This is a genomic window from Thalassobacter sp. (assembly GCF_982993085.1).
Window position 1 is genome coordinate 1 of record NZ_CEZFMW010000003.1, and the last position, 57,271, is coordinate 57,271.

Annotated in this window: 54 protein-coding genes (1 of these 54 cut by a window edge); 25 read left to right on the top strand and 29 right to left on the bottom strand. The window is 55.4% G+C overall.

Translation table 11 applies throughout. From position 1 onward, the window contains the following. On the top strand, positions 1-2,798 hold a 2,798-nt coding region (gene polA, locus AC4GMC_RS00910; protein ID WP_488093466.1), incomplete at its 5' end, for a DNA polymerase I. A gap of 6 nt (positions 2,799-2,804) precedes the next feature. Continuing rightward, positions 2,805-3,332, top strand: a complete 528-nt coding sequence (locus AC4GMC_RS00915) for a pseudouridine synthase (RefSeq protein ID WP_487876868.1) — start codon at positions 2,805-2,807, stop codon at positions 3,330-3,332. Here the strand turns inward: AC4GMC_RS00915 and AC4GMC_RS00920 are convergent. Further along, a complete protein-coding gene (locus tag AC4GMC_RS00920; RefSeq protein ID WP_487876869.1) occupies positions 3,329-3,559 on the bottom strand; it encodes a DUF2798 domain-containing protein in 231 nt (76 codons plus the stop codon). The two genes, AC4GMC_RS00915 and AC4GMC_RS00920, sit on opposite strands and share 4 nt — an antisense overlap. 71 nt (positions 3,560-3,630) lie before the next feature. Next, positions 3,631-4,197, bottom strand: a complete 567-nt coding sequence (locus AC4GMC_RS00925; protein ID WP_487876870.1) for a DUF1285 domain-containing protein — start codon at positions 4,195-4,197, stop codon at positions 3,631-3,633. 72 nt (positions 4,198-4,269) lie between these two features. Here AC4GMC_RS00925 and AC4GMC_RS00930 point away from each other — a divergent pair, with 72 nt between their 5' ends. Genes AC4GMC_RS00930 through AC4GMC_RS00950 form a run of 5 tightly spaced genes read left to right on the top strand, consistent with a single transcriptional unit; the run spans position 4,270 to position 11,374 of the window. Further along, complete coding sequence (locus AC4GMC_RS00930; protein WP_487876871.1) at positions 4,270-5,274, top strand: AAA family ATPase; 1,005 nt, start codon at positions 4,270-4,272, stop codon at positions 5,272-5,274. Beyond that, positions 5,271-6,161 carry a DUF58 domain-containing protein gene (locus tag AC4GMC_RS00935; RefSeq protein WP_487876872.1) on the top strand — a complete coding sequence of 297 codons (891 nt, stop codon included), beginning with the start codon at positions 5,271-5,273 and terminating at the stop codon, positions 6,159-6,161. Before AC4GMC_RS00930 ends, AC4GMC_RS00935 begins: the two co-directional genes overlap by 4 nt. Next, the gene (locus tag AC4GMC_RS00940; RefSeq protein WP_487876873.1) at positions 6,158-8,902 is read left to right on the top strand and encodes a DUF4159 domain-containing protein; all 2,745 of its coding nucleotides are present in this window, start codon (positions 6,158-6,160) and stop codon (positions 8,900-8,902) included. Before AC4GMC_RS00935 ends, AC4GMC_RS00940 begins: the two co-directional genes overlap by 4 nt. 1 nt (position 8,903) lies before the next feature. After that, a complete protein-coding gene (locus AC4GMC_RS00945) occupies positions 8,904-10,979 on the top strand; it encodes a hypothetical protein (protein ID WP_487876874.1) in 2,076 nt (691 codons plus the stop codon). Continuing rightward, complete coding sequence (locus tag AC4GMC_RS00950; RefSeq protein WP_487876875.1) at positions 10,976-11,374, top strand: ACT domain-containing protein; 399 nt, start codon at positions 10,976-10,978, stop codon at positions 11,372-11,374. The genes AC4GMC_RS00945 and AC4GMC_RS00950 overlap by 4 nt, the downstream gene beginning before the upstream one ends. Here AC4GMC_RS00950 and AC4GMC_RS00955 read toward each other — a convergent pair. From AC4GMC_RS00955 to mutM, 10 genes are all read right to left on the bottom strand, one after another. Further along, positions 11,371-11,790: a universal stress protein gene (locus AC4GMC_RS00955; RefSeq protein WP_487876876.1), complete on the bottom strand. Its 420-nt coding sequence runs from the start codon at positions 11,788-11,790 to the stop codon at positions 11,371-11,373. The two genes, AC4GMC_RS00950 and AC4GMC_RS00955, sit on opposite strands and share 4 nt — an antisense overlap. A gap of 139 nt (positions 11,791-11,929) precedes the next feature. Beyond that, on the bottom strand, positions 11,930-14,344 hold the full coding sequence (gene gyrB, locus AC4GMC_RS00960) for a DNA topoisomerase (ATP-hydrolyzing) subunit B (RefSeq protein WP_487879273.1): 2,415 nt from the start codon (positions 14,342-14,344) through the stop codon (positions 11,930-11,932). A 98-nt stretch (positions 14,345-14,442) separates the two neighbouring features. After that, positions 14,443-14,859: a VOC family protein gene (locus AC4GMC_RS00965; protein ID WP_487877792.1), complete on the bottom strand. Its 417-nt coding sequence runs from the start codon at positions 14,857-14,859 to the stop codon at positions 14,443-14,445. Further along, complete coding sequence (gene recF / locus AC4GMC_RS00970) at positions 14,856-15,977, bottom strand: DNA replication/repair protein RecF (RefSeq protein ID WP_487877793.1); 1,122 nt, start codon at positions 15,975-15,977, stop codon at positions 14,856-14,858. Before recF ends, AC4GMC_RS00965 begins: the two co-directional genes overlap by 4 nt. A gap of 7 nt (positions 15,978-15,984) precedes the next feature. Beyond that, positions 15,985-17,103 carry a DNA polymerase III subunit beta gene (dnaN, locus tag AC4GMC_RS00975; protein ID WP_487877794.1) on the bottom strand — a complete coding sequence of 373 codons (1,119 nt, stop codon included), beginning with the start codon at positions 17,101-17,103 and terminating at the stop codon, positions 15,985-15,987. Between the two features lie 72 nt (positions 17,104-17,175). Then, entirely contained in the window at positions 17,176-18,540 is a 1,365-nt protein-coding gene (gene dnaA, locus AC4GMC_RS00980) for a chromosomal replication initiator protein DnaA (protein WP_487877795.1), read from the bottom strand. Between the two features lie 35 nt (positions 18,541-18,575). Next, positions 18,576-19,025, bottom strand: a complete 450-nt coding sequence (locus tag AC4GMC_RS00985) for a rhodanese-like domain-containing protein (RefSeq protein WP_487877796.1) — start codon at positions 19,023-19,025, stop codon at positions 18,576-18,578. Positions 19,026-19,215: 190 nt separating this feature from the next. Then, entirely contained in the window at positions 19,216-19,482 is a 267-nt protein-coding gene (gene rpsT, locus AC4GMC_RS00990) for a 30S ribosomal protein S20 (protein ID WP_487877797.1), read from the bottom strand. Between the two features lie 182 nt (positions 19,483-19,664). After that, positions 19,665-20,441 carry an enoyl-CoA hydratase gene (locus AC4GMC_RS00995; RefSeq protein ID WP_487877798.1) on the bottom strand — a complete coding sequence of 259 codons (777 nt, stop codon included), beginning with the start codon at positions 20,439-20,441 and terminating at the stop codon, positions 19,665-19,667. A 66-nt stretch (positions 20,442-20,507) separates the two neighbouring features. Then, positions 20,508-21,362, bottom strand: a complete 855-nt coding sequence (gene mutM / locus AC4GMC_RS01000; protein WP_487877799.1) for a bifunctional DNA-formamidopyrimidine glycosylase/DNA-(apurinic or apyrimidinic site) lyase — start codon at positions 21,360-21,362, stop codon at positions 20,508-20,510. Positions 21,363-21,439: 77 nt separating this feature from the next. Between mutM and ubiE the strand changes: the two genes are divergently transcribed. Then, the gene (gene ubiE / locus AC4GMC_RS01005; protein WP_038007748.1) at positions 21,440-22,189 is read left to right on the top strand and encodes a bifunctional demethylmenaquinone methyltransferase/2-methoxy-6-polyprenyl-1,4-benzoquinol methylase UbiE; all 750 of its coding nucleotides are present in this window, start codon (positions 21,440-21,442) and stop codon (positions 22,187-22,189) included. A 3-nt stretch (positions 22,190-22,192) separates the two neighbouring features. Continuing rightward, a complete protein-coding gene (gene ubiB / locus AC4GMC_RS01010) occupies positions 22,193-23,725 on the top strand; it encodes a 2-polyprenylphenol 6-hydroxylase (RefSeq protein ID WP_487876566.1) in 1,533 nt (510 codons plus the stop codon). Positions 23,726-23,761: 36 nt separating this feature from the next. Here the strand turns inward: ubiB and AC4GMC_RS01015 are convergent, their stop codons facing one another. Then, positions 23,762-24,421 carry a flagellar hook capping FlgD N-terminal domain-containing protein gene (locus AC4GMC_RS01015; protein WP_487876567.1) on the bottom strand — a complete coding sequence of 220 codons (660 nt, stop codon included), beginning with the start codon at positions 24,419-24,421 and terminating at the stop codon, positions 23,762-23,764. 9 nt (positions 24,422-24,430) lie between these two features. After that, positions 24,431-26,491 carry a flagellar hook-length control protein FliK gene (locus AC4GMC_RS01020; protein WP_487876568.1) on the bottom strand — a complete coding sequence of 687 codons (2,061 nt, stop codon included), beginning with the start codon at positions 26,489-26,491 and terminating at the stop codon, positions 24,431-24,433. Positions 26,492-26,841: 350 nt separating this feature from the next. Here AC4GMC_RS01020 and AC4GMC_RS01025 point away from each other — a divergent pair, with 350 nt between their 5' ends. The 5 genes from AC4GMC_RS01025 to AC4GMC_RS01045 all read left to right on the top strand — a co-directional run bounded on the left by AC4GMC_RS01025 (position 26,842) and on the right by AC4GMC_RS01045 (position 30,875). Then, positions 26,842-27,150, top strand: coding sequence for a rod-binding protein (locus tag AC4GMC_RS01025; RefSeq protein WP_487876569.1), 309 nt, complete (start codon positions 26,842-26,844; stop codon positions 27,148-27,150). Between the two features lie 559 nt (positions 27,151-27,709). Beyond that, positions 27,710-29,227: a flagellin family protein gene (locus tag AC4GMC_RS01030; protein ID WP_487876579.1), complete on the top strand. Its 1,518-nt coding sequence runs from the start codon at positions 27,710-27,712 to the stop codon at positions 29,225-29,227. A gap of 78 nt (positions 29,228-29,305) precedes the next feature. Then, positions 29,306-29,680: a flagellar biosynthesis regulator FlaF gene (gene flaF, locus AC4GMC_RS01035; RefSeq protein ID WP_487876570.1), complete on the top strand. Its 375-nt coding sequence runs from the start codon at positions 29,306-29,308 to the stop codon at positions 29,678-29,680. Next, positions 29,680-30,084, top strand: coding sequence for a flagellar biosynthesis repressor FlbT (gene flbT / locus AC4GMC_RS01040; protein WP_487876571.1), 405 nt, complete (start codon positions 29,680-29,682; stop codon positions 30,082-30,084). Before flaF ends, flbT begins: the two co-directional genes overlap by 1 nt. Beyond that, positions 30,081-30,875: a DUF1217 domain-containing protein gene (locus AC4GMC_RS01045; RefSeq protein WP_487876572.1), complete on the top strand. Its 795-nt coding sequence runs from the start codon at positions 30,081-30,083 to the stop codon at positions 30,873-30,875. Before flbT ends, AC4GMC_RS01045 begins: the two co-directional genes overlap by 4 nt. Here AC4GMC_RS01045 and AC4GMC_RS01050 read toward each other — a convergent pair. Beyond that, complete coding sequence (locus AC4GMC_RS01050) at positions 30,872-31,336, bottom strand: tRNA (cytidine(34)-2'-O)-methyltransferase (RefSeq protein WP_487876573.1); 465 nt, start codon at positions 31,334-31,336, stop codon at positions 30,872-30,874. The two genes, AC4GMC_RS01045 and AC4GMC_RS01050, sit on opposite strands and share 4 nt — an antisense overlap. After that, positions 31,333-32,775, bottom strand: a complete 1,443-nt coding sequence (gene dacB / locus AC4GMC_RS01055) for a D-alanyl-D-alanine carboxypeptidase/D-alanyl-D-alanine endopeptidase (RefSeq protein ID WP_487876574.1) — start codon at positions 32,773-32,775, stop codon at positions 31,333-31,335. The genes AC4GMC_RS01050 and dacB overlap by 4 nt, the downstream gene beginning before the upstream one ends. Positions 32,776-32,926: 151 nt before the next feature. Between dacB and AC4GMC_RS01060 the strand changes: the two genes are divergently transcribed. Beyond that, positions 32,927-33,724, top strand: coding sequence for a DMT family transporter (locus AC4GMC_RS01060; protein WP_487876575.1), 798 nt, complete (start codon positions 32,927-32,929; stop codon positions 33,722-33,724). Between the two features lie 9 nt (positions 33,725-33,733). Here the strand turns inward: AC4GMC_RS01060 and uvrB are convergent, their stop codons facing one another. Continuing rightward, complete coding sequence (gene uvrB / locus AC4GMC_RS01065; protein WP_487876576.1) at positions 33,734-35,890, bottom strand: excinuclease ABC subunit UvrB; 2,157 nt, start codon at positions 35,888-35,890, stop codon at positions 33,734-33,736. Between the two features lie 396 nt (positions 35,891-36,286). On the opposite strand from uvrB, the gene AC4GMC_RS01070 reads away from it, so the two are divergent. Beyond that, positions 36,287-36,598, top strand: a complete 312-nt coding sequence (locus tag AC4GMC_RS01070) for an ETC complex I subunit (RefSeq protein ID WP_038007720.1) — start codon at positions 36,287-36,289, stop codon at positions 36,596-36,598. On the opposite strand, the gene AC4GMC_RS01075 is transcribed toward AC4GMC_RS01070, so the two are convergent. Both AC4GMC_RS01075 and AC4GMC_RS01080 read right to left on the bottom strand, forming a co-directional pair. Further along, complete coding sequence (locus tag AC4GMC_RS01075; protein WP_487876580.1) at positions 36,595-37,194, bottom strand: nicotinate-nucleotide adenylyltransferase; 600 nt, start codon at positions 37,192-37,194, stop codon at positions 36,595-36,597. The two genes, AC4GMC_RS01070 and AC4GMC_RS01075, sit on opposite strands and share 4 nt — an antisense overlap. Positions 37,195-37,230: 36 nt before the next feature. Beyond that, the gene (locus AC4GMC_RS01080) at positions 37,231-39,207 is read right to left on the bottom strand and encodes a methylmalonyl-CoA mutase family protein (RefSeq protein WP_487876577.1); all 1,977 of its coding nucleotides are present in this window, start codon (positions 39,205-39,207) and stop codon (positions 37,231-37,233) included. Between the two features lie 149 nt (positions 39,208-39,356). On the opposite strand from AC4GMC_RS01080, the gene AC4GMC_RS01085 reads away from it, so the two are divergent. From AC4GMC_RS01085 to AC4GMC_RS01110, 6 genes are all read left to right on the top strand, one after another. Next, positions 39,357-40,787: a 1-acyl-sn-glycerol-3-phosphate acyltransferase gene (locus AC4GMC_RS01085; protein WP_487879128.1), complete on the top strand. Its 1,431-nt coding sequence runs from the start codon at positions 39,357-39,359 to the stop codon at positions 40,785-40,787. A gap of 100 nt (positions 40,788-40,887) precedes the next feature. Continuing rightward, positions 40,888-42,180 carry a crotonyl-CoA carboxylase/reductase gene (gene ccrA, locus AC4GMC_RS01090; protein ID WP_038007715.1) on the top strand — a complete coding sequence of 431 codons (1,293 nt, stop codon included), beginning with the start codon at positions 40,888-40,890 and terminating at the stop codon, positions 42,178-42,180. 203 nt (positions 42,181-42,383) lie between these two features. Continuing rightward, positions 42,384-42,599: a hypothetical protein gene (locus AC4GMC_RS01095; RefSeq protein WP_488082288.1), complete on the top strand. Its 216-nt coding sequence runs from the start codon at positions 42,384-42,386 to the stop codon at positions 42,597-42,599. Next, complete coding sequence (locus AC4GMC_RS01100) at positions 42,544-43,257, top strand: helix-turn-helix transcriptional regulator (RefSeq protein ID WP_487876343.1); 714 nt, start codon at positions 42,544-42,546, stop codon at positions 43,255-43,257. The genes AC4GMC_RS01095 and AC4GMC_RS01100 overlap by 56 nt, the downstream gene beginning before the upstream one ends. A 102-nt stretch (positions 43,258-43,359) precedes the next feature. Beyond that, positions 43,360-43,974 (top strand): acyl-homoserine-lactone synthase, encoded by a 615-nt coding sequence (locus AC4GMC_RS01105; RefSeq protein ID WP_487876344.1) that lies wholly within the window; start codon positions 43,360-43,362, stop codon positions 43,972-43,974. 41 nt (positions 43,975-44,015) lie between these two features. Continuing rightward, positions 44,016-45,548: an ATP-dependent DNA helicase gene (locus AC4GMC_RS01110; RefSeq protein WP_487876345.1), complete on the top strand. Its 1,533-nt coding sequence runs from the start codon at positions 44,016-44,018 to the stop codon at positions 45,546-45,548. An 87-nt stretch (positions 45,549-45,635) separates the two neighbouring features. Here AC4GMC_RS01110 and AC4GMC_RS01115 read toward each other — a convergent pair whose 3' ends face one another. Next, positions 45,636-46,037 (bottom strand): tellurite resistance TerB family protein, encoded by a 402-nt coding sequence (locus tag AC4GMC_RS01115; protein ID WP_487876346.1) that lies wholly within the window; start codon positions 46,035-46,037, stop codon positions 45,636-45,638. 140 nt (positions 46,038-46,177) lie between these two features. On the opposite strand from AC4GMC_RS01115, the gene AC4GMC_RS01120 reads away from it, so the two are divergent. Both AC4GMC_RS01120 and AC4GMC_RS01125 read left to right on the top strand, forming a co-directional pair. Continuing rightward, positions 46,178-47,752, top strand: a complete 1,575-nt coding sequence (locus AC4GMC_RS01120) for a lysine--tRNA ligase (RefSeq protein ID WP_487876347.1) — start codon at positions 46,178-46,180, stop codon at positions 47,750-47,752. Between the two features lie 57 nt (positions 47,753-47,809). Continuing rightward, on the top strand, positions 47,810-48,208 hold the full coding sequence (locus tag AC4GMC_RS01125; RefSeq protein ID WP_487876348.1) for a DUF4864 domain-containing protein: 399 nt from the start codon (positions 47,810-47,812) through the stop codon (positions 48,206-48,208). A 54-nt stretch (positions 48,209-48,262) separates the two neighbouring features. Here AC4GMC_RS01125 and AC4GMC_RS01130 read toward each other — a convergent pair whose 3' ends face one another. The 9 genes from AC4GMC_RS01130 to AC4GMC_RS01170 form a co-directional block, all read right to left on the bottom strand. Continuing rightward, positions 48,263-48,607, bottom strand: coding sequence for a hypothetical protein (locus AC4GMC_RS01130; protein WP_487876349.1), 345 nt, complete (start codon positions 48,605-48,607; stop codon positions 48,263-48,265). Next, positions 48,604-49,692 carry an EscU/YscU/HrcU family type III secretion system export apparatus switch protein gene (locus AC4GMC_RS01135; protein ID WP_487876350.1) on the bottom strand — a complete coding sequence of 363 codons (1,089 nt, stop codon included), beginning with the start codon at positions 49,690-49,692 and terminating at the stop codon, positions 48,604-48,606. The genes AC4GMC_RS01130 and AC4GMC_RS01135 overlap by 4 nt, the downstream gene beginning before the upstream one ends. Then, positions 49,689-50,459: a flagellar biosynthetic protein FliR gene (locus AC4GMC_RS01140; RefSeq protein ID WP_487879021.1), complete on the bottom strand. Its 771-nt coding sequence runs from the start codon at positions 50,457-50,459 to the stop codon at positions 49,689-49,691. Before AC4GMC_RS01140 ends, AC4GMC_RS01135 begins: the two co-directional genes overlap by 4 nt. After that, on the bottom strand, positions 50,456-52,534 hold the full coding sequence (flhA, locus tag AC4GMC_RS01145; RefSeq protein WP_487876352.1) for a flagellar biosynthesis protein FlhA: 2,079 nt from the start codon (positions 52,532-52,534) through the stop codon (positions 50,456-50,458). The genes AC4GMC_RS01140 and flhA overlap by 4 nt, the downstream gene beginning before the upstream one ends. A gap of 164 nt (positions 52,535-52,698) precedes the next feature. Next, positions 52,699-54,771 (bottom strand): hypothetical protein, encoded by a 2,073-nt coding sequence (locus AC4GMC_RS01150; RefSeq protein WP_487876353.1) that lies wholly within the window; start codon positions 54,769-54,771, stop codon positions 52,699-52,701. Next, complete coding sequence (gene motA, locus AC4GMC_RS01155) at positions 54,768-55,634, bottom strand: flagellar motor stator protein MotA (protein WP_487876354.1); 867 nt, start codon at positions 55,632-55,634, stop codon at positions 54,768-54,770. Before motA ends, AC4GMC_RS01150 begins: the two co-directional genes overlap by 4 nt. A gap of 3 nt (positions 55,635-55,637) precedes the next feature. Continuing rightward, on the bottom strand, positions 55,638-56,225 hold the full coding sequence (locus AC4GMC_RS01160) for a MotE family protein (protein WP_487876355.1): 588 nt from the start codon (positions 56,223-56,225) through the stop codon (positions 55,638-55,640). 11 nt (positions 56,226-56,236) lie between these two features. Further along, positions 56,237-56,644: a DUF6468 domain-containing protein gene (locus AC4GMC_RS01165; RefSeq protein ID WP_487876356.1), complete on the bottom strand. Its 408-nt coding sequence runs from the start codon at positions 56,642-56,644 to the stop codon at positions 56,237-56,239. Positions 56,645-56,653: 9 nt separating this feature from the next. Next, positions 56,654-57,142 (bottom strand): flagellar basal body-associated FliL family protein, encoded by a 489-nt coding sequence (locus AC4GMC_RS01170; protein WP_487876357.1) that lies wholly within the window; start codon positions 57,140-57,142, stop codon positions 56,654-56,656. A 126-nt stretch (positions 57,143-57,268) separates the two neighbouring features. Between AC4GMC_RS01170 and fliF the strand changes: the two genes are divergently transcribed. After that, positions 57,269-57,271 carry the 5' end (the start) of a flagellar basal-body MS-ring/collar protein FliF gene (gene fliF, locus AC4GMC_RS01175; protein WP_487876358.1) on the top strand. 1,734 nt of this gene lie beyond the right edge of the window, so 3 of the gene's 1,737 nt are visible here — the first part of the coding sequence; it begins with the start codon at positions 57,269-57,271; its stop codon lies beyond the right edge, outside the window.

Here is a 57,271-nt window from a genome sequence, read left to right on the forward strand (position 1 = left end):
ACACGCAATTCGGAAAAGGGTGCCACCTGCACCTCATCGACGGTTCGGCCTTCATATTCCGCGCCTTTCATGCGCTGCCACCTCTGACGCGCAAATCCGATGGCCTGCCGGTCGGCGCGGTCAGCGGGTTTTGCAACATGCTTCAACGCTATGTTGAGGGCAATTCCGGCCCAGACGCTGCCACCCATGTCGCCGTGATCTTTGACAAAGGCAGCCATACGTTCCGCAATGACCTGTATGACCAATACAAAGCCAACCGCGACGCGATGCCCGAGGATTTGCGCCCCCAAATCCCGCTGACCCGCGAGGCAACACGGGCCTTTAACATCGCCTGTGAAGAGATCGAGGGTTTTGAGGCGGATGACATCATCGCCACGCTTGCCTGTCAGGCGCGCGATGCCGGTGGACGGGTGACAATTGTGTCCTCCGACAAGGACCTGATGCAGCTTGTCGGCGGCGGGGTCGAAATGATGGACCCCATGAAAAATAAACGCATCGACAGCGACGGTGTGGTTGAAAAGTTTGGTGTGGGGCCAGAGCGTGTTGTAGACGTTCAGGCCCTTGCGGGCGACAGCGTCGATAACGTGCCTGGCGCGCCAGGTATCGGCATCAAAACGGCGGCCTTGTTGATCAACGAATTCGGCACCCTAGAGGACCTGTTGGACCGCGCCGAAGAGATCAAACAACCCAAGCGCCGCCAGACGTTGATTGAGCATCGCGCCCAGATTGAACTGTCCAAACGGTTGGTAGCACTCGACGAAAACATGGACCTGCCGTTCACGTTGGAATCGCTCGAAATCCGCGACGCCGTGGCGGAGGATTTGTTGGAATTCCTAAATCAGATGGAATTCCGCACGCTGACCAAGCGCATCGCCGACCGTATGGGCGTAGAGCCCCCCGCCGCCCCCGAAATCACGGCCCCCGACGCGCCAGAGACCCCAGAAGCCCCCGCAATGGGCACTGGGACATACACCTGCATCCGCGACACCCAAACGCTGGCCAAATGGATCGCGCAAGCGCATGCCCGCGGCTATGTCGCCGTAGACACGGAAACCACCGGGCTGAACGAAATGACCGCTGATTTGGTGGGTGTCAGCCTGTGCATCGAAGCGGGCGAAGCCGCCTATGTGCCGTTGACCCACAAGGGCGCTGCGGCGGATGATCTGTTCGGAAATGATGCCCTAGCGGAGGGGCAAATCCCGTTGGACGACGCACTAGCCCTGTTGCGGCCTTTGCTACAGGACGCCTCTGTCCTGAAGATTCTACAAAACGCCAAGTACGACATGAAGATCTTTGCCAAGTACGGGATCACTTTGGCGCCAATCGACGACACAATGCTGTTGTCCTACGCTCAGCATGCGGGCCTGCACACGCACGGCATGGACAAGCTGGCGGATCAATACCTCAACCACACACCAATCCCAATTAAGTCACTGCTCGGTAGCGGAAAATCCATGATCACCTTTGATCGTGTGCCGATCGAAGATGCCGTGCCCTATGCTGCCGAAGACGCCGATGTGACGCTGCGCCTATGGCAAATCCTAAAACCGCGCCTGTCGACTGCACAGGTCACCCGGGTTTATGAAAAGCTCGAACGCCCCCTTGTTCCCGTGCTCGCTCAGATGGAGCGGACGGGCATCAAGGTCGACCGCGATACGCTGAGCCGCATGTCCAACGCATTCGCCCAGAAAATGGCGGGGCTAGAGGCCGAAATTCATGAATTGGCGGGACAAAGCTTTAACGTCGGTTCGCCTGCCCAGCTTGGCGAAATTCTGTTCGACAAGATGGGGCTTGAGGGCGGCAAAAAAAGCGCCAAGACCGGCAAGTATTCCACCGGCGCGGATGTCCTTGAAGACCTTGCGACCGAACATGACCTGCCTGCCCGCGTTCTTGATTGGCGGCAATTGTCCAAGCTGAAATCGACCTACACCGATGCGCTTCAGGACCACATTAACCCCGACACCGGGCGTGTTCACACGTCGTATTCTATTGCGGGCGCGAGCACGGGGCGCTTGGCGTCGACCGATCCTAACCTTCAGAATATTCCCATCCGGTCCGAGGAAGGTCGCCGCATCCGCGAAGCGTTCGTCGCGGACGAAGGCAAAGTTCTGGTCGCGCTCGATTATTCTCAGATCGAGTTGCGGATTTTGGCCCATGTCGCGGGGATTGATGCCCTGAAACAAGCGTTCAAAGATGGTCAGGACATCCACGCGATCACCGCGTCGCAGATGTTTGGCGTGCCTCTCGATGAGATGACCTCAGACGTCCGCCGCCAAGCCAAAGCAATTAACTTTGGTGTGATTTACGGCATCTCTGGCTTTGGCCTTGCGCGCAATCTGCGCATTCCGCGCGCCGAGGCGCAGGCCTTTATCGACACCTACTTTGAACGTTTTCCCGGCATCCGCACCTACATGGACGATACCGTCAAATTCGCCAAGGAACACGAACGGGTCGAAACCCTATTTGGCCGCAAAATTCACACGCCTGAAATCAACGCCAAAGGCCCCACCGCAGGGTTTGCAAAGCGCGCCGCGATCAATGCCCCGATCCAAGGGACAGCGGCGGACATCATCCGTCGCGCCATGATCCGCATGCCCGCCGCCATCGCGGATCTGCCCGCCAAGATGCTTTTGCAGGTGCACGATGAACTGCTGTTTGAGGTCGATGAGGACGCCGTGGATGCACTGACCGCCGTGGCCCGCGACGTTATGGAAGGCGCGGCCGACCCCGTGGTGCATCTGGACGTGAAGTTGAGCGTCGATGCCGGTCAGGGCGCGAACTGGGCGCAGGCCCACTAGCGCCATATGCTGATCGCATTCAATAAACCGATGAATGTCCTGAGCCAGTTCACCGATGAGGGAAAGTGGCCGGGATTGAAACATCACATCGACTTGCCCGGTGTCTATGCCGCTGGCCGCTTGGACCGAGACAGCGAAGGACTTTTACTGCTAACTGACAACGGGCAGTTACAGGCGCAGATCACTTCACCCAAGCGTAAGGTGCCGAAAACCTACCTCGTTATGGTCGAGGGCACGCCCTCAAACGACGCGTTGGACCAATTGGCCCGCGGCGTCACGCTAAAGGACGGCAAGACGCGGCCCGCCAAGGTACATCAAATTTCTACGCCAGATCTTTGGCCCCGCGATCCACCTGTCCGCGTGCGAAAAACCGTGCCCGATGCGTGGCTGGAACTGACAATCACCGAAGGTCGCAATCGTCAGGTCCGGCGCATGTGCGCCGCCGTGGGTTTGCCGTGTTTACGGCTGGTGCGTTGGCGCATTGGTGAGTGGTCTTTGGACGGCATCGCACCGGGTGAGTGGGTTGAGCTTTAGCCCTCGTTTCGGACCAAACGCGCCACCAAGCGGCGTGCTAAGGGCGCCACTACCAAAACGGTGGGAAACGCCACGCCCCAGCTAAACGCCCAGCTGCCCATCCATTTGGCCAAGATGTCGGGCGGCATGCCAACAGCACGCAGCGTCGCAATGCCGGACACAATCAAAGACATCAGCCCCGATAATATGAAACCAAAAACCACAGGGGCAAAGCGTGCAGGGATCATAAAACGTCCTTTCCAGTTGCACGATGCCTAGCGCACCGCAAACAGACGCGCCAGTTGCCTGTACGCAAAGATCATTCCTGCAAAGCCGCACTTTCCACAAACGGAAAAAACGCGCCATCGGACCAGATACCAAACATGCCTTCATGGTGCGCGCCCACTTCAACCAATCGGTAGAACGATTTGCGGTCAATCAGCGCCTCTAGGCCTGCGCGGACGTGCAAATAGGGTGACGGCTCTCCGTCCTCAGCGAACTCAATGCGAACGGCGTTCTCGGGCCCAACAGTGACGCTATCGCCCACTTGGGTTTCGAATACGATATCCGCACCGTTTTGCTCGAAATCCACGGCCACAAAGGGGGCGTCATCTACCGTGATCCCGACCTTTTCTACCGGCGTCACGAGGAAAAACTTTCCATCTTCAAGCTTTAGGATCGACGAAAAAAGCCCCACCAAACTGGGGCGCGTTATTTTTGACCCCTCGTAGAACCACGTACCATCACGCGCGATACGCATGTCGATATCCCCACAAAAGGGCGGATTCCACAGCTGCACAGGCGGCAATCCGCGGCCCTTTTTTGTGGCGTTTATACTGGCAGCTATGCCTTCGGGGTCCGGTTTCACGATGTTTTGTCCGCTCATGTCTCTTTGCCATTCAGCCCATTCGTCATATCTGCATACTGACGCCTGTAAACGCCCGCATGGAGAGAGCCTATGTCTGATGACGCCATGATCAAGGAAATTGACGCACTCGGCGACAAACTAAGAGAGGCCCGATCCGAAATCGCGGGTACGATTATTGGTCAGGATACCGTCGTGGGGCTGTCGCTTGCGGCGATGCTGTCGGGGGGGCACGCGCTTTTGATGGGGCTGCCAGGGCTGGGCAAAACACTTTTGGTCGAAACGCTGTCCACGGTGATGGGCCTGAATGGCAACCGCATCCAGTTCACACCTGATTTGATGCCGGGCGATATCCTTGGCTCTGAGGTGTTGGAAACCGCGCCCGATGGCAGCCGCGCCTTTCGCTATATTGAAGGGCCGATTTTTGCCCAACTCTTAATGGCGGATGAGATCAACCGTGCATCACCCCGTACACAATCCGCGCTACTGCAGGCCATGCAGGAGCGTGAGGTCACCGTTGCAGGGCAAACCCGCAAGCTACCTGCGCCGTTCCACGTGTTGGCCACGCAAAACCCGATTGAGCAAGAAGGCACCTACCCCCTGCCCGAGGCGCAATTGGACCGTTTTCTTGTGCAAATTGACGTACCCTACCCAGATCGCGCGACGGAACGTGACATCCTGCTGGCCACGACGGGGACGCAGCAAGCAATGCCGACGCAGGTATTCACACCAGAGGAATTGATTAACGCCCAAGGCATCATTCGGCGGATGCCTGTTGGTGATGCAACCGTCGATATGATCCTTGATTTGGTCCGTGCCTGTCGCCCCGACGCCCCAGAGGCACCTGCGATTGTGCGCGACACCGTGGCGTGGGGCCCAGGTCCACGCGCGGCACAGGCGCTCATGCTGACATCGCGGGCGTGGGCATTGATGGATGGTCGCCTGGCCCCCTCGCCCGAGGATGTGGCCGCACTTGCGATGCCCGTGTTGTCTCATCGCATGGCCCTTAGTTTTGCAGCACGCGCCGAGGGACGTGTTTTGGCGGATGTTATCCGCGAAGTCACCGCAACCGTCACCCACGTGGACGCCGCCGCGTGAGCAACCCAACGCTCCATACCCCTGATACCCTGCGCGCCCGGTCGGAGGAGGTCTCGGCCTATTTGCCTGCGCTCTTGGCGGACGCGCAGCATCTTGCCGCGACAGTTCTCTTGGGGGAGCATGGGCGCAAGCGGGCCGGTCAGGGCGACAATTTTTGGCAGTACCGTCCCGCGCAACCGGGCGACTCGCGCCGCCGGATCGACTGGCGACAATCTGGTCGGAGCGACGGGCACTACGTGCGCGAAACCGAATGGCAGGCCGCACAATCAGTCATGCTCTGGGTCGATGACGCAGGTTCCATGACCTACTCGGGGCACAAAGACCGCCCCTCGAAACTACGCCGCGCCCAAACTCTGGGCATGGCCATCGCAATCCTAGCTCAACGCGCGGGCGAACGGATCGGCCTAATGAACCTGCCCGAGCCACCCCGGTCTGGCAAAGCGCAGCTGTTAAATATGGCACGCGCCCTGATGGACCCAAGTGAGGCCGCTGATTACGGCGCCCCGCGCCCACAGGTCCTGCCCAATGGCTCGCGTGGCGTGTTCTTCTCCGACTTCATGGGCGACATCGATGCGACTGAGACGGCTCTAACCACCGCCGCAGATCGCGGCGTCAAAGGGGCGATTGTCCATGTGCTCGACCCCACCGAAGAAAGCTTTCCTTTCGATGGGCGTACTGTTTTTCAATCCATGACCGGTGCAGTTGAATTTGAAACGATGCGCGCAAAAAACCTGCGCGAGGCATATCTTGATCGTTTGGCCGCCCGCAAAGCTGCCCTTCAAACGCTGTGCGCGCGCACCGGTTGGCGATACTATTGCCACCACACCGATGGCCCTGCTGAGCCTGCGCTTTTGTGGCTATACGCGGCGTTGGAGCGTGCGAGATGAGCGGATTGTCCTTTGCAGCACCCCTTTTGTTGCTGGCCCTTTTGGCTCTTCCAATCCTGTGGTGGTTGCTGCGTGCGGTGCCACCCGCACCAACAAAGCGCCGTTTTCCAGGCGTGGCCTTATTGCTTGGCCTCCGTGATGACGACGCCGAGACGGATAAAACCCCATGGTGGCTTTTGGTTCTACGCACACTTGCGGTGGCCGCCGTCATTGTGGGCTTCGCTGGTCCCGTTCTGAACCCACGCACGCCGACTGAGGGTTCGGGCCCAATGCTGATTGTGATGGATGCAAGCTGGGCCTCTGCACGCGACTGGCCTGCCCGCGTGGAACGCTTGGGCGAAATCCTGACAGAAGCGGCAAGGGCCGAACGCACCGTTGCGATCCAGGCTCTGACAGGCCCGCTCACCCCCCCCGAATTCCGCGCGCCACGCGATTGGCTGCCCGAACTGGCCGGTCTACGCCCCGCGCCCTATGCCCCCGACTATGCCGCGGTTGCCGACTGGGCATCTGAGCTTGAGGGCATCGGCGAAGTCATTTGGTTCAGTGACGGCCTCGCTCGCGACAGGGAGTTGGCCATTACCGCACTGGTACCCTCCCGCGTTATACAAAGCCCCCAGCCGGTTATCGGCCTAATACCCCCCAGCTATGCGGATGGGGTAATCACTCTGACGGCCATGCGCGCGGCCCGTACCTGGGTGGCCGCTGACTATCCGCTCAACGCGATTGGCCCCGGCCCCGACGGCATTGTCACCACACTGGCCACCGGCACGCTCAGCTTTGCAGATGGTGAAAGCACTGCGATGCTGGATCTGTCCCTACCGCCCGAGTTACGCAACCGCGTCCAGCGGTTTGAGATCGGCGGCCAACGTTCCGCCGGGGCGGTTAGCCTCACGGACGATGCGCTGCAACGACGTGAGGTCGCGCTATTGACCGCCGAGGCGGATGCCGAAACCCAAGATCTGCTTTCCCCGCTCTATTATCTGAACCGCGCACTGGCCCCCACTGCCGACCTGATCGAGGGCGCTCTGGACGATATGTTGCTGGCCAATCCTGATGTATTGGTTTTAGCCGATGTTGCGCAATTCACCGCACCCGAGACAGAGGCCGTGACGGAATGGGTCGAAAACGGCGGACTGCTCGTACGCTTTGCCGGGCCCCGGCTGGCCGGGTCCGACGTAAGCCGCGCCGAAGAAGACCCTCTGATGCCCGTACGACTGCGCACCGGTGGGCGCACAATCGGTGGCGCACTCAGCTGGGGAGAGCCAAAGACCCTGCGCCCCTTTGCCGACACGTCACCCTTTTTCGGCCTGCCTGTGCCGCCCGATGTGACAGTCGCAAGCCAAGTCATGGCGCAGCCTGATCCGACCTTGGCTGAACGCTCTATCGCGGCGCTTGCAGACGGCACGCCGCTTGTAACACGCAAGATCATGGGACAGGGCCAAGTTGTGCTGTTCCACGTCACGGCCAACGCTGAATGGTCGAACCTGCCGCTGTCGGGACTGTTCGTACAGATGCTAGAACGCCTCGCTATCTCAACCCGCCCAGCCAGCCCCGAGGCCGATGACCTAGCTGGTGTGACATGGGTGCCATCGGTTGTTTTGGACGGCTTCGGCCTGCCCCAAGATGCGGCACGCTTTGCTGGTGTCAGCGGAACCGTTCTGGCCGAGGGCGTGCTGGGCCCAGACTTGCCCCCCGGGCTTTATGCAGGGCTCGAACGGCGCGTGGCACTAAATGTGATGGGTGCCGATGACACGCTCGCGCCTGCGGAGTGGCCGCTAACTTTACCCGTAGAAGGCGTGGCCAACCAACCGGAATTGCTGCTCATGCCCTTATTTCTAACTCTTGCGTTATTCCTTTTGGCAATCGACGCCATCGCGTCTTTGTGGTTGGGGGGGCGGCTGCGGGGGGCCATGCCTCTAGTGGCAGGATTGGCGATTATGTTGGCTCCGATCCCACCCGCGCATGCTCAAAACAATGCAGCAACGGATGAGGCGCTTGCGCTTTTGGCAAGCACAGACATTCGTCTGGGCTATGTCATAACCGGCGATGCGCGGATGGATGATGTGTCGGAGGCGGGCCTTGCGGGACTTTCCGCAGCCCTGACCCGGCGTACATCGGTTGAACCGGAACAGCCCATTGGCGTGGATATTGAGCGGGATGAACTAAGCCTATTTCCCATGCTATATTGGCCGATTACAGAGCGTCAGCAGATTCCAAGTGATGCCGCATATAGCGCACTTAATCGGTATTTGCGCGGCGGTGGAATGATCGTGTTTGATACCCGCGACGCGGACGTCAGCCGCTTTGGTGGGACCAGCCCGAATGCGCGCCGCCTACAGGCCATCGCGCAGCCGCTAGACATTCCCCCGCTGGAGCCGCTGCCAGCGGATCACGTCCTGACGCGAACCTTCTATCTGCTCCAAGATTTTCCCGGGCGGCACGCATCACGCGACGTTTGGGTCGAGGCGGCCCCCGACGCCGAAGAAGTTGAAGGTATTCCGTTTCGCACTCTGAACGACGGGGTCACGCCCGTTTTGATCGGGGGCAATGATTGGGCGGCGGCTTGGGCGACGAATGAAAATGGCCAACATCTGTTTCCCGTAGGGCGCGGGTTTGCAGGCGAACGCCAGCGCGAGATCGCCTATCGTTTTGGGATCAATCTTGTGATGCACGTATTGTCGGGCAACTATAAATCGGACCAAGTCCATGTGCCCGCGTTGTTGGATCGGTTGGGGCAATGACATGACGCAATCTGTGCTTTTTGACCCGCTGATCCCACTATCGTTGCTAGCAGGCATCGCTTTGATGATGGGCGCGTTGTGCGTGCTATGTGCCGCGCGTCGCTTGCCCGGATGGTGGCTTCGCTTGTTGGCGGCGTCTGCGTTGGTCTTGGCGCTGGCGAACCCGTCGCTTCAGACCGAGGACCGCAGCCCCCTATCCGACATCGTGTTGATCGCCTTAGACGAAAGCGCAAGCCAAGGGTTAGGCGACCGCCGCGCGCAAACCGAAGCCGCCCTTGTGGAGACACTAGATCGGATCACCGAACTGGGCATGGACGCCCGCGTTGTGCGCGTCGGCGACGGGGAAAACAACGCAGGAACTCGCGTAATGGCCGCGCTTGGCAACTTGCTAGCAGAGACCCCGCGCGCCCGCGTGGCCGGTGCATTGATCCTGTCTGACGGACAAATCCATGACGCCGAACTTGCGCCCGATATACCCGCGCCAACGCACCTGCTGCAAACCGGACGAAGCACCGATTGGGACCGCCGCTTGAGCGTGCGGAATGCACCCGCATTTGCGATTTTGGATGAAGAGTTCACCATCACACTGCGGGCCGATGATCTAGGCGCCGCGCCTGCGGGCACAACCAGCACGCCGGTGCAAATATCAATAGACGGCGATGCACCACGGACCTTTGAAATCCCCCTTGGCCGGGACCTTGAGGTGCCTTTGGTCCTGCCTCACGGCGGTATGAACATCCTGCAATTCACCCTCCCGGAAGCGGAGGGTGAGCTGACAACCCGCAACAACAGTGCCGTGGTCCAGATCAACGGCGTACGCGACCGTCTGCGCGTGCTGTTGGTTTCTGGCCAGCCACATCCCGGCCAGCGGACATGGCGTAATTTGCTCAAGGCAGACTCGGCTGTGGACCTTGTGCATTTCACAATCCTACGCCCCCCCGGAAAACAGGATGGCGTACCAGTGACGGAACTCTCGCTCATCGCTTTTCCGACGCGGGAACTGTTCCTTGAAAAGATCGATGAATTCGATCTGATCATCTTTGATCGCTACAGACGGCGCGGAATTCTTTCGCCTCTCTACCTCGCGAACGTAGCAGATTATGTGGCACGCGGCGGGGCCGTTTTGGTCGCCGCAGGGCCCGATTTCGCTTCGGCGGACAGCCTTTACCGATCTTTGCTAGAGGACATCATGCCCGCAGCCCCAACGGCCCGGGTCGTCGAACAAGGCTTTGCCCCGGCAATCACCGAAATGGGCAACCGCCACCCTGTGACCCAAGGCCTAGAAGCCTATGGGCCGGGCGGGGATAGTCCGGACGCCGCCCCGTGGGGCCGTTGGTTTCGGATGACCGAACTGCGCACAGAGCCCGACGCGCAAACCGTCATGGAAGGGCCTGAGAACGCGCCGCTATTGGTGCTGGACCGCGTGGGCGAAGGTCGTGTCGCACTTTTGGCGTCTGACCATGTATGGCTATGGGATCGTGGGTTTGAGGGCGGTGGCCCGCAGTTGGAACTGCTACGCCGTCTTGCGCACTGGATGATGAAAGAACCGGAGTTGGAGGAAGAGGCGTTGACCGCTTCAGCCGTTGGACAGGTCGTGACGATCACGCGTCGCACCCTCAGCGGGACGCCAGACACAGTGGTCATCACGCGCCCTGATGGGACGGAATTCGCGCTCACGCTGACCGAAGACACGCCGGGCCGCTTCGTCGCGGAATTCACCGGCACTCAGCAAGGGCTATATCGGCTAAACGAAGGGGATCAAGAAACCGTATTCGCCCTTGGTCCTGCCGCCCCGCGCGAATTTGTCGACACGATCGCTAGCGCGGCTCCGATCGTAGGTATGCTTGAAGCTCGCAGAGGCGGTGCAGCAATACTAGAGGCCGGCACACCGGACCTGCGCACCGTGCGCGAAGGCCGAACGGCAACAGGTCGCGGATGGGTCGGCTTGACCCCGCGCGAGGCATTTCAAACCACCAGCCTACGAATTACCTCGTTGGTACCGCCATGGCTGTTTTTGATGTTGGCAGCCCTTCTAACGGTGTTTGCATGGCTACGAGAAGGGCGCAAAAGCGCATGAGCGGCGAACACGATTTGGCGACGCTCTTGCGGAGCCTTAATGCAGTACTACTGCCTGATACCTACGTTTTCGTATCTCGGCCGGGACAAGGCGTCCCACCCGATCTGGTGCCGCGCATGATCTTTCAGGAAGCTGAGGGAACCACGTTTATCGTCCGTCGCGATGAAGCGGATGCACTTGGGTGGAGCTATGAATTCCCGTGCCGGATGATCACGTTAAACATTCACTCCGCCTTGGATGCAGTTGGGTTCTTGGCAAGGGTCACGACGGCACTTGCACAGGGCGGCATGGGGGTTAATCCGGTGTCGGGGTTCTATCACGATCATCTCTTTGTACCCGAAGATCGCGCCGAAGACGCTATGGCTATCTTGGTCCAACTGGCGTCAGAGCCCTAGTCGCGCAGGACCAGCACCGATGCCTTGGCATGTCGCACGATCCTAGCTGCGTTGGCGCCTAATAAAAAATCCTGAAGCTCTGGCTGGTGTGATCCTACCAAAATGAGGTCTGCGCCCAAAGCTTCGGCCTCCGCTAGAATCATATCATATACTTTGCCCGTCAAAACGTGGGTCCGCGCGTCCAAGTTTGCGTCCGCGAGGGCCTTCATCAACTGGACATGTGCGGCCTCTTTGCTGCGTGCCTCAAAGTCATCGGAAAGAAACGAGCCCACGATCGCCATACCTACGGAAGGCACGACGCTGATAACGTGCAATGCACACTCCCAGTCATTTGTCAGGGTTTTAGCTGTAGATAGAATGCGTCGGGCTTCCGCCTCCTCTGAGACATCGACCGCGATCAATACTGTCTTAAACATGCGAGCTTCTCCCAATGGGCCAGCCAGTGACATCTTCAGATATCAACTGGTTTTTGCGCATTCTACAAGACTGCCAGTCTTGAGTCGCGGGAGAGATTTCGATGCGCTGGTTCAGTTTTGTCCCAGCGCACCGTTGGTTTTAGAAGTCGAGGTTTTCGACGCTTAGCGCGTTTTCCTGAATGAAAGCGCGGCGCGGTTCCACCACATCGCCCATCAGTTTTGTGAAAACATCATCTGCCTCGGCAAGGTCCTCAATTTTGACTTGCAAGAGCGTGCGCGCATCAGGGTCCAACGTGGTTTCCCACAGTTGGTCTGGGTTCATCTCACCCAAGCCCTTATAGCGCTGCAATGACAGGCCTTTTTCACCCTCTGCCAGCACTGCGGCCAGCAGTTCCTGCGGACCGTGGATGATCGTTTCACGCTCCTTACGCTGCAAACGCGCAGGGTCGTTGTAGACCTCACGGGTGCGCTCCGCGACGTCGGCCAGCTTGCGCGCCTCGCCAGAGCGGAGAACCGCACCATCTAGCGTCCGCACCTCCTCAACGCCGCGCAAAACGCGCGCCAAGCGAATGCCGTGATCTTGTGTGATACGGCCCGTCCACCCACGCTCATATTCTAGGGCAACAAGGTCCAGACGTTTGGCAACGGCATCCGCAACTGACTGCAAATCAGCGTCCGCCTTGCCCGGGTCGAAGGCACCCGCGATAGCGGCTTGTTCAAGGATACGGCGGGGGTAGTGCGTTGGAAACGCGTCCAAAATCCGCTTGAAGCTACGTGCACCTTCCACAACCCGCGCAAGGTCTTGGCCCGCCAATTCTTCACCTGAGGGCAGACGCAAAACCATGCCATCAAGGCCCTGCGCAACTAGATAATCATCCAAGCCCGCTTGGTCCTTGAGGTAAACCTCGGACTTCCCGCGCGCCACCTTATAAAGAGGTGGTTGCGCGATATAGAGGTATCCACCCTCAATGATTTCGGGCATTTGGCGGAAGAAAAACGTGAGCAAAAGCGTCCGAATGTGTGCGCCATCAACGTCCGCATCGGTCATGATGACGATCTTGTGGTAGCGCAATTTTTCGATGTTGAACTCGTCACGGCCGATGCCGGTGCCCAACGCAGTGATCAGCGTACCGATTTCTTGGCTGCCAAGCATACGGTCGAAACGCGCGCGTTCCACGTTCAGGATTTTACCGCGCAAAGGCAAAACTGCCTGATTGCGCCGCGAGCGACCCTGCTTGGCGGACCCGCCCGCACTGTCACCCTCAACCAAGAAAATCTCAGAGTTTGCCGGGTCTTTTTCCTGACAATCAGCCAGTTTGCCCGGCAACGAAGCCACATCCATCGCGGTTTTGCGGCGTGTTAGTTCACGCGCTTTACGTGCGGCTTCACGGGCCAATGCGGCTTCAATGATCTTGGAAACGATCGTTTTTGCTTCGTTCGGATGCTCTTCGAACCACTCCGAAAGTTTTTCGTTCATTAAGCCTTCGACTGCTGGGCGCACCTCAGATGAGACCAGCTTGTCTTTGGTTTGGCTGGAAAATTTCGGGTCGGGTACTTTGACGGACAGCACGCAAGTCAAACCCTCACGCGCGTCATCGCCGGTGAAATTGACCTTCTCGCGCTTGGCGATCCCGGAGGATTGCGCGTAGGCGTTGATGGTTCGCGTGAGCGCGCCGCGCAGACCCGCAAGGTGCGTACCACCATCCCGCTGAGGAATGTTGTTCGTGAAGGGCAGAACCGTCTCATGGTAGCTGTCGTTCCACCACATCGCGACCTCGATCCCAATATCGTCTTTTTCACCCGTGATAAAAATCGGGTCAGCCATGCCGCTGGTTTTGGAACGATCCAGATAGCGCACAAATTCCTGCACACCGCCCTCATAGAACAGCTCCGTCCGCAGTGGCTCAGCGGGGCGTTCATCTTCAAGAATGATCCGAACGCCTGAGTTCAAGAACGCCAACTCGCGCAGGCGATTTTCCAACGTTTTAAAATTATATTCGAGGTTCGAGAACGTCTGAAGCGAAGCGAGGAAACGCACCTCAGTGCCGGTCTCCTCCGTCTCGGAGACGACCTTCAGATGCTCAGCGGTATCGCCATGCTCAAAGCGAGCGATATGCTCTTTGCCTTCGCGCCAAACGCGCAGTTCCAGCCAATCAGACAGCGCGTTTACAACCGACACGCCAACGCCGTGCAGACCGCCCGACACCTTGTAGGAATTGCTGTCGAATTTACCGCCGGCGTGCAGCTGGGTCATGATGACCTCTGCCGCAGAAACACCTTCTTCTTCGTGCAGACCCACCGGGATGCCCCGGCCGTTGTCCCGTACGGAAACGCTGCTGTCGGCGTGGATTTTAACACTTACGTGGGTCGCATGTCCGGCCAGCGCCTCATCGATCCCGTTGTCCACCACCTCGTAGACCATGTGGTGCAAACCGGAGCCATCATCGGTATCCCCGATGTACATGCCGGGCCGCTTGCGCACAGCCTCCAAGCCTTTGAGAACTTTGATAGAATCGGCGCCGTATGTTTCCGGCGTCTGAGTGGCGTCAGCCATGTGGACAGACCTCTTGTTTGGTCCGCAACTTATAGCGGTTTACCCCACCCTTGTCACGCGTAGACCCCCACATTTAGCGGTTTGTGGTAACGTCCCGCTTAGACGATCCGGCCATCTGCATCCAAAGGCCAATACGGGTTGTAAGAATACTCCCAAGCATGACCGTCGGGGTCAGCGACATAGCCAGAATATCCGCCCCAAAACATCTTTCCAGGGGCCTTCAAAAGCATCGCTCCGGCGGCAAGTGCCCGCCCGACTGCGGCATCAACCTCTGCTTCGCTCAGTTGGTTTTGAGCCAAGCTCGCAAACCCAACGCCACACTCTTCGGGCGCACGCCCCTGTTCATGGGCGAGGTCGTCGCGCAGATAGAGGCCGAACTTTGCGCCACCGAGATCGAAAAACGCGGCCTTCTCTAGTACGGTCTCCGGTTCAAAGCCCACAGCCTTGTAATACGCGACCGAGCGCTTCAAATCTTGCACGCCTAGCGTGATCAAAGAGATGCGGTTGCCAATCATAGTGTCGCCTCTTCAACAAGCGACGCGGCCTCCGCTTCGGCCACGTTATATACTGCGGCCCGAGTTCCGAAATCCGTAAACAAATTGCGATCAGTTCCGGTCAGAAACGCCTGCGCGCCAAGGGCCGTGATCTCATCGTACAGCGCTTTGCGGCGTTGCGCATCCAAGTGTGCAGCAACCTCATCCAACAGCAACACGGGCGCCGCCCCAGTCGTGGCATGCAAAGCACGAGCATTCGCGAGGATCAAAGAGATCAAAAGGGCCTTTTGCTCTCCGGTGGAGCAGTGCTTGGCGGGTACGTCTTTGCGCATGAACATAGCCTCAAGATCAACGCGGTGCGGCCCCACAAGAGTGCGGCCTGCCGCCATGTCCCGCGGGCGGCTTTCGACGAGGGCTGTGCGCAGATCATCTGGGTTTTCGGGGGCGACCGCGCCATCCGGCAGCGAAATCGACAAAGCGCCGGTGGGGAAATCCGCCACCGTGCTTTGCTGTGCGTCTTGCAACACCTCTAGCGCATTGCGTCGATTGAGCGAAATCTCAGCCCCAAAGCGCGCCATCTGGCTTTCGAGTGCCGCGTACCAATGAGCATCGCGCACACCGTCCTTAAGCAGACGATTGCGATCCCGCATAGCCTTTTCATAGGCCAGCGTAATTTCCGCATGATCGGGGGTAAAGCTCATGGTCGCGCGATCCAAGAACCTACGACGCCCCTCTGCCCCCTCAATCCACAAACGATCCATCGCGGGGATCAACCAAAGCACCCGCACCAAACGAGCCAAAGCCGTTTGGGGCAACTGTTTGCCGTCTATGCGGGTTTGCCGCGGGTGGCCCGGCTCGGCCTGAAGATCAACCTCATAGACCTGCGCATCAGTTGATACCTGAGCCGCGATTTTCCAGCCAATCGCTTCGGGACGACGGATCAGATCCTCTGCAAGGGCGCGACGCAAACCACGCCCGGGCGACAAGAGCGACACCGCTTCGAGTATGTTCGTCTTGCCCGCGCCGTTCGCCCCGAACAGGACAACGGGCCTGCCATCAAGCCCTATTTGGACTTGATGGTGAGACCGAAAGTGCGACAGGCGCAGAGATGTGATGATGTGGCGCGACGGTCGAACCAATCGGGTCTCACACCCGCATCGGCATGACCACGTAGACCGCAGAGGTATCGTTCCCCTCACGCATCAAGGTCGGGTCACCGGAGGAGTTAAACAAGAACACGGCGTTCTCACGATCAACTTGGCTTGCGATTTCAAGAAGGTATTTGGCGTTGAAGCCGATTTCTAACCGCTCATCGCCGTAGGCCACAGCAAGCTCTTCCTCAGCAGCACCGCTATCAGGTGCATTGACGGACAGAACCAGGCGGTCTTCGTCAAGTTGTAGCTTTACGGCACGCGAACGTTCGGAAGACACCGTCGCCACGCGGTCGACCGCACTTGCGAACTCGGCGGCATCAACCTCAAGCTTGCGTGTGTTACCCGTTGGGATAACCCGCGTGTAGTCAGGGAACGTGCCGTCGATCACCTTGGACGTCAGCGTGATCCCCGGCGTTGCGAACCGAACTTTGGTCTCGGATACGGAGACTGCAATAGTCGCTTCATCATCGTCGAGCAGTTTACGCATTTCGCCGACCGTTTTGCGGGGCACTATGACGCCCGGCATTGTCTCAGCCCCCTCAGGGAGGTCGGCATCAACGCGGGCCAAACGGTGACCATCAGTCGCCACACAACGCAACACCTTGCCGCCCTCGGCGTCAGCCACGTGCATGTATACGCCGTTCAGATAATAGCGCGTTTCTTCGGTCGAGATCGCGAATTTCGACTTGTCGAATAGACGGCGCAGAACAGGTGCCTTGCAGCTAAAGTTGCTCGCATACTCAGAAGAGGCCATCACGGGGAAGTCCTCCTTTGGCAGAGTAGCAAGGCTGAAATGCGAGCGCCCCGCGCTAACGGTCAATCGACCGGTGGCGGGTTCTTCGGACAATTGCACCAAAGAGCCGTCCGGCAATTTGCGAACAATCTCATTAAGGATAACCGCCGAGACGGTTGTTGCCCCAGCGCGCTCAACCTGAGCCGGTGTCTTGTCGACGACTTCGATATCAAGGTCAGTCGCGCGAAAGCTTACCTCTGCGTCCGCCGCTTCCATCAACACGTTCGCAAGAATTGGGATGGTGTTGCGCCGTTCGACCACGGACTGCGCCTGGCTGACCGCTTTTAGGAGTGCGGCGCGTTCGATGCTGAATTTCATGATCCATCCCTCGTAGGCTGTGGGGCTTTGACAGTAGACAAAGCCCCAGCAGGTTCAATGCCTTTTCAGAGGTTAACTTTCGAGTTTCCGCTCTAAAAGCAAGGCATCTTCGGCAACTTGCGAGTCTTGAGTGATCAATTCCTCGATCTTGCGGACACCGTGCAACACAGTTGTGTGGTCTCGCCCGCCAAATTTGCGACCAATCTCGGGGTAGCTACGAGGCGTGAGCTTCTTGGCGAGGTACATCGCCATTTGGCGTGGCCGCGCGATGGAACGCGTGCGGCGGGCCGACACCATGTCGGACATCCGCAGATTGTAGTGCTCACAGACCTTTTTCATGATCTCATCGATGGTCAGCTTACGCTCCGAGGCGCGCAGAATATCGGCAAGACAATCTTGGGCACGATCAAGCGTGATTTCTCCACCGACCAACGTCGAGAATGCAAATAGCCGGGTCACTGCGCCCTCAAGCACACGGATATTGCTAGAGATACGATCCGCAAGGAATTCAAGAACGCCAGGAGCGACAGCCAATTCTGGGTTTTGCGCCCGGAACTGCGCCATCTTGTGTTGCAGCACGCCAAGGCGCAGCTCAAAATCAGCGGGGTGAAGGTCTACGACTAGACCGGACTGAAGGCGCGAACGGATGCGCTCCTCAAGGTCTGTGATATCCGCAGGCGAACGGTCTGCCGAAATAACGATCTGCTTGCCTTGGTCGATCAGGGCATTGAACGTGTGAAAGAATTCGTCCTGCGTGCTTTCTTTGCCTGCAATAAACTGAACGTCATCCACCATCAGCACATCAACCGAGCGGAAAAGCTGCTTGAAGCTGATCGTATCCTTTTCGCGCAGGGCCTGAATAAAGCGGTACATGAACTGCTCAGCCGACAGATACAATACGCGCAGATGTGGCTGGCTGGCCTGCAGTTCCCACGCGATTGCCTGCATGAGGTGAGTTTTCCCCAGCCCAACGCCACCATACAAAAACAGCGGGTTAAAGCCGACGGCATTGCCAGCAGCAACACGACGGGCCGAGGCGTGCGCCAGTTCGTTTGGCTTGCCCACGACAAATGCGTCGAACGTAAAGCGCGGATCCAAAGCAGCGCCAGGCAGGTCGGCATTTACGGCCACCGCAGGTTTGCGCGTTGCAACAGGCGCAGGCGTGACTGATGCCTTGGGCGCAGGTGCAGCCGCCGTGTTGGCGACAATACACTCAAGGCGATCGGCACGAACACCAGCCGCAGTGCAGTGACGCAAGATCACATCGGAGTAGTTCTGCGTGACCCACGACCCAATAAAATTGGTCGGCGCAACGAGGCGCAGGACACTTCCGTCTAGGCGTTCAAACCCAAGAGGCTCAATCCAGGCAGTGTAGTTATTGTTCCCAACCGATTTGCGAATCTGATCGCGCACCGCCCCCCAGGTATCATTTGTCATTGTGCCTCTTTTCCCAACTCGGACTGTCGTCGCATCTATGTTTGCCGCCACGGCAACCCACTGGCCTTCCAGCCATTGAGCGCCCCGCGCCGACCTTGTGCGTCACAATCCCCCTCAAACCCGTTCACGACATTGATGCATGGCACGTCTAAACCCTCAGCAGACAGGGCGTCGGCCACGGCATATGCCGCGCTCAGTGATCTTGCGCCCGACCGACAGAGAAACAGCATTTGCGATGGAACCGTTCCATCAATGCTCTCCATCAGCGTTCGGACGAACGCAGGATTAGGGGACATATCAGGGTAAGAAAGCCATTCGATCTGTGTGACCGCATGCTCTACCTCCGACAGATCTGGACCGCCCACAAATCCCCATTCGGGACGGGTCCGGACATCGATCATGAGTGCACGGCTGTCGTTAGACAATATTTCCCACGCTGCCTGAGGTAAAATCTCAGACACCAGCGTTAATCCGCTCTTACTCATACCAATCCCCTAAGGTGCGATGTGACTCGCTGGAATGTGATAGCAAGTGCGCAAAGGCTCCATCAATGGAACAATGATATTGACAGCGGAGTCTCTGAAAAAGAATCTAACGAGCCTAAAAAATGTCACACCTCAAACGCAAAACGCGCCCCAAAAGGGACGCGTCTTGTAGACTGTATAAATTTGGGACTTAGGCGCCCATGGATTTCACACGGGACGACAGACGCGAGACTTTGCGCGAAGCTGTGTTCTTGTGGAAAACGCCTTTTGTCACGCCGCGCATGATTTCGGGCTGAGCGGCCTGCAGTGCGACTTTTGCAGCGTCCTGATCGCCAGAGGCAATCGCCTCTTCGACTTTGCGCAAGAATGTCCGGATGCGCGAGCGGCGGGCTTTGTTTACTGCAAAGCGACGCTCGTTCTGACGGGCGCGTTTTTTAGCTTGGGGCGAATTTGCCATAGTGTTTGATCCTTGTTCCGGGGCCCGCTGCAAACGCGTTGGGCGCAAATTTAAGTGCAAGGGGCAAACCCGGTCTCCGGGTTTGATACCGGACGAATCTGGCTAAGCGAGCCTCACACGCATGTCTGGCGCGGTGTTTAGGGCACTGACCGCACCTTGCCAAGCCCTTAATGCGTTGTCTTTTACTTGTCGCGGAACTGTGCCTCGCGCTTTTCAACGAATGCAGCCATACCCTCGGACTGATCCTCAGTCGCGAACAGCATATGAAAAAGCCGCCGTTCGAACAGCAGCCCCTCTTGGAGAGAAACTTCGTCCGCCCGATTGACTGCTTCCTTAACGGCCATCGCAGTAAGCTGACTTTTTTGTGCGATTTTTTGCGCGGCAGCCAACGCTTCTTCCATCAACTTTTTGGCGGGCACAACGCGGCTTACAAGCCCGGAACGCTCTGCTTCTTCGGCATCCATGAAGCGGCCGGTCAGGTGCATGTCCATCGATTTGGATTTGCCCACCGCGCGGGTCAGCCGCTGTGTGCCGCCAAGGCCTGCAACGACGCCAAGATTGATCTCGGGCTGGCCGAATTTTGCGGTATCCGCTGCAATAATGAAGTCACACATCATCGCCAATTCGCATCCACCGCCCAGCGCATAGCCAGCAACTGCTGCGATGATCGGCTTGCGACACTTGGCCATTGGATCGACCTCATGACCAAACATGTCGGAGGCGAATACCTCTACGAAATTCTTGTCGGCCATTTCGGTAATATCGGCGCCTGCAGCGAACACTTTGTCAGAACCGGTCAACACGATGCACCGCACCTTGTCGTTTTCCTGAGCCGATTTGAACGCCTTAGCAAGGTCCGCCAAAAGAGCCTGATTCAGGGCATTCATCGCCTCCGGCCGGTTCAACCGAATGAGGGCCACGTGGTCCTCTACGTCGACGATAAGTGTGTCATAGGCCATGTGAGCAGGGTCCCTAGTGATCCATTTTGAAGCCGGACATTGGCCCGTCACGCCCCAAGGTTCAAGCTATCTTTGGCATTGCGGGCAGTAGAAAGTTGACCGCCCGGATTGGGTGATTCGAGTGATTGTGCCGTTGCAATCAGGTGTTACACAAGCTTCACCCTCACGATCATAGACCTGAAAACGATGCTGAAAATAGCCCAACTCACCATCTGCTTGGCGATAATCCCGCAAGGATGAACCGCCAGCCTCGATAGCGTCGCTCAGGACTTCGCGCACGATAGGTACCAAGGCGCCGGTGCGTGCGCGCGCAATTTTACCGGCCTTGCGGGTTGGGCTAAGCCGCGCCCGAAATAACACTTCGCAGACATAGATGTTGCCCAAACCACTTACGATCCTCTGGTCCAAAAGAGCGGATTTGATAGGCGTATTTTTACCCGACAAGACCTCAGCCAGATAGGTTTCGTTAAACGCGTTGCTCAGCGGCTCTGGGCCCAGCTTTTCAATCAGCCAGTGTTGATCGATGCCCTCGGTCGGAGCTAGATCCATCGCCCCAAACCTGCGCGCATCGTTGAATGTGATCGTCGCGCCATTATCCATATGCAAAACAACATGATCGTGTTTTTGCGGGACCACTTCTTCGTGATGGAATACGCCCGGCGTGGGCGCACCCGCGATCAACATCCGACCGGACATGCCCAGATGGACAATGAGCGTCTCACCTGTATCCAGTTCCGCAAGGATGTACTTGGATCGCCGCGCCAAACGCGTCACGCGGGCTCCGGTCAATCGCTCGGCCATGCGTTCTGGAAATGGCCAGCGCAAATCTGGTCGCCGAACTTCGGCTTGCGCGATCACAGCCCCCTCCATCACGGGCAGCAATCCGCGACGGACTGTCTCTACTTCGGGCAGTTCTGGCATACGGGCTTCCCCCTGTGGCGTGGCGACCTATAAGAAAGGGCAGACAGAGAGATCTGCAAGCTTGAAAGGCCGAAGGCATGGACGAAACACAGAATAAAACGCATTTCGGCTTTCAGACCGTCGACGAAACAGAAAAAGCGGGCATGGTCCACGGCGTTTTTTCCAACGTGGCGTCGAAATATGACATTATGAATGACGTCATGAGCGTTGGAATCCACCGCGTTTGGAAAGACGCGATGATGGATTGGCTCACTCCACGTGCCAATCAACGACTGCTGGACGTGGCCGGCGGCACGGGCGACGTTGCATTCAAATTCCTACGCCGGGCACCGGGTGCCGAGGCCGTAGTGTGCGACATGACCGAAAGCATGTTGATCGAGGGCCGCAAACGCGCCGAGGCCGCAAGCCTAGACGACAGCCTTGAATGGATTGTCGGCGACGCAATGGCCCTGCCCTTTGAAGACAATAGTTTTGACGTCTACACGATCAGTTTTGGCATTCGGAACGTCACACGCATTCCGGACGCTTTGTCAGAAGCGTACCGTGTCCTGCGGCCCGGTGGACGGTTGATGGTTCTAGAATTCAGCCAATTGCCCAACCCAATGATGCAAAAGGCATACGACCTTTATTCTTTCAACGTGATCCCGCGCATGGGCCAGATGATTGCTGGTGATAGCGAGAGCTATCAGTACTTGGTCGAATCGATCCGACAGTTCCCTGACCAAGACACCTTTGCCGGTATGATCCGCCGTGCGGGCTTTGATAACGTTAAGTATCGCAACCTAACATTTGGTGTTGCGGCGCTGCATTCGGGTTGGAAGCTCTAGCCAATGCGCGGTCCTCACAACATTTGGCGCCTGATCCGTACAGGTGCCACCTTTGAACGCACGGGCGCCATGGGTGTGGTGCTTGAAGCGATTGATGCACCAAGGCCATTGCGCGTTGCTGCGCATGTCTTGGGCTGGCCTTTTAAATGGCTTGGCCTGCGCGGCGATCCGGCACTACCGCCTGTGACACGTGCGATTACCGCACTTGGACCCAGCTACATCAAATTCGGCCAAATACTATCGACACGCCCAGATTTTGTCGGAGTGGATTTGGCAACTCAGCTAAGGGTTCTGCAGGACAAACTGCCTCCGTTTCCGATGGAACAGGCTCGCCAAACAATCGCCCGAGAAATCGGCAAACCCGTTGATGCAGTTTTTTCAGAGTTGTCCGAGCCCGTCGCCGCGGCCTCTATCGCTCAGGTCCACAAGGCCCGATTGGTGGAAACCGGCGAAGAGGTCGCAATCAAAGTTTTGCGGCCAGGGATCGAGCGCGCCTTTCGCAAGGACATCGACGCGTTCTATTTTGCAGCAGGGCTGATCGAATTCCTATCGCCTGCGTCGCGACGGCTGCGCCCCCGCGATGTGATTGCGCACTTTGAAGCGACCGTTCTGCGGGAGCTCGACCTAAGGATCGAAACCGCCGCCGCTGCGGAATTTGCCGCGACAACCGCCCGAGATGAAGGCTTCGCTGTTCCCAAGGTCGAATGGTCCCTGTCCAGCCGGGGCATTATGACCATGGAATGGGTCGAAGGTATTCAATTTGCCGACATTGAAGCCCTAGATGCTGCCGGTCATGATCGCGCGGCACTTGCGGACAAGGTGCTACAACTTTTTCTCAGCCATGCCCTTCGCGACGGTTATTTCCATGCGGATATGCACCAAGGCAACCTACGGGTCGGGGCTGATAGTACGATTATTGCCCTTGATTTTGGCATTATGGGACGGCTCGATGAATACACACGTCGGGTCTATGCCGAGATTCTGATTGGTTTCATCCGCAAAGATTACCGGCGCGTTGCGGAGGTGCATTTCGAGGCCGGATATGTCCCCGCAGATCGTGACGTTGATGAGTTTGCCCAAGCCCTCCGGTCCGTTGGCGAACCTATTTTCGGCATGGACGCGAGCCGAATCTCAATGGGACGTTTGTTAAGCTTTCTATTTGAAGTCACAGAGACTTTTGGGATGGAAACGCGCACTGAGCTGATCCTGCTTCAGCGGACAATGGTTGTTGTTGAGGGCGTAGCGCGTACGTTGAATCCAAACATGAACATCTGGCAGGTCGCTCAGCCTGTTGTAGAAGACTACATCCGCGAAAGCATTGGCCCCCGCGCCTTTGCACGAGATCTGTTCAAAACGGCCCGTGTGCTTGCCCGGTTTGGCCCACAACTACCCACCATCGCCGAGCGTTTGTTCGCGTCGCAAACCCAAGACCAACCGGAGGCTACTACCGGGAAGGGTTCTGGAGCGGTCGTGTGGTTCGCCATTGGGGCAGCGACAGCCAGTATCGGAGGCATTATAGGGGCGGTTCTATTCTGAGGAACGCTCCTTCTACCTGCCGGTAACACATGCCGATTATGGGGTGTTCCTCACACCAAGGACTGACGAACTCGGCATTCCAATATCGCCCGGAAAGCGCAGAATGACCTGTCCGTCGATCAAGGCCGCCTCTCTAACTTGGGCAAATGTCTCTACTTCCGAGGCACCAAGCAGGCTGCCACTGCTGAAGCTCTCAATCTCAAGGGTGTAGATGTCTTCTGGAAGTTGCTCACCAGTCGGTGATCGCCCCGACCACGTGACTTGCGCCACATCGGGATCAATCGCGATGCGTTGCACCTCCTGACCAGCCGTGTTTTTAACAACGATGTCGGCCGCATCCGCCACCACCGGCGTGTTTAGAATAAGTGTCTTGTCCGTTCCATCCACTGGGACGGGCATAACCGCTCGCGCCTCCATGCCAACCCAAGACGACATCTCGCTCATATTCTGCAGCGACATCTGCGCCGACATTTCCTTCAGTAGATCATTGGTTTGCACCGCTTGCTCCACATTCGAGAAAGTTGCCAGCTGCGCAACAAACTCAGTTGAATCAGCTGGGTTGAGTGGATCTTGATTTCGTATTTGAGCCGTAAGCAATTGCAGAAAAGTATCAAAGTCTGAGGCAAGACCATTGCTTTCATCAGCATTTGATATCTGCGTTTGCGGAATGATTTGAGAAGTGTCACCGATAATCATAACGGTCTCCTAAAATGTCAGATTGAGCCCGCTTGGCGCGCTTAAATTTGAGCCACGTGCCTTTGACGAACCTGCCGGAAGCGCATTATTGTCCATGTCAGCAGCTATCTCTTCCAGAGCGGCATGGCTCGATCCTCCGCCTCCCTTAGAAAGGTCCTGTTGAGTATTCGAAGAGGTACCAAACTGTAGGTTGAGACCGCCCTTTCCTTCTTGTGCAAATGCCTCGTGTAAGAAGTTTGCATGCCTTCTCATCAGTTCAGCGGTTTCGGGCCGATCAGCTATGATCAAAAGGGTCGTCGTTGCTTCGCTGGTTTGGAGAACCATCCGCACTTGACCCAATTCTGGCGGGTCGAGAGCAATCTCAAGCGGGTATCTATCCATTCGCGCGCCGGCACGCAGTTGCTCAGCAATCTTCAAAACTTCCTGCGGAAGCGGTGTAACTGCGCCGCGAGAAATAGCGTCAGGGCTTCGTGAAGTATTACTTTGGATGTCACTTGAGATCGGCGTGGAGATTGAAAAATCTCCATCCACTTGGCCTGTATCTTTTAAGCTTCGCTCCGCAATTGGGACATTTTGTGCAACAGCCACCGGCATCATATTTGTTGTCTGGTTGACCCCCACAACAGAATTTGGACCCATTTCTCTCACGTCGTATGTTTGATCTGATATGATCGAGGTCGAAATCGTAGGATTGTGCGGTCGGGCTGAAGATGTTGAACTCCGCTCTGATCTAAGATCCTTGTCTGCGGGAACAGCTGAAGCAGTTTTGAGGCCAACGGTCTGTCCAACGTGTGCGTCAATGTCTGATGCAGCAGATTTGGGTAGTGCATGTCGGTCATCATCAGAAACTTGATCCACGCCGAGTGGCTTAACCGTCACCCCATCTGACTCGGCCTGCCTCAACAATGAGGGCTGGGGATTTGTAGCGGCAAATGCACCGAAACCCTTAAACTTTTCTATCGATACTGTCGCTTGGTCGGACTTGATATCAGTAGATCCGTCCACCTGTATCGAAATATCAGAGGTTAGGACCGCCGTGGGTGATGAAGCTCGCATAGCGAACTCTCCCATAGTCGCCATTACTGCCTGCTTCGGCAACAGCTCTTGTTTACCTGCGGTGGCCTGCCCCAGTATCCGGCTTGGATATAGCTCACGCCGCACAGACCCCTGAATATCTATATCAGTGATGGAAACAGTCTGATTGAATGACGATGGTACCATCAAAGGAGACCGAGCCGGCGGACCACTAGCGTCGCCAATGGCCCCCCCCATAGCAACCGTCTCACCCCTCGTGTTCGGGACTGCTACAAAAGGTTCATAATCAAGATTACCAAGCGTTCTAGGTGGCTCAAGACGCGGAGAGGTTAGTTGTCCTGCCGTGTTTTTTTCGAAAGGTGTCGCGGATGAAACGTCCACCAAGATTTTCGCTTCAACACTTAGATCGGATTTGCCAGCAACCAACACACGTTCAGAATCAACTCGTTGCTCTGCATCATCTGCTGTCTGGCCCGTTGCTACCAAAGCTGTCATCCCTATCTCGGGCTCAAACGATGCCGCATTCAGGCTGACTATTTGACCAGAAGCATCCGTTCTCTCAGCTAATAGTGTCCGCGATTGCCCAGTTTCAACAACATGGGGCTTTTGCTCTACGAGTGTCGCATCAGGCATATACCCGCCAAGGCGACGTTGTTCATCAATGACGGGATACGTCCCAAATTCTTCAACTTTATTTGTAGAATATGTAGCAGCCACATCGGGGAGCATCACCCCTAGGTCGCGCTCAAAACTACTCTCGACATCGACATCCTCGGGGTTTGCCGCACTGGTGGGCACCGGCCCACTTACTTGCATGAATTTCATCGCTGAATCGAGCGTCTTGACTTCTGGCTCGAAGCGACCTTCCGCCGTCATATTATCAATTTCCTGATCGTACTGAGGACCGGACACTCCGCTCACTTGACTCGACAAATTCTTCAGAAGTGCCTCCATCGCATCTTGTTCTGAACTCGATGCACGCGGAAACCCTAGAAGCGGCGCCCCCGGAACTCGCCCGGTTATTTTTTCATGCATGAAATCTCTTACGAGAGGCGCCTCGGAAGGAACAGTAGGTGCCCCTCCACCCGATAACTCGTTCGGCTCTTTAGGCCCATCATTAACCCATAAGCTCAAGCTAGACGCAGAGGCTGGTTCACGTGAATTCGCACCCACGACGAGGTCGTCGTCCGCATTCGCCATAGCAAAAGCGAATTCACCCTTCAGTTCAGGCGATACGCCACGCGCTATCACTACTGTGCTTCGCCCAGCACCCAAGGACGGATTTACGTTGAGATCGGCCATGGTCTCTCCAATGCGGATTTCTTCCGTATGAGATTGCTTTTAACTGCCGGTAGTTACCGATTTATTTACTCACAGCAGTCAATATGACGAAAATCACATCAATTGGAGTAATTGCCATGAACCCTTTGGGTACATCTCTTGTTACGTCTCAAGGTCAACCGAGCAATACTGAAAAGCTCCGAGCGCTTTCCATTGAGCTAGAAACAACGTTTCTTACGGAAATGTTAAAGCATTCTGGCCTCGGATCGACTCAAAATACATTCAGTGGCGGCATTGGAGAAGAACAGTTTTCATCCATGCACCTACAAGAAACTGCAAAACAAATAACGCGAACAGGTGGTATTGGACTTGCAGAGAATATTTTTAAATCTCTGGCTGCGAGAGAAAAGTAATGGCGAATTTTAGTCAGATACTTCTACGCCTCGAGAGCCTACTAGAGGCTGAAGCGAAATTATTAATGGCAGGCGCACTACAAGACTTACCTCAAATAGACGATGCTAAAAATAGAATATGGAGCATACTTCTAGAAATTCGCGATAGCGGAAACGCTAGCGATTTGTCGCGAATTCAAAAAATGGCAGCACACAACGCGAAGTTACTTATAGCGGCAAAAGAGGGTGTCGCGCTGGCAAGGAAGCTACGACGCGCATTGAATAGCGGTTCCAATCCCTTGTCTACTTATGGCGCCAACGGTCAGAAATCTACAGTTGCGAACGCAAGACGAAGCCAACTAAATTCGAGATCATTTTAAAGAAAACTCTTATTATTCTGCATTTTTTTCAGCAGCTTGATTAGCACAGTCTTAGCAATACTCCGCAATAATCACCCAAGCATCGAAGGGTGCGTGGCACGCCGCCACCGCGTCAGAAGGACGTATCATCTCACACGCATGGAGCGGGTGGAATCTTTGACTGTACCGCAAAAGCGGTACGCAAAACGGGAACGTTAATAATGTCTAGCATTCTGACAAACAATGGCGCGATGGTTGCGCTGCAAACGCTAAAATCTGTAAATTCCAACTTGGCCAAAACACAGGCAGAAATTTCGACTGGTAAGACGGTAGAAACAGCAAAAGACAATGCTGCAATTTGGGCTATTTCTAAAATTATGGAATCTGATGTAAAGGGGTTTAAAGCAATCTCTGACAGCTTGTCTTTGGGGCAATCAACTGTAGAGGTTGGTCGCCAAGCTGCTGAAACAACGACCGAACTTCTGCAAGACATTAAAGCCAAGATTGTTGCAGCTCAAGAAAGTAACGTTCCACGAGAAACGATCCAGGACGACATCAGTGCACTACGAGATCAGATTAAATCCGTGACAAACGCTGCACAGTTCAACGGTCTCAATCTGGTTAATGGGACCGACGATGTTTCTATTCTTTCGTCGCTGGATCGAAATAGCGATGGGACCGTTGTATCTAGTAGCATTAGCGTGGCGCGGAGTGATCTTACGACTGAAGCAGGCACCTACGGGAATGGCGGCGGAACAATCAACAGTGCGATCACCAGCTCGAACACTCAGATTGATAAAGACGCCAGCGCGAACCAATTGAATATCACGTTTGGAGGTACAGCCACCGACGGTGATACCATCACCCTTGCAGGGCTCGAGTTCAGCGATAATTCGAACACAGCAGCCGCACGAGCAACTGCCGTTGCCACAGCCATCAACGCAGCAAACCTGACTGGCATCACAGCAAGTGATGCATCCGGTGTTCTGACTCTCACGAACACCAACAGCTTTGCTGAGTTTGAAGTTGGATTTGACGCTGGCGGTGCAAACACCTTTGTCGTCGATAACGAAGAAGATGACAGCTTCGACGTCGCATCAACCAGCGCTGCTGGCACCACCCAATTGAGCCGCCGAGCTGAAGAAGTGACGCTCACCGGAACGACCCAAGTTAACGAAGGTGACAGCTATCGGATCACCTTAGGCGGCACGAACTACGACTACATCGCCGGTAAGGGTGAGACCATGGAGGACATCGCACGTGGCCTGAAGACGGCTGTTGATGGCGGAGCCGTCAATGGTGTGTCTACACAAGTTGCGAAGGAAGGTGACGATTGGAAGGTCCTGATCGACTATGAGGGTTCAGCCGCGAACATCTCGCTTGCTGATGACGCGCAAGAGGGTGGCAAAGCCTCGGGCGGCCTGTTCGGATTAGACAAGCTAGACGTGACAACTGACAAGGGCGCAACCGCAGCTTTGGACAATATTGAAACCTTGATCCAAAATTCCATTGATGCCGCTGCAAGCTTTGGTTCGGCACAAGGCCGTATTGAGACGCAATCCAACTTTGTTTCGAACATGACCGATGCACTAAAATCGGGCATTGGCTCAATGGTGGATGCCGACATGGAAGAGGCCTCTGCGCGCCTACAGGCACTTCAGGTTCAGCAGCAGCTTGCGACCCAGTCGCTTTCTATCGCGAACCAGGCACCACAGTCGATCCTCTCGCTGTTCAGATAAGCACGTAACTCTCGCTGACGCGTCGCAACGGCGCGTCAGCCCCACTTAAGCTACGTACACGAGATTGGAGAACCCGCCGTGACCCCCCACGCACTCGCTAAATCAGCCTATGCCCCGCAGAACGCTTTGACCAACGACCCCAAGAGGATCGAGTTTGCTGCATTTACTCATGTGACCAAAATGCTGACAGAAGTCCAAAGCGGCAAACGCCTGCCGTTGGGCTACAAAGCGGCCGCAATGCACGATAACAGACGCCTCTGGACCGAAATCGCAGCATTGGTCGCAGATGATGACAATCAATTGCCCAAAGACCTTCGCGCGCGCTTATTTTACTTGGCTGAGTTTGTTGCTCAGCATAGCAGCAAAGTATTTTCACAAGACGCCAGCGTCCAACCTTTGATTGATATCAACACAGCAATAATGAGCGGCCTAAACGCTCAGGAGGCCTCGTAATGTCTGGTCTTGTCCTAAAACTCAGCCCTCGTGAACGCGTATTGATCAATGGCGCCGTCATCGAAAACGGAGAGCGGCGATCGCGTATCAACATCGTTTCGCCCAACGCAAATATCCTGCGACTGCGCGATGCCATCCATCCCGAAGAAGCCAACACGCCGGTTAAGCGTATTTGTTACATCACCCAATTGATCTTATCAGGCGACGTCGACACCGAAGTTGCGCGCCGTCAGTTACTCACGGGCGTCGAGCAATTGAGCCAAGTTTTCAAAGATCCTGACAGCCGCGAGATCCTTGCGATTGCGACCAGCCACCTCGTGGAAGCCAACTATTATCCTGCCTTAAAGACCCTCAGATCTCTCTTGGATCGTGAAGAGCGGCTCTTGGCAGTGCAGATGTCATGACATTTCAACCCATCATTCCGGTGGGTGGAATCGCTGGCTGGCAAATCTTGCAGCGTACAGAAAACTCACAAAGAGAGACTTATGCAGCAAGTGGACAAACGAAACGCGATCTTGACTATTTTCGCGAAAAGATTGGCGACATCAAAACGCCTGAGCAACTCGTGGGTGACTTCCGCCTCCTACGGGTTGCCTTGGGCGCTTTTGGCCTCGATGACGATATCGGCAACAAGTACTTCATCAAAAAAGTGCTAGAGGACGGATCCACTAATGATGACGCGCTTGCAAATAAGCTGTCGGACAAACGTTATCTTGCCTTAGCAAAGGCGTTCGGCTTTGGCGATTTTAATACGCCCAACACCGCTCTCTCAACATTTCCAAACGAGATCGCAGCAAAATTTACGGACCGTAGTTTTGAGGCCGCTGTTGGGCAGACAAACGACGATATGCGACTTGCGCTCAACATGCGTCGTGAAATCGGAGAACTTGCGGAAGCCTCAACCTCGCAAACGACTAAGTGGTTCACGATTTTGGGGACACCACCACTTAGGGCCGTATTCGAAGGCGCTCTAAACTTGCCCACAAGCTTCGGGAGCCTACCAATCGATCGTCAGCTAGAAGAAATCCAAATTCGTGCAGAAAGCGTTTTGGGCACATCCGACCCAACAGATTTAGCCACCCCCGAAAGGTCTGAGCTGTTGATCCAACGGTTTTTGGTATCCAGCTCGATTGAAGGAAGCAGTGGGATCAATTCGCCAGCGGCCAACGCCTTGGTTCTATTGGGCGGTCGCTAGAACGCTCCGCGTAAAACCTGATAGGCCACTGCGGTTACAGTATTCGCGAGGTTGAGGGAGCGAATATGTTCAGATCGCATCGGCAAATTCACGACTTGCTGTTCCGAGCCGACTAGCAAATCTTTGGGCAACCCTTTGGTCTCCCTACCAAAAACAAGGTAAGGACTATCAGGAAAGTCGACATCGTAAATCGATCGCGCCCCGAACTCTTCAAAAAAGAAAGTTACATCAGGCGGTGGTTTCCGAACCGCAGCGAACTGCTCCCATGTATCAAACTCAGTCAGGTCGACATGCTTCCAATAGTCCAGTCCCGCACGACGGACAGTTTTGTCGGACAATTCGAAACCGTAAGGTTTGATCAGGATCAATTCCATATCAAGGGCGACGCAGGTTCGGCCAATCGCGCCCGTATTTCCGGGGATTTCGGGCGCAACCAAAACGATCTTGGGACGATTACTCATTGTATGGCACCAAACCGGCGGATTAAGCGCGACTGCAAGACCCGCGCCCGGCGCGACCAAGTCCGCCCACCGGGGGGCCGTTCACGCTCCGCTTTGGAGAGTTGCCTTCGCGTTGGCAAATCCGCAGAGAATATGGCGAATGCGACAGAGCTCTCTGGGTTGCCAGACACATCCGCGTATCCGGCCAAGCCACTGACGAAATTCAGCGTTCCCGTTTTTGCCTGCACATCATATGCTTCCGCGCCATCCTCGCTGTCGCGCAATTTGAAAGGCTTCAAAATCGGGCGCAATCGGCGTTGTGCTTTGTCCGATGCTAAAACTCTCACAACATCTCGCGCCGCAACTCGGCTCGCATCCCCCAGCCCCGAGTGATCCACAAGATCGACGTGACCCGTACCAAATTCTTGCTCAACCCACACGGACATAGCCTTCGCGCTTTGCCGCAGGTTTAATGCACCCGACGCCGTCAATCCCACACACTCTGCTGTCAAATTGGTAGAGTATTTCAACATGTCCGCACAGATCTCTTCCAAGGGTCGGCTTTGAACTGTCGCAAGCACCTTTATTGATGGCAACGATGTGGCTTCGGCATATCCCTTCACGACAATGCCATGTGATCGCAACAGCGTTGTCATAACATCCGCCACATAAGCAATTGGCACTCGAACCGGCAGCCAGCGCCCCCCTTTTTTGCCAAGCGCGCCTCTTGCGACTGACCACTGCTCGCGCTCAGGCATGTCCTGATAGGCAAATACTGGGGCAGAGCGATCCACGACATCCATAGCAATAGTCTGCACACTTGGCCGATAGCGCGCAGCTCGCGCCTGTAGCGAAATCTCATACCCGGACTGGGCCATCCGCCATTCGAAATGCACGCGATTAAAGTTCAGATTCATTCCCGAAACGGCAGGATTATAGCCCACATGATCAGGCTGGCTTGCATCAATCATATCGCTCTGCGGCAAACGCCCGCCCCAAATAAGCAAACGCCCAGTGACTTCGCGCAGACCAGCGGCCTTGGCTTGTGATGCCAAATTGGCCAAATCATCAGTCGTGAGGGTCGGATCACCGCCCCCAAGCAGCACCAGATCGCCGTCCAGCCGGCCATCGATTATCTTGCCTGTGTAGCCAAGCTGCGTTTCGAAACAGAACGCTGAACCCAATCGTTCCAATCCATAAAGCGCCGTCAAAGCCTTTGCCACACTCGCCGGTGGAAGGGCGCGCAGGGGTGAAGATGACGCCAGAATTCGCCCATCTTTTAGGTCAGAAAAAACCAGCGACGTTTGCCCAGACAGCTTGGATGCACGTACCAGCTCCTGCGCACTGGGCAACGCCCCGTCGGGTCGCATCACAGGTCGAACCGACTGCGCCGGGCCGTTAGCCAATGCAGGCCCCGCCACACCTGCGAGCAGCCCGTGCAAAAAGAAACGTCGGTCCATAGACAAGCCCTCGTGTCGAAGTCCCTACACTAAACGAAAAGCACCGCCCCACCACCCGAAATCATGGTCTTGCGTGTGGCCCTACGCCTGATACGGCTGCGTTATGAATGCACGAATTCCACTAAGCGCAGTTGGGCTTATGCTGCTTGGCATGTCCTTCATTCCCATGGGGGACACGGCGGGCAAACTGCTCATGGCGTGGTACGCCGTCGACACTGGCTTCATCGCTTGGAGCCGCTTTTTCCTTGGCGCCACTCTCGCGTTCATCATGCTCCGCCAAGTGCCACCCCTAAAATTGATGCTGGACTGGCGCATCTGGCTCCGTGGTTGGCTCATCGCGGGCGGCATCCTAAGCATTCTTACCGCCCTCAAAACAGAACCCATCGCGAGCGTTTTTGGCGCCTTTTTTATTGGCCCCGCGGTCAGCTACATACTTTCTGTTTGGCTCCTGAACGAGCCGTTTTCACTTCAGCGATTTCTACTCGTGATCCTTGGTTTCATTGGCGTTTTACTGGTGGTTCAACCCGGCCCCAATATGAGTGTTGGCTTACTATTCGCCGTTCAAGCCGGCGTGTTCTATGGCGCATTTTTAACGACCGCAAAGTGGCTCGCACCCGTGGCCCCCGCCCCGCATTTGCTTTTGAGCCAGCTGCTGGTCGGCAGCATCCTCCTAGCGCCTATTGGCCTGCCTGCTTTACCGGAATTCTCGGCACCTGTCGCCGGCCTCACGTTCTTATCCGCTGGATTTTCCGCAGCTGGGAACATGCTATTGATCGTAGCCTATGGGCGCGCAACTGCATCCGCGTTGGCGCCTTTTGTCTACTTTCAAATTGTTGCAGCAACCACGCTAGGTGCGATCGTATTCGCCACTCTGCCCGATGCACTGACATGGATCGGCCTCGCAGTCATTTTGATCGCGGGCACGGCTGCCGCACTCATACGCCGCTAGCTCACGTCGCTATTTGCTACGGCGTTTCACCCCGCCACGCTGTCCGGGCCGACCAGCAGTTGAACGTCCAGACATTTTAGTGGCATCCGCGACAGCCTTATCAATCACCGACTGACGCGCCAATGGATCATCTGACACTGCCAAATCCACAGCCTCAAGCCGCTTCACCTCATCGCGCAGTCGCGCCGCCTCTTCAAACTCTAGGTTCTCAGCCGCCTTGCGCATATCCACGCGCAGCCCATCCAAATGCGCTTGAAGGTTCGCACCGACCATCGGCGTATCAACCGTTGCAGTGACGCGGTTCATATCGACATCGCCCTTATAGAGCCCAGCCAACACGTCCTCGACATTCTTTTTCACGGTCGCAGGTGTGATGCCGTGCTCTTCATTATAGGCCATCTGCCTGTTACGGCGTCGCTCGGTTTCGCGCAGGGCGCGCTCCATTGAGCCGGTGATCCGGTCCGCATACATGATCACGCGTCCATCCGCATTCCGCGCGGCGCGACCAATGGTTTGGACCAACGACGTCTCAGACCGCAAAAAGCCTTCCTTGTCGGCATCCAAAATTGCGACCAGCCCACATTCAGGAATATCCAAGCCCTCTCGGAGTAGGTTAATCCCGATCAGCACGTCGAATGCACCAAGCCGCAAATCGCGCAGAATTTCGATCCGCTCAATCGTATCGATATCAGAGTGCATGTAACGCACTTTAATACCCTGCTCATGCATGTACTCGGTCAAGTCTTCGGCCATGCGCTTGGTCAGCGTCGTCACCAGCGTCCTGTAACCTGCCGCTGTTACGCGACGCACCTCATCCAACAGGTCATCCACCTGCATATCAACGGGTCGGATTTCCACCAACGGGTCCAATAGGCCTGTGGGTCGGATCACTTGTTCAGTAAACACACCGCCTGTTTGTTCAATCTCCCATGCCGCCGGTGTGGCAGAAACAAAGACCGATTGGGGCCGCATCGCGTCCCATTCCTCAAACTTGAGAGGGCGGTTATCCATACACGACGGCAGGCGGAAACCGTGCTCGGCCAAGGTGAATTTGCGCCGATAGTCACCTTTGTACATGCCGCCAATTTGGGGCACGGAAACGTGGGATTCATCGGCAAAGACAATCGCATTATCCGGGATGTATTCGAACAATGTGGGGGGCGGCTCACCGGGGGCGCGGCCCGTCAAATAGCGAGAGTAGTTTTCAATGCCATTGCAAACACCCGTGGCCTCTAGCATCTCAAGATCGAATTTAGTGCGTTGCTCTAGGCGCTGCGCCTCTAACAACTTACCCTCACCCACCAGCTGATCGAGCCGCATTTGCAGTTCAGATTTGATGCCCTTAACGGCCTGTTGCATAGTCGGGCGCGGGGTCACGTAGTGGCTGTTGGCGTAAACACGTATCTTATCGAATGAGCCGGTTTTTGCACCCGTAAGAGGATCAAATTCAGTGATTGCCTCCAATTCGTCCCCAAAGAACGATAACTTCCAAGCACGATCATCAAGGTGCGCAGGCCACACCTCAAGGCTATCCCCACGAACGCGAAAGCTGCCACGTTGGAACGCTGCATCGTTGCGCCGATATTGCTGCGCCACCAGGTCCGCCATGACTTTGCGCTGATCGTATTCATCACCGGCAACCAAATCCATGGTCATGGCGCCATACGTCTCGACCGAGCCGATACCGTAGATACACGACACCGACGCCACAATGATCACATCATCACGCTCCAACAACGCACGCGTCGCAGAGTGACGCATGCGGTCAATCTGTTCGTTAATCTGGCTTTCTTTCTCGATGTAAGTGTCCGAGCGCGCAACGTAGGCTTCAGGCTGGTAATAGTCATAATAGCTGACAAAGTACTCGACGGCGTTGTCCGGAAAGAAGCCTTTGAACTCACCATAAAGCTGGGCGGCAAGCGTCTTGTTGGGGGCCAGAATGATCGCCGGACGCTGAGTTTCTTCGATGACCTTGGCCATCGTAAACGTTTTGCCCGTGCCTGTCGCGCCAAGCAGAACCTGATCTTGCTCGCCCGACAAAACGCCTTGGCTGATCTCTTTGATGGCTGTCGGCTGGTCCCCTGCCGGAGAGAACTCAGTCGCCATCACAAAGCGTTTGCCCCCCTCAAGCTTCGCGCGGGGAGCCTCAATCGTTACATCGGTCATGCCATGATTCCTCTTACGACTCCCAAATTGAGGCGATCGTAGCGCAATTCAAGGTCATAGATTGGTGCCATTTCATCTAAATTCACGAAGGAAATCCTATTTATGCGTGCAATTTCTGCGCCTTGTGAAACTAAGTCAAATTTTAGGAAAGTTGTTACAACTTAAGGGTGAAAAAATACTCGACCTAACTTTTAGATAGGTCTATGGTTAACGGGCAAGCAGCAGATCGATTGTCGGTCGGGGTCGTACCACCCACCCCACCCCTCGCTCCCTCGAGCCCGACTGACAATCACTCTCCCTACATCAACAGTGACATGCCGCCTCGGATTGCCCGTGATCCCTTGCGCGGATGTGCGATGTGGAGGATAAGAAGTGCAACGACGACAGGAGCTTCCCATGCGCGCACGCATTTACTGCCCAGCACGAACCGCAATGCAATCCGGCACCGCGAAAACAAAGTCTTGGGTTTTGGAATACGCGCCCGCATCGGCACGCGAAGTGGACCCTTTGATGGGGTGGACCTCGTCGTCCGATACTCAGTCCCAAGTCAAACTAACGTTCGACAGCCAAAAAGCCGCCGAGGCCTACGCAAAGTCCAAGGGGCTCGACTATGTCGTGCAAAAACCAAAAGCCAGAGCCGCCAATGTGCGCGCAGGCGGATACGGTGAAAACTTTGCAACCAACCGCCGCGGCGTCTGGACTCACTAGCCCCATTCGCCTTTTTTGCGGATTTCAGAACTTGAAATGCGTTGCATGGGGATATTGACGAAGCTCCATGCCGGGGCGGAATGATGCCCCAACCCAAAGGCATTGCGCTTGCGCACGCGATATTTCGAATACAGTTGCGCAACCTTTGATGTCCGTGCTGGTATCCGGTCACCGGGCCGTGCCAGCACCCCTAGCGGGACACGTTCGATAATCTCATGCCACCGCTCCCAGCGATGGAACTGTGCCAAATTATCAGCACCCATCAGCCAAACGAAACGCACCCCCGGATAGCGCAATTGCAAAGCCGCGATGGTTTCGGCCGTGTAGCGAGTGCCCAGTTGCACCTCAATATCCGTAACCTTTACGCGAGGATGCTGCATCAAGCCGCGCGCGTGGGTCAATCGTGTTTCCAGCGACACTGGGCCACGTGATTTTAGCGGATTTCCCGGTGTGACCAGCCACCAAACATGATCGAGACCAAAACGTTTCAACGCCTCACGCGTGATATGCACGTGCCCTGCGTGAGCCGGGTCAAATGACCCGCCCAACAGCCCGATCACCTGACCGGGGCGCGCATATGGAAGGCCTGAACCCATGCTTTTGCGTGCCATGCGCAGCACGGGGGCGCAAGCCTACTCGGCAGCGACAGGTTCGGGCGTTGCCAAAGTGACGATATCTTGCATAATCCGGTTCAGCTCAAAGTCTTTGGGCGTGTAGACTTGCGCCACGCCAAAGGATCGCAGCTTTTCAGCATCCTCATCAGGAATGATCCCGCCGACGACAACAGGCACGTTACCCAAACCTGCTGCACGCATTCGGTCCATCACATCCGCGATCAGCGGCACATGAGAACCCGATAGGATCGACAGGCCAACCACATGTGCCTCATCCTCGAGGGCCGCTTTTACAATCTGCTCTGGCGTAAGCCGAATGCCCTCATACGCGATATCCATCCCGCAATCACGGGCGCGGAAGGCGATCTGCTCCGCCCCATTTGAATGCCCATCCAAGCCCGGCTTGCCCATCAGAAACTTCAACCGACGACCAAGCTTGTCGCTGACGGCATCAACCGCCGCACGCAAGTCATCCAAACCTTCGGTCTTGTTGGACACCGAGCGGGAGACGCCCGTGGGACCACGATATTCACCATGCACTTTGCGCATCACGCCGGACCATTCGCCCGTGGTCACACCTGCTTTTGCAGCAGCAATCGAGGGACCCATAACGTTTTCCCCATTTTGTGCGGCTGTCCGCAGGTCCGCAAGTGCGGCCTCAACGGCGTTTGCATCGCGGATGTCTTTCCATGCGTTCAAGCGGTCAATCTGCTCCTGCTCGACGGCTGGATCAACGACCATGATCCCGCCTTCCTCATCGACCAATGGCGAAGGCTCACCTTGCTCATACTTGTTCACACCGACGACGACGGTCTCGCCACGCTCGATCCGGTTAAGGCGATCTGCATTACTCTCAACCAAGCGGGACTTCATGTATTCGATCGAGGCAACAGCACCGCCCATCGCATCCAGATTGGCCAATTCTGCCCGAGCGCCGTCTTTCAACGCCTCCACTTTGGCGTCTACTGCGGGGTTCCCATCAAACAGGTCAGGATATTCCAATAGGTCCGTTTCCAGCGCCAAAATCTGTTGCATCCGAAGGGACCATTGCTGATCCCATGGGCGTGGCAGGCCCAAGGCCTCATTCCAAGCGGGCAACTGCACTGCCCGCGCACGTGCCTTTTTCGAAAGCGTCACCGCCAGCATTTCGATCAAGATCCGGTACACATTGTTTTCTGGCTGCTGCTCCGTAAGGCCCAGCGAATTCACCTGAACGCCATAGCGAAAACGGCGCATCTTGGGGTCTTCAACACCATAACGCTCCCGGCAAATCTCATCCCACAGATCGACAAAGGCGCGCATCTTACACATCTCGGTCACAAAACGGATACCTGCGTTCACAAAGAATGAAATTCGCCCAACAAGCGTCGGGAAGTCATCAGCCGGGACGCGCGGGCGCAGTTCATCCAACACAGCAGTCGCAGTCGCCAACGCAAAGGCCAACTCCTGCTCTGGTGTCGCACCCGCCTCTTGCAAGTGATAGGAACATACGTTCATCGGGTTCCATTTCGGCACGTTGGTGTAGCAATAATCGGCCACATCCGCGATCATCTTGAGCGATGGGACAGGCGGTAAAATGTAAGTGCCACGGCTAAGGTATTCTTTGATCAGGTCATTTTGCACAGTGCCTTGTAGCTTGGCCACGTCAGCGCCTTGCTCTTCCGCCACGGCGATATACAGCGCCAACAGCCATGGCGCCGTCGCGTTGATCGTCATCGACGTGTTCATTTGCTCCAGCGGAATATCCTGAAACAACGTGCGCATATCGCCCAAGTGACTCACAGGCACACCAACTTTACCAACCTCACCACGGGCTAAAATATGATCGCTGTCGTACCCTGTCTGGGTCGGCAAATCGAAAGCAACGGACAAGCCTGTCTGCCCCTTCGCAAGGTTCGATCGGTAAAGCGCGTTGGACGCTGACGCTGTGGAGTGCCCTGCGTACGTCCGAAACAGCCAAGGACGGTCTTTTTTCACGGCTGGTGCGTCGGACATGGGGAGCTCCTGAATCAGTTTCGGACATTTTATTCCGCTGAAACCTTATTATGCGACAGAATATAACGCTGTCAATCGCTGCGCTGCGGCATTGCACTCTGCACCCACCATTTACCACCGCACAAAAACACGTCAGGGTGAACGCCACCATGTTTGACACCGTCGCAATCCCCGTTTGGGCCATCGTGCTCACTGGCCTTTTGGCCCTTATCGCCGCATTGGACAAAATCCTGCTGCCATCGGTCCGCTGGTTTCTGCGGCGTCGGCTGGAGCGTGCGGTTGAGCGTTTGAACACGCGGCTAGAACGGCCAATCCAACCATTCAAACTGGCGCGCCGGTTCGATACGATCCAGCGCCTGTCTTATGATCCAGAGGTTGCCCGCGCCATCGCGGAACATGCAGCAGAAAACAACATTCCCGAGCAGGTTGCCTTTGAAAAAGCCCAGCGCTACGCGCGCGAAATTGTGCCGGGGTTTTCTGCCTTTACCTATTTCGGCTTCGCGATCCGTGCCGCTAAATGGCTATCCAAATCGCTCTACCGTGTACGGCTTGGCTATTTCGACGAAGAAGCCCTGCGCGCAGTCGACCCCGACGCTACCGTCATTTTCGTGATCAACCATCGATCTAATATGGACTATGTGTTGGTGACCTGGCTTGCGGCAGAACGATCCGCACTGGCCTATGCGGTGGGCGAATGGGCGCGTGTTTGGCCCTTGCAACAGTTGATCCGCGCTTTGGGTGGCTATTTCATACGTCGGCGTCAACTGAACCCGCTCTATCGCAAAGTCCTTTCCCGCTATGTGCAAATGGCCACCGAAGGCGGCGTGACCCAAGCAATGTTCCCCGAGGGTCGCCTGAGCATGGATGGCAATTTGGGGGCACCCAAGCTGGGCCTGCTAAGCTATGTGATTGCGGGCTTCACCCCTGGGCAGAGCCGCGAAGTGGTGTTTGTACCTGTAGGACTTAACTACGACCGCGTGATTGAAGACCGTGTTCTGACTCGTGCAAAGGACGCCTCAAACGGCTCTACCCGGCGCTTTCGGCTACGGCCCATCATGATTTTGCGTTACCTCTATCTGCACCTCCTGCTGCGCCTGCGAGGAGGATTCCACCGGTTTGGCTACGCCGCGGTCAGCTTTGGCGCGCCCCTATCATTAACGGCATTTCTAGAACGCGATAGCGAGAACACCGCCGAGGCCCTTGCAAAGGAGCTAATGGGGCGGATTGACCATATCCTACCGGTTTTGCCCGTGCCCATCATGGCGTCGGTCATTCGCGATCGCGCACCTTTGCCCCTGTCTGAGCTGCATGAAGCGTTTGAAGGGTATCTCGCTAAAATTCAGGAAACAGGCAGCCACGTGCATATTCCGCGCACGGACATGGCATATGCGGCAGAGGTTGGTCTGCGCGCACTCACGCTGCGCGGCATCGTGGAAACGCATGACGGATTGCTGCAGGCCACCGAAAAGGAAGCGCGGCTTTTGCATTATTACGCGAATATGCTGCCCAAAGGGGCTGCTGACGCAGTATCAGATGCCTCAAGAGCAGACCTAAGACATAAAATTACCGAAAAGACATAATTAAGTTTGCATTATTGCGCGGCCGAGTTTACTTCATGTTGCAACGCAGCGTGGATGCGATTCTGCGACGCGGCAACTGAGAATTAAGTGGAGATGGAGTATGGCTTTGGACACGAACGCCGAACTGGCTGTGTATGACGCGCCGCAAAAGGACCTGTACGAAATGGGTGAGATGCCTCCCATGGGATACGTGCCCAAGCAAATGTATTCCTGGGCGATCCGTCGCGAGCGTCATGGCGATCCCGACAAAGCCATGCTCAAAGAAGTCGTCGAAGTCCCTACTCTAGACAGCAACGAGGTTCTCGTTCTCGTGATGGCTGCGGGCGTCAACTACAACGGCGTGTGGGCAGCCCTTGGCCAGCCGATCAGCCCCTTTGACGGCCACCAACAACCCTACCACATCGCCGGGTCGGATGCGTCTGGCATCGTTTGGGCCGTCGGTGACAAGGTAAAGCGCTGGAAAGTTGGCGACGAAGTTGTGGTTCACTGCAACCAAGACGACGGCGACGATGAGGAATGCAACGGTGGCGATCCGATGTATTCTCCCACCCAGCGGATTTGGGGCTATGAGACGCCTGACGGGTCGTTTTCGCAATTCACACGGGTGCAGGCGCAGCAGTTGATGCCACGCCCCAAGCACCTGACGTGGGAAGAAAGCGCGTGCTACACGCTGACGCTGGCCACAGCCTACCGCATGCTTTTCGGCCATGAACCTCATGACCTGAAGCCCGGTCAAAACGTTCTGGTGTGGGGAGCGTCTGGCGGTCTTGGGTCTTATGCGATCCAACTGATCAACACGGCAGGCGCCAACGCCATCGGTGTGATTTCCGACGAAGACAAGCGTGAATTCGTCATGGGGCTTGGCGCCAAAGGCGTGATCAACCGTCGCGATTTCAACTGCTGGGGTCAGATGCCCACAGTTAATACTCCTGAATACGCCGTGTGGTTCAAAGAGGCGCGCAAATTCGGCAAGGCCATCTGGGACATCACCGGCAAGGGCGTGAACGTCGACATGGTCTTCGAACACCCCGGTGAGAGCACATTCCCTGTCTCGAACCTTGTGTGCAAAAAGGGTGGTATGGTTGTCATCTGTGCCGGCACCACGGGCTTCAACTGCACATTCGACGTGCGTTACATGTGGATGCATCAAAAGCGCCTTCAAGGGTCGCACTTTGCGCACCTGAAGCAAGCGGCAGCAGCCAACAACCTGATGGTCGAGCGTCGTCTTGATCCATGCATGTCCGAGGTGTTCCCATGGGACGACCTGCCCGAGGCGCACATGAAAATGCTCCGCAATGAGCATAAGCCTGGCAATATGTCCGTTTTGGTCCAAGCCCCCAAGACCGGGCTGCGCACTCTAGAAGACGTGCTGGAAGCTGGCCCAAAAGCTTAATTAGAATCACTACGAAGCATGGCCCGCGCAAAGAGATTTGCGCGGGCCATTTGCGTTGCGAAACACAGTCTGAGCGATTTCTGAGCCTTAATTTGCCCCCCCTCACTATTTCTGGGGAGGGAATTATCGCGAATTTCACGGAAAAGCGTCGAATGGTAGTGTCGTCTTTACCAACCGTTAACCATTCAAAGGGGACTCTGGTGATGTCGAAAGACTGGATTATTGACGTGCTGACCGACCTGCGGGCATTTGCGCATCTTAACGAGCTACCATCATTGGCTGAACACCTCGATGACACAGTACTCGTGGCTGCGGCAGAGCTCGCGGAGAACGCGCCGCACCGCCAAAATGGAACTGTGGTGTATGACGCGACGACTAGAAACATTTCTGGACAGCCTCACTCAGGCCTCAAGTCTTGATGACCTTCAGTCGTCAGTCGTCCGCTTGCGCGATGTCTATGAGGTGGAACACCTCGTCTATCACTCGGTTAAGTCCACCGGTCAGCAATACGCCGCGCTGACTTATGACCCCAGTTGGGTCGATCATTATGTTGCGGAAGGTTTCGAAAAGATTGATCCCGTGGTGCAAGGTTGTTTCCAACGCTTTACTCCTGTGGATTGGAAACGTCTTGACTGGTCGCACAAAAGTGCGCGCACCTTGCTTGGCGATGGAATTACTGCGGGTTTGGGCAACCAAGGGTTTTCAATTCCCATCCGCGGTCCTTCCGGGCAGTTCGCCCTGTTCACCGTGAACCACAAAGCAAGTGATGAACAATGGGCCTCCTTCACAACTGAATATATGCACGAACTGATCTTGGCTGCCCACTACATGAATGAACGTGCCCTCGCGATGGAGGGAAGCGACGAAATCAAAGCCGGGCAGTCATTGTCCCCGCGAGAAACAGACGCTTTGACGCTTTTGGCGGCTGGCATGAATCGATCTCAAGCTGCTGAGCGGCTGAAGATTTCAGAGCATACGTTACGGGTTTATATCGAATCCGCCCGGTTCAAGTTAGGTGCCGCGAACACAACCCACGCTGTAGCAAACGCACTTTTGCGGGGGCTCATCTGCCTCTGAGCAACTGCGGTTGCGCGATCTTTGTCTTCGCGCGCGCTAGGAAACCGTTAACCTGCGCGACCCTAGCTCCTCGTCCCTATCAAGGACGACAGGAGCTCCAAAATGATCCGCTATCTCTACGCCACCGAACTCGCCACCTTTCCTACATTAACCGATACCATGTTCCGTGACCGCGCCACGCAATTCCGCGATCGCCTCAAGTGGGATGTAAACGTCGATGAAAAAGGCTGGGAAACTGATCAATATGACGCGATGAACCCGCTTTACCTGATTTGGGAAAAATCGGACGGCACGCATGGCGGATCCATGCGGTTTCTGCCCACCACCGGCGACAATATGACCGCCGATGTATTTAACCACCTTACCGACGGCGTCACCATTCGCAGCCCTTTGATCTGGGAATGTACTCGGTTTTGCCTTGCTCCCGACGCCGCCCCAAATACTGCTGCGGCTTTGATGTTAGGCGCTGCCGAGCTTGGAATTGGCATGAACCTATCCCATTCAGTTGGGGTATTTGACGCTAGAATGCCCCGTATTTACAAACGCTTAGGCTGGGCACCCGACGTTTTGGGCACACACGATGGCATCTCCACTGGCCTTTGGGCCTTTCAACCGGACATGCGCGGCAAAATGGCAGCAAAAGCCGAAATCTCAACCGTATTGTCCGGTCAATGGTTCCAGAACGCATTTGGCCCTCTCCCCATGATGACCGGTTGATCCCACTGGCACACCGCCATGGCCTAGCCTAGTGTGCCGCCATGGCGAAAACACCCATCAAATTCTCCGACGATCAGGCTGACGCCTTTGATAGCATTTCAAATATATTGAAAAGCGCGGGCGTTAATCTTGATGATGCTTTGTTAACACCTTTGAGTGACGGGAAATCGAGTGTCACAGCTGTAATCGGCAAGGCCGGTAGCGGGAAAACACTTCTCCTCGCCAAGCTTGTAGAAGCACTACAGGACGCTGGCCTAGAGCTAGTTTCCGGCGACTATGAGGGCAAAAGCCGCAAGGACAAACGCACGCTCGCCGTGCTAGCTCCAACAAACAAAGCTGCCTCAGTTTTGCGCAATCGTGGTGTCCCCGCCACGACGATTCACCGCATTCTTTACACGCCAGTCTATGACCCTGAGTATGAAAAAATCGCTGAATGGCTGGCCGAAGATGGGAACCGCCCCAGGATCGCCGACATCACAGATGAGGCCTTGGATCGCGCCGCTCGCGTCTATTCCGAGACCAAATCAGTGCCAGCAGCATTGGCTGCCGCTGGGTTAAAGGGCTCTGACTTCATTACGGGATGGAAGCGCCGAGAATCTCCGTTAGACATTGGTTTTGTTGATGAATCTTCCATGCTGGACGAAAAACAGTACGATGACCTGCGTGAGATTTTTCCAACATTGGTTCTATTCGGAGATCCCGCACAATTGGCTCCGGTCGGCCAGTCCGGAGAAATGGTTTTTGATCGGCTCAGCGACAAGAAACGGCTGATCCTAAATCGCATCCATCGGCAAGCGGACGACAATCCAATCCTTGATCTTGCCCATGCGCTTGCCGATCCCGATCTAGATTTTTCCCGATTTGAAGATATGATCGAAGAGGCCGCGCAGAAAGACCCACGTGTGGAAGTTGCGGCGCGTGTAAATAGCGATTTGATGGCCCGCAGCCCCGTTTTGGTCTGGCGCAATGCAACACGTGTGCGCCTGATCCGTGCGTTTAGAATGGCCCACGAGGCGCCCGAAGATGCTCTACTCCCCGGTGAGCCTTTAATATGCGATGGGATCGAGCTGCCGCTTAAACATCGTAAACGCCGCATTGACCTAGAGGCACGCGGGTTAATCAAAGGTGCACAGGTCGTATACCTAGGCCCCGGGCGGAAACCAGGGTTCTCGCGTCTTCATGTTGTCGGTGCACCGGACCCTCAAATTTCAGCCGCGTCGATCGTCAAAATCGAACTGCCGGATGAGGATGAGCCATTTCTCCCATTCGCGGCTCACATGGGCGCTGCATTTCTGCATGGTGCTGCTGTCACAATCCACAAGGCTCAAGGATCTCAATGGGATGAAGTACAGGTCTTTGCGCCAGATTTGTACGCAGCATCTCGCGCTGGTCGTATGGAAGCAGGCCAAGCTCTTTGGAAACGCCTCGCCTATGTGGCGATCACACGTGCCGCATCGCGCTTAATTTGGGTGAAACGCTACGCCCTTGCACGCCCAGAGGGACTACTAAGCACCGACGATCTAAAGGCTCCGCCTACAGATTTCACACTCACGCACACACCCGCAGATGAATAACAGGAGAGCGCTGCCAAGAGCGCACAAGCCCCTGAAACTTCCTTAACACTCGTAAACGAGTTTACCCAACGCGTGGCGACATCAACGCTAAAGCGGAAGATGGCGCGCCCGGGCCCCACGCTCAATCGCGGCCGCATGCAGCCGATCAATCGCCAACTCGTAGCGCACTTCTTTTAGCAGCTCGAGCTCTGTCTGCTGCAACCGGCCATCGGCTGCTGCCACATCACAAGCCAATGCGTAAGCTGTCTCATAATGTGACACTGGGATCGCATTCTTGATCAACCCAAACAACGCGTCCAAGCCGTCTTCTTCTTCCAACAGATCAAACACAGTCTGTGCGGCCTGCTGCATGCGGTCGATATCATACTCCGCAAAAATCGGCAGATGGTTTACGATTTGCTGGATCGTCAACAACTCCGAGGTACGAATATTCGCATCCGATGCCGAAACCGCGATCATCAATGCGACCAGCGCATCTTGCGCAGTCATTGCTTGGGGGTTTTCTGTCACGGCGTATCGGCTTTCGTTTAAGGGCTATATGACCAATTTATTGACCCCAGACCCCACCCGCAATAGGGAGTGGTCGCATCTGTCCAAATCCGGACGCATTCAATAGGATAATTCCGATCATGAGCACTCTTCGCGACGCTGCACTCACCTCCAAGGCTTGGCCTTTTGAAGAGGCTCGCCGTCTGCTCAAACGGGTCGAAAAACGTCCTCCGGAAAAGGGCTATGTACTGTTCGAAACAGGCTATGGTCCCAGCGGCCTTCCCCATATCGGCACCTTTGGCGAGGTCGCCAGAACCACGATGGTGCGGCGTGCTTTTGAGGTAATCTCCGACATTCCAACGAAACTGATCTGTTTTTCTGACGACTTGGACGGAATGCGAAAAGTTCCCGGAAATGTCCCCAATCCGAGAGACCTAGACGAGCACCTCCAACGTCCCCTGACCTCGGTTCCCGACCCGTTCGGCGAATACGAAAGCTTTGGACATCACAATAACGCGATGCTCCGTCGTTTTCTTGATACATTTGGGTTTGAGTACGAATTCATCAGTTCCACTGAATTCTATCGCTCTGGGCAGTTTGATCCGGTGCTGCTGCGCGCGGCTGAAAAATACGACGATGTGATGGCAGTCATGCTCAAATCACTTCGCGAAGAACGGCGTCAAACTTATTCGATTTTCCTGCCGATTCACCCCGAAACGGGGCGCGTTCTTTACGTGCCGATGAAACACGTCGACGGTCAAAAGGGTGAAATCACGTTTGATGACGACACTGGCCGTGAATGGACGCTGCCCGTCACTGGGGGCAACGTAAAGCTACAATGGAAGCCTGACTTTGGCGCACGGTGGGCCGCTCTCGATGTCGATTTTGAGATGTATGGCAAAGATCACTCTACCAATACGCCAATTTATGACCGTATTTGCGAAATCCTTGGGGGCAAGAAACCTGAGCATTTCACCTATGAGCTTTTCCTAGATGAAAGCGGGCAAAAAATCTCGAAGACCAGCGGGAATGGCATCAGCATTGATGAATGGCTGACCTACGCGTCCTCCGAAAGCCTGTCTTACTTTATGTACCAAAAGCCCAAAACGGCGAAACGGATGCATTTTGATGTGATCCCGAAAGCCGTGGATGAGTATCATCAACAGCTTCGCGCCTATCACACGCAAGAACCCGAAAAGCAGGCTGCAAACCCGGTGTTTCACATCCACGGAGCAGACGTACCGCAATCTGATTTGGTGGTTCCATTTTCAATGCTGATGAACTTGGCAAGTGTAGCAAACGCAGAAAACAAAGACCAACTGTGGGGGTTTATCCAGCGTTATGCTCCTGAGGCAGCACCCGCAACCCATCCTGGCCTTGATGCAGCCGCGGGCTTTGCCGTCCGCTACTACAACGATTTTGTCCTTCCAAACAAAACCTATCGCGCCCCCAGCGAAATCGAACGCGAAGCGCTGATCGCATTGCGTGAAGGGTTGGCAGCGTGGGAGGGTGAGGCAGACGCAGAAGCGCTTCAAGGCCTCGTTTTTGCATGTGGTCGCGAGCGGTTTGACCCGATGCGTGACTGGTTCAAGGCGCTTTACGAAGTCCTGCTGGGCGCTTCGCAAGGACCACGCTTTGGGGGATTCATTGCTCTCTATGGCGTTACAGAAACAATCGCACTCATCGACTCTGCACTTGAAGGTCAACTCAACTGATTTGCCAAATGGCGTATTGCGGCTAGCATAAAGGGGAGCAAAACCCCGGAGGCTGCCATGCGCACTTTGCTTTTTTCGTTGATCCTGATCCTGAATGGGGTGTCTGCTCGGGCGGATGAAACAGCCATCCAATCTGTGATCCAATCGCAAATCACAGCTTTTAAGCAGGATGATTTTGTGACCGCCTTCACATACGCGAGCCCCACCATCCGTCAGCTTTTTGGAACACCAGAGCAGTTTGGCATGATGGTACGCCAAGGATATCCAATGGTGTGGCGCCCAGGCCAAGTTGACTTTCTACCATTGAAATCAGAGCCGAGCCGCACGTTTCAGGATGTCATGATCACTGACCAAGCAGGTGTAGTACACGTGCTACGCTATACGATGATCGAAGGCGGAGTCGGCTGGAAAATCAATGGCGTTCAAGTTTTGCAGCCACCGCAAGTTGGCGCTTGAATGGTAGCAATAGTGCCAGCGTGGCTCCGGCAACTGCGTTAAGCTTGTATGCCCCTAGTGTTGCCTTTTCTGATCTTTGATCAGCCGCTTTATGACCTGTGACCGAGCTTCATCCTTGGCCGCCATCTCTTTCACCGGCTGGGCACGAGCCATCGCCATAGCCAAATCTGCTTTCAAAGCATCACTCCGTTTTGCAGCCCAAATAGCATAGCGATCAGCAGCCGCTGCCTGCATCAGCGTACCGGCGGCCGTGGTCGCGCGCGCGGCGCTGACTTCACGCATCACTGCGTCAATTCCATCAATCTCGGCCCGATGGATGGATAACTTGGCTCGGCTCATCTCAGATTTTAGCTCTGTGATGTCTTTTAGCGCATTCAATTGCTTAACTTTTTGGTTCATTCCCGGCGGCTTCCTTTTGCTTTTTTGCGCATCTCATCAGCAAAACGAACCGCAATAGCGACGGCGGCAAAATGTTCCCGATTGATTGGCGCGCCAATTTCTACGGTGGCATGCAAAGCGCGGGCCGTTGGCGGGTCACGATGAATGGGCACGCCGTGTTCTGCGGCGACTTTTCGGATTTGCGCCGCAATTTCGTCCACCCCCTTGGCCACACACATGGGCGGCGTTGGATCTGTCGGAGACCACTTCAAGGCGACGGCATAATGCGTTGGATTGACGACAACCACTGCAGCGTCAGGCACATCCGCCAACATCTGATTGAGCGCGATTTCCTGTGCACGCTGACGGCGCTGCCCTTTGACATGCGGGTCCCCCTCGGCTTTTTTAGCTTCTTCTTTCAACTCTTGCTGTGACATCATTTGCTTTTTCAGATGATCAAAGCGCTGCCAAAAATAGTCGATCGCTCCAATCAGACCTGCAATAACGACCGCAATGACCAGAAATTCGCGAAGCAGCGCGCCCATCAGTGCTACCAACTGACCCGGCTCGGCGTTCATCGCGCCGATCATTGGGTCCATGTTGCTCGCTAAAAACCAGATCAAGACGCCAGAAATAATGATAAGTTTTACGGCTGACTTTAGGAACTCAAACAGGCCCGAAGGCCCGAATTTCTGCTTCGCATTGCTCAGAAGCGAAACCTTTGAAAGCTTAGGCTCCAGCTTGGTTGGCGCAAACACAATGGCTTGCTGCGCAACCAATGAGATCAGTGTTCCAAAGGCAGGAAAAATAAAAAATGCCGCTGCCGCCAGGCCTGCTGCCAGTAGCAACTCACCATGGAGGTGCGCGCCACCTGGAGACAACAGCGTTTCGGAATAGGCGTCCGCGTTTTCCAAAAGCCCGCTAGAGAACCGTCCAAAATAGGACAAAGCAGCAGGTGCTGCGATCCCGAGACATAGTAGAAGACCCGCATAGCTGGCAGCCGTATGAAGGTCGGTAGATTTGACAAAATCCCCCTTCCGGCGCGCTTCGAGCAGCTTTTGCTCCGTCGCTTCATGGGATTTTTCAGAACTGTCATCGTCGCTCATGGCAAAGCCTGCAGAGGTGCTGCGAGCACCGCATCAAACCGCTCCAACCAAATCGGCAAGAGGATCGGAAGCGAGATGAACAAAAGGATCATGCCCCCGGCCGTGATCGCTGGCGCACCAACGAAGGCAACCATCAGCTGTGGCATCGCTTTGTTTATGATGCCCATCGCGACATTATAAATAAGAGAAACTAAGACGAAGGGCGCGGCTAATACGAACCCCAATCCAAAGATGCTCGCGACGCTATCGACACCCCATGTCATCACATCCAGAGGCACAAGAAAGACGCCGATGGGCAAAAACCCATATAGTTCGACAAGCGCCCATATGATTTTGATGTGAAGATCTGCCAATACAATCAACACCAAACCCGCCATATATATGATGTTGGAGAGTGCTGGCTGGGGGTCAATGGATGGGCCGCCAAGCAGTTGCGACAAAGACGTGGATTGAGCCGCGATCGCTCCCGCCACCAACAGGGCGTGACTGAGAAAGCGCAAAGTGATGCCGAACATGAAGCCCACCAGCGTTTCTGAAAAGAACAAGAATACCAGTGGTGCGCCGGGTTCGATGCTGGGAAGCGTCACGGTTGGAAAAACACTGACAACCAAAACAAGTGCAACGGCCAGTTTGACACGGGCTGGGATCATCTGATCCCCAAGCGCGGGCAGGACCGAGACAAATGCCCCGATCCGCAGAAATAGAAGGCCAAAGAGGGTTAATGCGTCTTGCCCAAAACCCATTATCTCTTGGATTTGAGTCATCATATGGCAACGAGGCCTACTATTGCCGGTTTTACATCGGGGCCAAGTTCTTCGAATGAGAGAACAGGGTTGCTGAGACCACTGGAGCGCAGGACTGTATGTAGGTATCTACGTCGCCTGCTAGACGTAATAAGAGCGGGGAAATCGCCTCGTTCCGCCGCAGAACCAACGCGTTCCCCAATGCCAGAAGCCAGTTTTGAAAACAGTGCAGGCGGAAGAGCCACATCTACATTTCCATGCTCACCCCGGGTTTGATGAGATTCAAACAGCGATTCCCAATCGGGCGCGAGCTGGATTAACGGTAGCGTCCCATCAGCGCGCCGAAACTCAGCAACGATTTGGAATCCAAGTCGCTGACGCACATGCTCACAAATGGTTTCAAGCGGTGCTTGAGCGGCACGCATTTCTGCGATTGCCTCCAAGATCAGAGGGAGATTGCGAATAGAAACGCGCTCGCTGAGCAACATCTGCAGAACAGCCATCAAGGTCTCCATAGGAACCTTTTCAGGGATCAAATCATCCACAAGGCGGCGGTTACTGGATGCCCGAACAGGATTAGTTGGGCTGGTAAACTCATCCAGAAGCCGTTGCAGCGACTTAAGCCCCAGCAATCGCGGCAGGTTTCCCTTGATCACCTCCAAGAGGTGCGTGGCAAGCACCTCTCCCGGCGAAACCGTAGTGAACCCTGCAAGCGCCATAGCCTGTTCTTCGCTTTTCGGTATCCACTTCGCGGGCGCCCCATAGACCGGTTCTTTAACGCTTCGCCCCGCCGGTGTTTCTGCGCTTTCGTCCGGAAGGAGCACCAGAACGCTATCCTGCTCTAGGGTGTCCTTGGCCTGTTCAACACCCAACAAGCGAATGACATACTGCCCCGCTGGTAACCCAATATCATCCGTCAGTCGCACTTCTGGTAGGATAAGGCCGAAAGATTGAGCAATATGCTCGCGCATGCTCGTTATACGCGCCTCAAGTCCGGACGCTGGGTCAAGCGCTAACGCCACCAAATCAGGCGCGAATTGCACGTGAATTTCATCAAGCTCAAGAAGATCGCCGATGCGGGTCTCTGGCACTTGATCTTCGTGTTGAGGCTCGGATTCTTTTTCTTCTTCCTGTTGGGCAGCACGATGGCCGTAATATGCCGCAGCAAACAGGCCAACCGCACCCAATAAAAAGGGAATAAACGGCAGCCCTGGAACCAGAGCGAACAGGGCGAGTATGAAGCCAACCGTCATAAGAGCCGTGGGATATCGCCCCAATTGCGCAAAAACCGCCGCATCCGTTGCCCCAGTCGTGCCTCCGCGCGCAAGTAAAAGTGCAGATGCGATGGAAATAATCACAGCCGGAATCTGAGAGACGAGCCCATCCCCTACAGTAAGGATCGCATATGTTTCAAAGGCCGCACCAAGGTCCAAGCCGTGCACAACAGTGCCAATTACCAAGCCCATAACAAGGTTTAGAAGTGTAATTAGAAGCCCGGCAATTGCGTCGCCTTTTACAAACTTTGACGCACCATCAAGAGATCCAAAGAAAGTGGTTTCAGCCTGCTCAATCTCACGGCGGCGCTTGGCTTCGGCGTGATCAATCGCGCCCGCGGACATGTCGCTGTCGATAGCGAGTTGTTTGCCGGGCATGCCGTCCAACGCAAAACGCGCACCGACTTCTGCCATGCGCGTCGCGCCCTTTGTGATTACGACAAAATTCACAATCAATAAAACGCAGAACACGACAACGCCCAAAAACACGCTGCCCCCCATGACGAAATTTGCGAAACCTTCGATCACGTTGCCAGCTGCGTGAGTGCCAGAATGCCCCTCCCCAATGATCAACTTGGTGGATGAAACGTTCAGCGACAGGCGCAGCATCAAGGACGCGAGCAAAACAGTAGGAAAAGCTGAAAAATCCAGCGGTCGCTCGATAAAAAGCGTGACTGTGAACATCAAAATAGCAAGCGCAAAGGAAGCAGCCAAACCGATGTCGAGCACCCAAGCCGGCATTGGCAAGATCATCATGACGATGATCGCCATTAAAGCCAAAGCGAGCAGCGTCGTCGGCTTAAACAATGTGGAAATGAAACCCATTCTGGCTCCCAATGATGCGCAACAACTGGGACCGAAAGAGCGGCAACCAGATGTTTGTCATAGAGAATCCTAGAGAAACGAGGTTACCAAATGATTGAAAATAGGAGGGCATTTTGCGCCCAGCTCGCAGAAGAAACAAATCCGTTCGGGGCAACCGACGGCGGCTACTCCCGCAGAAGTCCTTGAATTGTGGTCCTCATTTGGGATGTTTCTTCCAAAAGTGTCGTCAGTGTTGCTGGGCCCTCAGACTGCGACTGCGCATTCACCTGATCCAGCAGGACTTGCCTTGGGTAAGATTGAATTCCCTTTGCTTCTACCCGCTGGGATATCCATCCTGCGGACGCTCGCAAAGGATCTGTTTCCTCAAGATATGGGAACGCAGCCTCATATTGCCCCATATTTAAATATGCATAGGCCCTGATCTGGTACGCGTCATCTGTCGTGAGAGTAGCAACACGCGACAATGCTTCGCGCGGATCGCCCATCGCAAGATAGGCCCGCGCAGAAATAAGTCTCTTTTCTGGCGACTGATCCAAGTCTCTCCGCGTCATCAAGTGGAGCGCTTTGCTTGGTATTCCGACATCTACCATGCGTCGCGCCACATTCAAGATCGTCGCTGTATCGACCGTCTGAGACGTGACTAAATCTCCTAGCCCCACAACGAAGAGCGCGAACTCATCTGCCGGTACAACCTCCGTTGCCAATGATACCAAGGCATCCAAATGGGCCATTGTGTGCTCTGGCTGGACAAGCAAGAGCCGTTCATAGGCTTGCAACGCCTCAAACGGGTACCCCGAAAGCACGAGGCCAGAAAGAACGCCTGCGTGAATACCGATGCGCAGGGCATCATCTTCAACCGTCTCGACGAAGGAGCCTGCAAAGGTCAAAAGTGCGTCATCCAAGGCAATGCGCGACTGCATATGTTCCCGCAGGAGAGCATTAAGCGCTTGCGCCGACACCGGAGTATTCGCAAAGACAAGCGACCTGAGTGTAGCGAGGCGTTCCTCTAGCTGAAGCTCAGCTAAGGCAACAGTATCAAATACTGCAACCTCGGCAGCGTTTGAGCCGTTCGTTCGCGCCATTAATCCCTCAATTTGGCGCGCTGCCTGTTCGTACCCACCGGCTCGGAGCCTTGCGGCGACTGTACCCGCATAAACACCGCGGTATTCGACACGCATTTTCGCCAAAGTAACCTCGACCGCCCTTTCGTTAAGATTTGCCCCATCCGGCAAGGCACCAGCCGAAAGCACCGCCCAGAACGCAAGTGCGTTGGGGCACGCGAATGCCTCGCGGAGTTCAGAATCCGAAGGACTGGGCGAACCATCTACAACATAGGCTAACGCTTTCATCAGAGGATCATTTTGCCCACTCATTTCGAGGATTGCGCGCGCTTCGACACCAAAGCCCAAGGCAATATATGCCGCTGCGAGGGCCCGCGCGCGTATCGGATCTACTTGGCCGTTATCATCGAAGACCTCACGTCGCATTGCGCCAATGGACTGAAGAACCTCCTGATGAGAAGGCCATTGGCCGATATCGGCATAGGTAGGTAGATTGCAGTTTTGTTCTTGTGCGGTCGCCTTTTGGGGCAGCTGATTTCTAAACGGCGTGTTGATCTCAATTTGCATGGGACCATTGCCCGCACGCGTGTCATCATTTGGCTCAAGGGTACCAGACGGAGCAAGCAATTGTGCCGCAACGGCGTCAGCCATCCGAGATGCCAAAACATCATCCGAAAAGATTTGAGCGCTTTCATCCACCACCGGTTCATTGGAAGGCAACATTCTTGCAGCGAGAGCCGCAATAGGGTTTGGCTGATCGTCGGCAAACGGAATGCTGGGTTTTACTGTAGATCCGGTCTCCGTAGGCGCGGACAGCTTTACCGCATCTAGAACATCAATCACAACAAAGCGGCCATCGAACCTAAACACATCAACTTCGCAATCACACCCCAACGCTAGCTCCACTACTCCGCGCTCGGCGGCAATACTTTCGAGCCGCCCGGTAGGAAGTCGAGAGAGCAAGCCCTCTGTACTCAGCGTTGCATCAAGATCCCGAAAAGAAATACGCACGGCGCGATCAGACTGCTCAATGTTCCAAGTGATTTCTTCCGCGAGAGGGAAAACAATCCGCGAGAACGTTTCATGTTCACCAGATTGCGCGATTAGGTCCTCTTGAGCGGAGGCAGTCCAGGCCAAAAAAGAGAGCAAAACAGAGCCGGTAAGAAGCAATCTCATGCGGCACTCTTCACGTCTTTGAGAGCTTCTTCCACTGCGGCAAAGGATGGCCGTATGTGCGTCGGCGTATTTTGTCGTCCAACTTCGATACAAATATTTGTTGCGTGGTTATGCAAATTAGTCACGAGGACTTCTCTGATAAGGCGATAAAAATGGACATCTTCTTCAACCACGGTCTTCACCCGCGACGCGAATGGTCCGACAAGGCCGTAGGCCAAAAAAACGCCCAGAAAAGTCCCGACCAAAGCACCACCGATCAACTTGCCTAGCACTTCTGGCGGCTGATCAATCGACCCCATGGTTTTGATCACACCCAACACAGCCGCCACGATCCCTAAGGCAGGTAGGCCATCGGCGACTGTTTGAAGCGCATGACTAGAATGAAGCGCATGATGAGCGTTCGCTTCCATTCTCTTTTCAAGAACTTCTTCGACCTGATGTGGATCATCGTAGTTCATCGACGCGGCGCGCATGGTGTCACAGATCAGACCGACAGCTTCATGATCTGCAAGTATCTTGGGGTATTTAGTGAAAATACTTGAAGTCTCCGGACCCTCGATATGCTCCTCGACCGCAACTGCATTCTGTTTCGCCAGGCGAATGAGTTCGAACAAAAGGCACAGCAAATCGCGATAATCGTCAGTATTCCACTTGGGACCTTTGAAGACTTTACCAACATCTTTGAGGGTATGTTTGACCTCTGACATGCTATTCGCAATGAGGAATGCACCGACTGCGGCACCACCAATCATCGTCATCTCAAAGGGCAGAGCTTTCATAATGATGCCCATCTTACCGCCAGCTGCCAGATAGCCGCCGAACACCATGACAAAAACGCAAACGATCCCAATAATTCCGGTCATGAGTTACTCCTTTAGCGCGTTTGCATTTCGCCCGGCGACAATCACGCTTACGGCATAGGCCGTTGCAGGCTGCAAACCTGAGACAATTGCGGCGGCTGATTCTGGTGCCATTCGAACAAGGAAACCTGCGGCAAACTCTGGATCCATTGCCTCAAAAAGCTCTGCCGCGACTTTGGGCTTCATTGCCTGATAGACTGCCGTTAACTGGCTAAGATCGTCTTCTGATGCGGTGGACGACGCCGCAAGTCCGGCTTCGAGACGCATTTCCGCCTCTTCCAGGATGGCGAGTTGTTCCATGATCGCCTGACGCGACAGTTCGACATCCACTCGTTTTTGTTCAATGGCGACTTCTGCAGCAAGCAACCGAGCCTCACGCGCAGTGAGGTCTTCCATCATTGTTGAAAACGCTGGGTCGGGAATACACATGTCGCTGCCGAATGTGTCTGTGACCTCTACATCCGTTTCAGCCGTCGCCCACGCCGCGCTCAAACCAGCAAAGCGAACACCTGCAGAGGCGAGAAATAACAACAAGATGAGCAGTGTAATCTGCCTCTGGATCGGCTTCGGCGCCTTTGTACTCGGTTTGTTCATAAGCATTCCCCTTAGGAATTCCGCGCGCGCGCTGTCACAAAGGAAAACACATCAGGCTCGACAGCAGCCGGAGGCGCTGCGACAGATACGCCTGGGTGCGCTGCGGCACGCGGTTGCGCAATAGGCGCCTCGGGCATGTCGGTCAGACTCGCCAATAAAACTTCTAAATTGCCAGCGGCATCTTCGGCCTCCTGCACAAGGTCCTTAAGCTGAGAGGATGCTTCTCCCGCAGTAGCCTCCGTTTCCTTGAGCACCCTTTGCATGTCATCCACCTGAGTAGACAGCACCGCGATTGCCCCCCCGAGGCCAGATTCGAAGCTCGAAAGTTTTTTCAAACGCCGGGACAAAACGAAGCAATACGCGCACGCGCACAAGGCGCCGCTCAAAAGCAAAGCATCAGCAACAAGATCAATCAGCATTCGACAACCTCACGTTAAAACAAATTCTGTGATGAGGAGATCCCGAACATGATCTCCTCCCGTCACGATCTGGATACGGCGCAGCATCTGCGCGCGCAGGCGAATAAGAGCACGACGGCTTTCGAGGTCTTCGACAGAAACCGCGCGAAGATACGTGTTCAATACATCCATGATCCGCGGCTCCAAGTAAGAGACCGTTTCCTCATCACCTGATGAAACCTCAAGCTGTGCCTGAAATCGCAACAATCGATTCGCGGAACTATCTCCCAAGGCAATCACCATTGGGGGCAGAGGGACAAAGGTCAAATCAGCAAGTGGGCTAAGCGCATCATCCTCGGGGATAGCCTCTGTGACGTCGATAGGTGCGCTGTTTCCGCTCGTATACATAAAGAAGAACGCCCCGCCCCCGCCCGCAAGTGCGACAACAACCGCAAGAATAAGCGGCAGCTTGCTAGCCTTCTTTGGAAGGGCATCTTTGGTTTCGTCGCTCTCGGCCATTTGGGCGTCCATCTTTTTTTGTCACGACCGACTATAACCACCGTTTGGCTAACCGATTATTAAGGCGAATGCGCAATCTTACCCTCAAGACCCGGGCAGAACGTCCGCGTACATAAGGAGAAGATCGTG

Excerpts from the sequence above, each read along its gene's own strand:
- rpsT (WP_487877797.1), bottom strand. The coding sequence starts at position 19,482 with ATGGCAAATTCGCCCCAAGCTAAAAAACGCGCCCGTCAGAACGAGCGT.
- AC4GMC_RS00930 (WP_487876871.1), top strand. The coding sequence starts at position 4,270 with ATGTCTGATGACGCCATGATCAAGGAAATTGACGCACTCGGCGACAAA.
- AC4GMC_RS00945 (WP_487876874.1), top strand. The coding sequence starts at position 8,904 with ATGACGCAATCTGTGCTTTTTGACCCGCTGATCCCACTATCGTTGCTA.
- AC4GMC_RS01115 (WP_487876346.1), bottom strand. The coding sequence starts at position 46,037 with ATGACTGCGCAAGATGCGCTGGTCGCATTGATGATCGCGGTTTCGGCA.
- AC4GMC_RS01025 (WP_487876569.1), top strand. The coding sequence starts at position 26,842 with ATGACGAAAATCACATCAATTGGAGTAATTGCCATGAACCCTTTGGGT.
- flbT (WP_487876571.1), top strand. The coding sequence starts at position 29,680 with ATGTCTGGTCTTGTCCTAAAACTCAGCCCTCGTGAACGCGTATTGATC.
- AC4GMC_RS00920 (WP_487876869.1), bottom strand. The coding sequence starts at position 3,559 with ATGATCCCTGCACGCTTTGCCCCTGTGGTTTTTGGTTTCATATTATCG.
- dacB (WP_487876574.1), bottom strand. The coding sequence starts at position 32,775 with ATGGACCGACGTTTCTTTTTGCACGGGCTGCTCGCAGGTGTGGCGGGG.
- AC4GMC_RS00985 (WP_487877796.1), bottom strand. The coding sequence starts at position 19,025 with ATGAGTAAGAGCGGATTAACGCTGGTGTCTGAGATTTTACCTCAGGCA.
- AC4GMC_RS00940 (WP_487876873.1), top strand. The coding sequence starts at position 6,158 with ATGAGCGGATTGTCCTTTGCAGCACCCCTTTTGTTGCTGGCCCTTTTG.
- AC4GMC_RS01075 (WP_487876580.1), bottom strand. The coding sequence starts at position 37,194 with ATGGGTTCAGGCCTTCCATATGCGCGCCCCGGTCAGGTGATCGGGCTG.
- ubiB (WP_487876566.1), top strand. The coding sequence starts at position 22,193 with ATGCGCGGTCCTCACAACATTTGGCGCCTGATCCGTACAGGTGCCACC.
- motA (WP_487876354.1), bottom strand. The coding sequence starts at position 55,634 with ATGACCGGAATTATTGGGATCGTTTGCGTTTTTGTCATGGTGTTCGGC.
- AC4GMC_RS01100 (WP_487876343.1), top strand. The coding sequence starts at position 42,544 with ATGACGCGACGACTAGAAACATTTCTGGACAGCCTCACTCAGGCCTCA.
- mutM (WP_487877799.1), bottom strand. The coding sequence starts at position 21,362 with ATGCCAGAACTGCCCGAAGTAGAGACAGTCCGTCGCGGATTGCTGCCC.
- AC4GMC_RS01060 (WP_487876575.1), top strand. The coding sequence starts at position 32,927 with ATGTCCTTCATTCCCATGGGGGACACGGCGGGCAAACTGCTCATGGCG.
- AC4GMC_RS00950 (WP_487876875.1), top strand. The coding sequence starts at position 10,976 with ATGAGCGGCGAACACGATTTGGCGACGCTCTTGCGGAGCCTTAATGCA.
- ubiE (WP_038007748.1), top strand. The coding sequence starts at position 21,440 with ATGGACGAAACACAGAATAAAACGCATTTCGGCTTTCAGACCGTCGAC.
- AC4GMC_RS01050 (WP_487876573.1), bottom strand. The coding sequence starts at position 31,336 with ATGAGTAATCGTCCCAAGATCGTTTTGGTTGCGCCCGAAATCCCCGGA.
- AC4GMC_RS01030 (WP_487876579.1), top strand. The coding sequence starts at position 27,710 with ATGTCTAGCATTCTGACAAACAATGGCGCGATGGTTGCGCTGCAAACG.
- AC4GMC_RS01080 (WP_487876577.1), bottom strand. The coding sequence starts at position 39,207 with ATGTCCGACGCACCAGCCGTGAAAAAAGACCGTCCTTGGCTGTTTCGG.
- AC4GMC_RS00915 (WP_487876868.1), top strand. The coding sequence starts at position 2,805 with ATGCTGATCGCATTCAATAAACCGATGAATGTCCTGAGCCAGTTCACC.
- dnaA (WP_487877795.1), bottom strand. The coding sequence starts at position 18,540 with ATGACAAATGATACCTGGGGGGCGGTGCGCGATCAGATTCGCAAATCG.
- AC4GMC_RS01140 (WP_487879021.1), bottom strand. The coding sequence starts at position 50,459 with ATGATGACTCAAATCCAAGAGATAATGGGTTTTGGGCAAGACGCATTA.
- AC4GMC_RS01130 (WP_487876349.1), bottom strand. The coding sequence starts at position 48,607 with ATGAACCAAAAAGTTAAGCAATTGAATGCGCTAAAAGACATCACAGAG.
- AC4GMC_RS01095 (WP_488082288.1), top strand. The coding sequence starts at position 42,384 with ATGTCGAAAGACTGGATTATTGACGTGCTGACCGACCTGCGGGCATTT.
- AC4GMC_RS01105 (WP_487876344.1), top strand. The coding sequence starts at position 43,360 with ATGATCCGCTATCTCTACGCCACCGAACTCGCCACCTTTCCTACATTA.
- AC4GMC_RS01125 (WP_487876348.1), top strand. The coding sequence starts at position 47,810 with ATGCGCACTTTGCTTTTTTCGTTGATCCTGATCCTGAATGGGGTGTCT.
- AC4GMC_RS00955 (WP_487876876.1), bottom strand. The coding sequence starts at position 11,790 with ATGTTTAAGACAGTATTGATCGCGGTCGATGTCTCAGAGGAGGCGGAA.
- dnaN (WP_487877794.1), bottom strand. The coding sequence starts at position 17,103 with ATGAAATTCAGCATCGAACGCGCCGCACTCCTAAAAGCGGTCAGCCAG.
- AC4GMC_RS01165 (WP_487876356.1), bottom strand. The coding sequence starts at position 56,644 with ATGCTGATTGATCTTGTTGCTGATGCTTTGCTTTTGAGCGGCGCCTTG.
- uvrB (WP_487876576.1), bottom strand. The coding sequence starts at position 35,890 with ATGACCGATGTAACGATTGAGGCTCCCCGCGCGAAGCTTGAGGGGGGC.
- AC4GMC_RS01170 (WP_487876357.1), bottom strand. The coding sequence starts at position 57,142 with ATGGCCGAGAGCGACGAAACCAAAGATGCCCTTCCAAAGAAGGCTAGC.
- AC4GMC_RS01070 (WP_038007720.1), top strand. The coding sequence starts at position 36,287 with ATGCGCGCACGCATTTACTGCCCAGCACGAACCGCAATGCAATCCGGC.
- AC4GMC_RS01045 (WP_487876572.1), top strand. The coding sequence starts at position 30,081 with ATGACATTTCAACCCATCATTCCGGTGGGTGGAATCGCTGGCTGGCAA.
- AC4GMC_RS01015 (WP_487876567.1), bottom strand. The coding sequence starts at position 24,421 with ATGATTATCGGTGACACTTCTCAAATCATTCCGCAAACGCAGATATCA.
- AC4GMC_RS01085 (WP_487879128.1), top strand. The coding sequence starts at position 39,357 with ATGTTTGACACCGTCGCAATCCCCGTTTGGGCCATCGTGCTCACTGGC.
- AC4GMC_RS01120 (WP_487876347.1), top strand. The coding sequence starts at position 46,178 with ATGAGCACTCTTCGCGACGCTGCACTCACCTCCAAGGCTTGGCCTTTT.
- AC4GMC_RS00965 (WP_487877792.1), bottom strand. The coding sequence starts at position 14,859 with ATGATTGGCAACCGCATCTCTTTGATCACGCTAGGCGTGCAAGATTTG.
- AC4GMC_RS01110 (WP_487876345.1), top strand. The coding sequence starts at position 44,016 with ATGGCGAAAACACCCATCAAATTCTCCGACGATCAGGCTGACGCCTTT.
- AC4GMC_RS01150 (WP_487876353.1), bottom strand. The coding sequence starts at position 54,771 with ATGAGATTGCTTCTTACCGGCTCTGTTTTGCTCTCTTTTTTGGCCTGG.
- AC4GMC_RS01160 (WP_487876355.1), bottom strand. The coding sequence starts at position 56,225 with ATGAACAAACCGAGTACAAAGGCGCCGAAGCCGATCCAGAGGCAGATT.
- AC4GMC_RS01020 (WP_487876568.1), bottom strand. The coding sequence starts at position 26,491 with ATGCATGAAAAAATAACCGGGCGAGTTCCGGGGGCGCCGCTTCTAGGG.
- AC4GMC_RS00925 (WP_487876870.1), bottom strand. The coding sequence starts at position 4,197 with ATGAGCGGACAAAACATCGTGAAACCGGACCCCGAAGGCATAGCTGCC.
- flhA (WP_487876352.1), bottom strand. The coding sequence starts at position 52,534 with ATGGGTTTCATTTCCACATTGTTTAAGCCGACGACGCTGCTCGCTTTG.
- AC4GMC_RS00995 (WP_487877798.1), bottom strand. The coding sequence starts at position 20,441 with ATGGCCTATGACACACTTATCGTCGACGTAGAGGACCACGTGGCCCTC.
- gyrB (WP_487879273.1), bottom strand. The coding sequence starts at position 14,344 with ATGGCTGACGCCACTCAGACGCCGGAAACATACGGCGCCGATTCTATC.
- ccrA (WP_038007715.1), top strand. The coding sequence starts at position 40,888 with ATGGCTTTGGACACGAACGCCGAACTGGCTGTGTATGACGCGCCGCAA.
- AC4GMC_RS01135 (WP_487876350.1), bottom strand. The coding sequence starts at position 49,692 with ATGAGCGACGATGACAGTTCTGAAAAATCCCATGAAGCGACGGAGCAA.